Genomic DNA, 57,379 nt, shown 5'->3' with positions numbered 1-57,379 from the left:
AATAGCCGCAAATCAAGCAGTGCTGCCGTCATGGCGCCGCGCTGGTAGATATTGCCGTACTGCTGCTGGCCTTCATCAGAGAAAGAATTCAGGCCAAGACGCTTCAGGGAGTACGTGGTATCGGCGCGCAGGTGGTCATAGCGCACTTTATCGTGCAGGGTGTTCAGGTAGTCATCCAGTGTTACCAAACCGCTGCGCAGCTGCATCATATGTGCGGCCCACTCCGTAGTACCCTCATACAGCCACAGGTGTTGCGAGCCGGTGGGCTGCACAAAGTTAAAGTGCTCAATGATTTCAGAATGAATGTTCAGGGGCGTCACGATGTGGAAGAATTCGTGCGCTGCCATATCCGTAATGCTTTGCACATATGCAGGCGTGAGCGGCTGTTCCTGCAGCACGTATTCTGAGCTGTAGGAATGCTCCCAGGCACCCTGGCTCTGGTCCTCGAAGTGGTAGAGGAAGGCATAGCGCTTTACCGGTAGCTCCACCAGGAAATTCTTGGCGGCGCCCAGCATCTTCTGCATATCAGCCAGCAGGGGCTCGGCCTTAATCAAGTCAGTTTTGGAGTAGCAGTACAGCGCCACTTCCGCGTCGCCGAGCTTGGTAGTAGCTTCCGTGAGGCGGCCCAGCAGAATGGGCGAGTCCACGGCCTGGTCGTAGTCTTTGGCGTGGTAGTAACCCTTGGAATCGGGGGTGAGGGCCGAGCCAGCCTTCCAGCCGCTGGGGTAGTTTACTTTGAGACGCAGCGGCTTGTTCTGCATGCCTTGCGGGTAGCCCAATACGGTTTGCCCGTTCAGCAGAGCATGGTCGGCCTCCAGCGAGGAGCCGCACATGCGGTAGATGCGGTGCTCCTGCACCTGCGTATCCCAGGTTTCAGCAATGGTATAGCGGATTTCGCGGGTTTTTTCCGGGCTGGCCAGCTGCCACTGGTTGGTGGAAATCTGTTTTGCCTCCAGCGGCTTTCCTTTCTTATCAAAGGCCTCAAACTTGCGCACATACCGCCCCATGTCCATCACCTGGTAAGTACCCGGCGCGGTAGAGGCAAACTGGTAAATAGCCTGGTCTTTTTTTAGCTTGGGCAGCTGCAGGCGCACCTGAAACTCATCGGTAGAGACGGCCGGGTCGATGCTGACGGTGTAGGTGAGCTCCGAGGCGGCCAGGGCGGAATGCAGGGGCAACAAAGCCGTTAGCAGAGCGCCGTACAGGAAAGATTTCATATAAAACGGAAGATGGAAAGAGAACCGGAAGCAAATACGCCCCGGCCAGAGACAGCCGGGGCGCAGAAAGGGTTGCCTGAGACTTATGAGCGGCGGTGCCGCAGCGTCAGATAATCCAGATAATACAGCACCTTTATCGACACAGAATTATTGTGCGGGGTGTTGATGGTGTTCGAAAGGTTATCGAAATACAGAGGAGTAGCACTTTCGGCCTCCAGGAAGGTAGAGCCGGCATTCTTCCACACCACACTCATTTGCGAACCCGGCGCAAACCACCAGGAGAAGGCCGCATCTACGTTGAAGGCATTAAAGCTGGTGTCGCGGTTGCGCCGGTAATCCACTTTTTCCTCCGCTCCTTCTTTCATCAGACGTGTGAAGTCGTAGTAGTGCACGCTGCTGGAGTAATGGCGCGTGCGGATATTAAACGACATCCGGTTATTGAAGGTGTAAGTACCTGTAACCGTGTTGACGTAGGTCATTACCCGGCGGCGGCCCAGCAGAATGTCCCCACGCTCGGCAAAGGGCTGGTCCAGTGGATTGCTGCTATCCAGCCCGCCATTCACATAGCCCACCTGGTTGGGGCGCACACTCCACTCAAAGTTATAGCGGAACGACAGCTGGTTGCTCACGCGGTAGCGCGGCCCAAAGTTGATGCCATAGCCCGTGCGCCGGGGCCGGATGCCATCCAGGTTGAAGCGACGGAATGCGCCGGAGAGGTCAAAGGCCAGCTTCTTCCGGTAGTCAGAAGAGATAAAGGCATTGCCGCCCACGTTGGCCGGCAGCCGCACATAATAAGACCCAATGTCCTCTACCCGCGGCTCAAAGAAATCGTGGTAAACGGCGGTGTAATCCCCGTTGAAACCTACTGTCAGGAAGTTTTTGGTGAAAGTGGTATTACCACCAAAGTAGGCGCCGGCGTTACTGTAAGCCGTAGGCTTGTAGAGTAGCCGGTGCTCCAGCACCAGGTAGGTGTAAGCATTGTTTACCTTCCAGAAAGGCTTGTAGCGGTTAAAGTTGAGCTCAGCCACCTGCGAAATTGAGTTGTTGCTGAACAGAATGCCCAGATCATTGGGGTTGTAGGTATTCGACTCAATTCCCTGGCTTAAGCGCCAGGTGAAGCTGCCGCCGGTTTTTCCTACTCCCAACAGGTACTTGTAGCCATCCGTGTCGTTCACGCGCTGGTCGGAGTTGAACCCCAGGCCCCGCCGACGGGAATAAACTACCTGGCCATCCAGGGCATAAGAGTTCTTCTTGTTGTTGAAGCGGAACAGGCCACCCGTTACGTTGGCATCGTAAGTGCTGCCCTGCCGCGTGACGTTGGTATTGATGAGCGAAACGTAGGAGTTGTTTTTCAGAGACTGGTCCAGCACGGCAATGCTGTAGTTGGACAGTGGCTGGGTCAGAATCCGGCGCTGTTCTCCGGTAGCGGTGTCTTCGGCCGTGGCGTACATATTAGCCGATACCGCATTAAACAGCCCTACCCCCAAACCCTTGCTGGTACGCCCCGATATCTTGGTCGCATTCAGCAGGCGGCTTTCACTCGGGTTTTTCAGCAGCCGCTCATTATCATGTACCAGGCCAGGCGCATCGTAAAACCCAATGGGCGTGGCGCCCACGCGGCGCGAATAGAACAGGTTGCCTTTGTTGAAGAGCTCGGTGCCCTCCGTGAAAAACTGGCGGTTCTCGTTGAACTGCACTTCGAAGGGCGACAGGTTCAGCACCTGGTTGTCGCTCAGGGTTTGCCCAAAGTCGGGTACCAGGGTGGCATCCAGCGTAAAGCTTTCATTGATGCCCCACTTCACATCGGCCCCGCCATTAAAGCTGGTAGTGGTATTGCGCACACCCTGCTCATTGTAAGGGTAGTGGTTGACGTAGGTAGACACGTAGGGAGTGAAAGACAAACGCAAAGGCGCCTTAATATCCTTGATGCCGATTAGCTCGCCCCACTGGTTCACGAAACCGCTTTCTTCCGGCTTCACTTCGTTCCAGAAGAAGCCCTGTTTCAGAATCTGGCGGTTACGCATAAAGTTTAGCCCCCAGGTCTGCTCTCCTTGGGTGCTGAAGCGGATAGCTGAGTACGGAATGCGCAATTCAGCCACCCAGTCGGTGCCACGCAGGGCTGTGCGGCTTTCCCACACGGCAGTCCAGTTAAAGTCTTCGCCCCCGGCCGGCGAGTAGCGGGCATCGGCCTGCACCCCGGCTGGGGTTACAAAGAAGCCGTAGCCATTGAGTTTATCATGGTAGGTATCCAGGAAAATGCCGAAAAAGTCAGTATTCCCGAAGTCGTCCCGCGCCGTTAGTTCCCGGGGAATGGAATCCAATGATACATCATGCATCACGGCACCAATATAAAGCGCGGCGTCATCGTAAAGAATCCGCACCTCCGTGGGGTGCTTTTCGTGCGGGCCGGGATTGGGCCGGTTCTGAATAAAATCGGTGGCAATGGGAGCCTGCTGCCACACGGCTTCATCCAGCAGGGCGTCCAGCTTGGGAGCTTCCGTAATACGCACCGCCTGCAACTGCCGGCGCACTACAGGCGCATCTGTTTTGGGGGTGGATGGAGCAGGAGCCGACTGCGCGGCCGCCTGCAAAGAGACAGCTACGCTTAGCCAGCACAACAGGAATAGCCTGATGCGAGACATGGGAAGTGAGGAAAAGTAGGGCAAATCAGAATATCAACGGCGGAAAACAGGCTGGCAGGGCAGCAAAAGTACCGGAACCGGGGCTGCGCAGGTACCCGGCTTTTTCCAGTACGCAACAATAGATGCGAACTATATAGAAAACGTTGCCTGCGCTTCGAGAATATAGCAAAAAAAACCGGCTCCTGATACAGAGAGCCGGCTTTTCAGGTGCGTTTTTCTAGTCGTTTATAGAAATCTGAACAGAATGGTTGGTGTTTTTACCGTCTTCCGGGATGTTAAGCATGCGGCGGTATTTGCGGGCCATTTCCGCCGACTGGGTTTTGCCGTTCACTTTTAGCTCGTCGCCGTTCAGCTGAAACTGAAAGTTTTTGGCGTTAGCATCCAGTATTCCGTCTTTGCGCAGCTCCGCCCGAATTTTATCGGAATCCAGGCGGGGTGGTGCGGGAGGTGCTGGTGGCGGTGCAGGGGCTGCGGGAGGTGGCGGAGGTGGAGCCAACAGGTTACTACCGCTGCTCAGACGGGGGGCTCTTGGAGCCCGCGGGGCCTGGGGTGGCTGAGGAGGGCGGGGAGCATAGCTGCCATCGGTACGGTTTACGTCGGCCCGCCAGCGGCTGGTGCTGGTCAAGGGGTGGCCGTTGAACTCTGCATACAGCTTGGCGTATTTCTGCCGCATCTTTTCCGACTGCTGCTTCCCGTTCACCGTCAGGGCTTTGGAAGTCAGATCGAACTTGTAGCTGCGGGAACTGGAAATCAATCGGTCTTTCAGCAGCTCATCTGTCAGACGGCTTTCGGTGTTGGCCGCACGGGACGCGTTGCGGGAGTTGCGGTCGGCTTCGCGCTGCAGCTGGTCGGCTTCGCGGCGGAGGCGAGCCGCTTCGCGGCGCATCTCTTCCGCTTCCTGCACCCGCTCCTGCTGTTCTGAATGCCGCTCCTGCAATTCCATTTGGCGCTCCAGCAACTCTTCCTGCTGCTCATGCAGGTGCTCGCGGGCTTCCTGCAGCCGTTCGCGTGCTTCATCCGAGTCATCTCCGCTTTCGGCATCAAGCAGGCTGCGCTCTGCCTGCTCCAGGGCGCGGGCGCGGGTTGCCAACTCCTGTACATCTGCGCCCCTGTATTCATAAGTAAAGACGTCCGGGTTGTTGTTCAGGCGTAGCTGCCGGCGTGCCCGAACATCTTCCGAGCTACCTCGCCGGGCTTCTTCCCGAATGCGAATCCGCTCTGCCGGGCCGGGCACCACAATGGTGCGCGTGCGGGTGTTGCCGCCAAAGGAAAACGACTGGTTGAAGTTGTGGTTGAAACCGGGCTCATCAAAGTTATCGTCGTTGCGGAATACCATGCCGTTAGGCCGCACCCGAATAACTTCTACCTGTTTGTCTGCCTTCTTCCAGGTCTTCACCTTGTCTTTCTCTTTCCCTTCAGAAGCCACGCGCTGACCATCGACAAACACATCCGTTACCCGGCCTTTTTTATCCTTCTGAATCACTACGGTGCCCGGGGAGTTGCGACGGCCACGGCCGCCCTGCTCCACCACTACTACCTGTTCTACTTTTTTGCCTTTGCGGGCTTTGTCTTTCTTGTTTTTGATTTTGGCCTTACCTGGTTCATCCTCCTGAACCGCAATAGCCATTTCGGGTGCTTCTTCTACCTCACGCTCTATTACGGCCGGCACTTTGGTATCAGTGCTGAAGCTGGCACTGGAATCCGACTTCGTTTTGGCTACTGCCTTGGCCGTATCCTGGTTGTATACGGCTAGGTTGCTCCACTCTTTTTGCAGGGCAGGGCTCTTCTTTGCGGGCCGTGGGCCTGCCATGGCCACGGCCGTGGTCAGTAACACCATTCCTGTCAGCACCACGCAGGCAGCCATGAAACCCTCGGTAAAGGTAGGCGCACTGCGGCCCTGCACCAACCGGCGCACCCGACCCAGCAACGACCCATCCGTTCCCACCGCCGACAGCGCGAGGCGGGGTGCCATATGCGGTTGCAGGCAGCGCTCAGCCAGGGCTGTGAGGGCCCGGGCCAGGGTCATAGGGTTTCCCCCTACCAATGCCGTTGCTGCATCATCACAGCAATTTTCCCGCTCGTTGCGCAGCGTGGCGGTAATAAACCACACGGCCGGATGGTAGAAGAACAGGATTTCTGCCACCGACTGCAGCAGGTTCATGAGGTAGTCGCGGCGGGCAATATGCGCCAGCTCATGCGCCAGAATAGCTTCCAGGTAGCTTTGGCTAAGTCCGGTAACGGTGCCCAGTGGCAGCAGAATAACGGGCCGTAAATGCCCTACTACTAAAGGCACCCGTACCAATGCCGACTCCAGAATGCTAACCGATTCTGTTACCCCGGCACGGGCAGCCAGCTCCGCCAGGCGGGCTTGCCACTCCGCACTCAGCGGGCGCACCCGGTAGTGGCGCAGGCGCTGTACGTAGGCCAGGCCACCCAACATCCGTAGCGTCATGGCCAGCAAACCCAACAGCCAGATAGTAACCATAATAGGCAGGTTGCGGTCGAAATACTCCAGCCAGGTTTGCGCCATGGATACCGATTCTTCTTCCGTCATCAACGGTGCTGTCAGCGCCGCTTCGGCCGAGGTATGCGCATTAACGGAAGCCAGAATAACCTGAGCTCCTGAGAGCGAAGCCGGCAGGGTACGCAGTGGCAGCGGTTGCGGTTGAGCTTGCACGGCCTGCTCAGCGTAGTAATAACGGCCAAACGTAACCATACTCAGCGCCAGCATAGCCACCAAGGCCACTGCCGCGGCACCGTAGCGGATTTGAGCACTATGCCGGCGCAGCAGCAACAGCAAACCGGCCAGCGACAAAGCTACCACTGCGCCCTGCCACAAAGAATGCACCAGCGTCCAGCCTAAGGCACGCACCAGCGCGGGGGTTAAAAGGGATTCGAGCCAGTTCATTGTGCTTCGCCTTTATCGTTTTCGATTTCGTCCAGTAGCGTCCGGATCTGGTCCAGTTCTTCGCGGGAGGTGCTGCGGTTGCCCAAGGCCTGCATTACCAGCTTCAGGGCTGAACCGCCGAAAGTGGCCTCCACGAAACGGTCTAGCAGTAGCCCCTGGGTTTCTTCCTGGCGCACGGCAGCCTGGTACACGTGGGTCTTGGTGGCATCATCGCGCTGCACCAACCCTTTATCCAGCATTAGCTGTAGTAGCTTCAGGGTAGTGGTGTAACCTATCTCACGTCGTTGGCTGAGATGGTCGTTTACAAACCGGACGGTACTGGGGCCGTGCTGCCATAGTACCTGCAGTATTTCCAGCTCCGATTCGGTAGGCTTGGGGGGCGGGGATTTACTCATAGCTCAGAAAGGTTGGTCGTACGAAGTAGTTCGTACATCAAACATATACGAATAGATTCGTAGAGTCAAGTTTTATCTACGATATTTTTCGTACAATATTTTATCCAACAGAAAATCAGCATTTAAAACCGATTTTCCAGCGAAGACCCGAAAAATTCGGCTAGCGTTGCCCGCCCCGCTTGCGCAGCAGCGTAATCTGGGCGCGGCGGCAGATACCTCCCAGCGGCGGATTAAACTTGGCCACCTTCACCTTTACGGATAGTACGTGAGGAAATTCTTCCAGTACCCGGTCAATCACCCGATGGCCCAAGTGTTCTAACAAACGCGCCGGGGCCTGCATCTCTTCCCGTACCATGCGGTACAGCACTTCGTAATTCACAGTTTCCTGCAGACTATCAGAAGCGCCGGCCGCGTACAGATCCGTACGGATGTATAAGTCTACCCCATACTTATTACCAATTTTCTGCTCCTCGTCATAATAGCCGTGAAATGCGAAAAACTCCATGCCTTCCAGTGCAATCTGGCCCATAAGCTGCGGTATTAGTGAGTTGAGAGCGGCAAGTTCTGAAATGAAAAGCCGGGTTGGCGTATTAGCCACTCAAAACTACCAAGTCATGCGGCATAAGGAGCGCTGCAATGCTTTTCGCGGGAGCCACTAACACATAAGAAGGCCCTGCGCTAGCGCAGGATGACAGGAAGGAGGAATTATAGCTGGGGCGCTTTGCCTCTGCCTATACATGACTTACTCAATAAAAACAGCCTTCATAAACGCATTTTAGCCAAAAGGAAAAGCCTACCCGTTTAGGTAGGCTTTCGTCCATTTACAAAATCCGTGAAATTCAGGCGAATCTGTGGCTTAGATTTCGTCGAAAAAAGACTTCTCGGTTAGCGTGGCCGAGTGCCGTGAAGGCGAAGGCTGCGTGATTTCCGGATGATCGGGGCTGATTGGGCGAATATCCGGGGCGGTAGGCTCAATTCGGGGCCCGGTTGGGTCGGGCACGCGGGCTGGCTCGGGCTGGTAAATACGGGAAGGGTCGCTCTTACCTGGGTTTTCGTTGGGAGCGGGATTGGGCTTGATATCCGGGCCGGGCGTTTGAGCCGGAGCCCCGGGGTCGGGCTGCTGCCCAGGCTTGGGGTTGTAGCCACTAGGCTGCTCGGTAGCAGGGCGAGCAGTAGTGGTGGCGTCACTACCACTACTTGCCGTGGCGGGGCGCGCTGCCGGGCTGCCTACGGCCGCAGCCGAAGAGGTAGCGGATGTATTAACAAACATAGGAGAAGCGGTTTCGGGGGATGAATCGGGTCGATTCACCTTTACGCTTGCCGCCCGCGAAAGGATGGCAGAAGTGGAGGATTTGGGCCGATTACGGCTTTTCTCCACTTTCTCCAGGGCATCGGTAGCCAGGTGCTGCAGGTCGCGCACCAGGGTTTCCAGCACACCTTCCAGGCGCTGATGTTCCTGGCCCAGGGCACTCACTTCAGCCTGCATTTCGGCAATGGTTTTTTCGGCTTGCTTGTAAGCATCATCTACCACCGAACGGGCCTTCTGCCGGGCATCGGCCAGCAGCTGCTCGGCCTTTAGCTGTGCTTCCCGAATGCGCAGCTCGGCGTCGCGCTGGGCCTGCTCCGTGATGCTGTTACCGGTATCCTCGGCCGTTTTCAGGGTGCGGTACAGAGACGATTCCACTTCCCGCATTTTCTGCACGTCCTGGATGGCATGGTCCAGCTTCATGCGCAGCTCCCGGTTTTCATCTCCCATTCGCTCCCACTGTTGCGAGAGTTGGAGCAGGAATGCCTGAACTTCATCTTTGTCTACCCCGCGAAAGGATTTTTCAAAGGTCTTCTGCCGGATATCGAGAGCGGTAATTTTCATGGAAGGAACTGGAAATGGGGGCCGGGAGACAGGAGACAATCAGTGCAGCACGAAAAGGCAGTCCAACACTTAGCTTCCTACTTCTGGCTCCGAACTGATTTGCCATACGGCCAAGGTGCGGTCGTCGCTACACGAAACTAGCCTATTTCGATGGGCTGACCAAAATAACTTGTTTACTGAAGTGCCGTGCCCAGCGTGCCGGGCACGGTCTAACACTCGCAGCAGGCGGAAGCTGTCGGCATCCCAGAGCTTAATGGATTTATCCATGCTGCAGGTAGCCACAAAGCGTCCATCGGGGCTGTAAGTAACGTGGTTGATGGCAAATAAATGGGCCACCACACTGAGGCGTTCAGTGTAGCCGGCCGCTACATCCCAAACGCGCAAATGGGCATCGCGGCCTGCCGTGAGCAGGAAGCGTCCATCGGGCGAGTAGCAGGTGGCAAATACGGAGTTGGTAGCGCCCGGAATAGTCTGCTTCAGGGTGAATGTCTCCAGGTCGAGGATGCGCACCAGGTGGTCGGAGCCACCAACGGCCAGTTCATTACGCTCTTCATGCAGGCTCAGGCAGCGCAGGCTTTTATGAGAGAGGGGCACCAGGCGCTCCAGCTTCAAATCAGAGGCATGCAGCACGGCCAGGGTGCCATTGCCAAGGGCTATGTATGTCCGCTGCCGGAGCTTAGAATAGGCTATATCAAAAATGGCCGCCGGAGGCAAGGCCGTGGCATGTACCAACTGGCGTGCCTGCAGATCAATGGCCTGCACGCCCTGAAAATTGTGGCCGAGCAGCAGCAAATTCTGCTCGGGAATATATTTGAGGGCATATACGGAGTTTTCTACCCGCGCCACCAGCGCGCCGTCGCGCGCCGGATTTTCCAGGTCCCACTCCACCACAAATCCATCGGTCCCGGCGGAGTAGACTAAAGTTGATTCAGGAGCACCGGCCAGTGCATACACACAGTCACGGTGCCCGGTAAGGGTAGCTAGTTTCTGCGCCTGAGGCCTAAAAAGCGTGGACATACCGTAGGATTTAGGGCGAAATTACGGCAGTTTTGACCAGCAGCGGCTGCTCCCGCTTTTCAGGGACCTGTTCCAAGCCCAACGTAACCGTTGCTTTTTCTGCTATGCCATTACATTCCGTTGAAACCGTTGCCGACCAAAGCTTACTGGGCCTATGGCGCCTGACGGAGTCTGCGGAGCAGTTGTGGCCCCTATTGCCTCAGCCAGCGCACTACCAGCAGCACCTGCCACCCGGCCGCGATGCAGCACGTGCGCAGCAATGGCTGGGCGGCCGCGTGCTGGCGCACCAGCTGCTAGCCGAATTTTCTTTTGCCCCTTCTGTCGTGCTTCTGAACGATGCCAATGGCCGTCCTTTCTTCCCGGAACAGCCGGAATTAGCGGTTTCACTCTCTCATTCTGGTGAGTGGGTGGCCGCTTTGCTTTCTACCCGTGGGCGCGTTGGCACAGATGTTGAGCTAGTACGTTCCAAAGCGCAACAATTGGCCCCGCGGTTTCTATCGGAAACGGAGCAGGCCGATGCCGGCGACGATGTAGTAAAGCACAGTCTCTATTGGAGTGCCAAGGAAACCCTGTACAAACTGCATAGCCGCCGCGCTCTGGTGTTTAAGGAGCATATTCAGCTCGACCCGTTTGGGCTGCGGGAGGCCGGTGTTTTGACGGGGCACCTGCTCACAGAAAACTTCCGCAGCCAACACCAGATTCACTACCAGCGCCTTTCTTCTTCGTATGTACTCACATACACTCTCGATGCCTCTCCCCTCCTCTAAGTTTTCTGCCATGTCTTTCCGCCGTATTTCTCTGGCTCTGGCCGCTGCTCTCTTGTTTGGCGTGGTGGCGGTGGGCACCGTTCGGGCTCAGTCTGCGGGCAGCACCGTAGCCGACTTCACCCTGAAGAACGCCGCCAATGCCGATGTAAAGCTCAGCAGCTATGCCAGCAGCAAAGCCGTGGTGGTGGTGTTTATCAGCCAAAGCTGCCCCTTTTCTAAGCTCTACCAGGACCGCCTGAGCCAGCTGGCTACCACCTACGGCAGCAAGGGCGTGGAATTCCTGTTTATTGATACGCCCATCAACCTGGAGGCCAGCACGGCCGAGGGGGAAACGGACAAGCTCAAGATCAAATCAAGCAGCGCCAATAATTTAACCTACCTGCGCGATGACAGCCAGAAGGTGAGCAGCCTGCTGGGCGCTACCAAAACGCCTGAGGCGGTAGTGCTGCAGCCCAGCGGCAATGGTTTTGCAGTGCGCTATAAAGGGGCCATCGACGATAATCCGCAGATGGAAGCTTATGTAAAAGAGCACTACCTAGGTACGGTGCTGGCTAATCTTACAGCCGGCCGCCCTGCCGGCGTGGCCAACCAACGAGCCGCCGGTTGCCTGATTAAGAAGAACTAAGCTTAGCCATTGCGCTAAAGCACTACGCCACCAAAACAAAAGCCCCTGACGTCTGCATAAGCGTCAGGGGCTTTTGTTTGGCCGGCGCTAGGCAGACTATTCCTGCTCCCCTGCTTCGGGCTCTGAGTCAATTGACTGTTTATCTTCCTCCAGCAGAATAGCCAGCAGTTGGCTTACCTCGGCGGCTTTGCGCGGCTCCTGCATTTTCTCAAAGCTAACGGCCAGGTTCCGCAGCGCCCGGCGCACAATATCAATGTGCGAGCAGGGCTCGAAGAACATGTCATTGGCCGTCAGGTTGAGTTGGGCAATGTAGTGCTCAATATCGGTGCGGGACAGAATCAGGCCGCGGTTGTAGCAGTTGATGTAGAAAGGCTCAATGGTGGGCAGTGTAGGCTGAAAGGTGAGCACAAACAGATTGGGCAGGTTTACGCCATACACTGGTAGGTGCAGCCGCTGCGCCACCAGCAGGTAGATAACACACAGCGTAAGCGGATTGCCGCGCCGGGTCTCCAGCACCAGGTGCAGCATGGAGTTGGCCGGGGAGTGAAAGTTTTGGGTATTGGCCGCGAATTTGTGGGTTTTGAAGAACACATAGTTCAGCACCTGCACCTGGTCGGCGGGGTGCAGGTTGGGCTTCAGCATGGTCCAGGCCTCAAAGCGCAGCTGCTCAATGGCACGGTTCAGAGCCTGCAGGTCGGCATCGGGATATTGGTAGCTGTTGAGCAGCCACATACCTTCCAGCAGGTTTTCGCCGCCCGAGTCGCGCCACACGCGCAGGCGCTGTTGCAAGCCCTCAAACTGCAGATGATGGATCAGGTCCTCGATGCGCTGCTGCTGCGCCGGGTCCAGCGTTTCCTCCCACGATTCTTCCAGAAACGGGACAATACTCTCCCCCAGTGTCTGGATTTTGGCCTGAATATCAGGCGCAATTTCCGGGTCATCGAGCAGGGAGATAAGCGCTTTTATTTCTTTATTCGTCAAAGCTTAGAGCGTAGAGGCGGTAGAGCGGCAGAGTAGAAATAGCATAAGGAAGTGCAAATAAACGCAACTAGCGCCGGTTTCTGCTGTCGGCTGCCAGCTAGTAACACGGCTGTTGCGCCGGAATGTTCATTTTTTTGCTTTTACCCTGCCGAAGCACCATTGAAGTGCTTCGTAAGAGCGAAACTCTTAACCAGTTTCTCTACTTACGCAGGCAAACTGATATGTTAGAGACTGGTCTTCTAATTACCACCAGACCGAGCTTATGACCTCACCTTTTCTCCCCACTGTTTTGCAGGCTCCCTACTACGCCGAGCTGGCGGCTGCGCGCGCCGCATATCTACGCCAAGAATCAGCTACGGCCTTTCATCATCTGGAGCGCGCCCACATTTTGGGTCAGCGTTGGGCTTTATCTCATACGCATGTGCACATGCTAATGCTACGTCACGGCATGCGAACCGGCAGCCTGCGCGAGGTATTGGGACAAATCCCGCGTGTCTTTCTGGGCTTCCTGGGCTCCTTAGTAGGTCGGGTACCCATTGGCAACACTGGTGGTGCCAACGTGCCAGCGGAACAGCCCATGCCCCTTCCAACTGACCTGGAAGGTTGGCTGCGGCAGGCTTAAACCTGCCAGATTAGCCTAACTGCCTTACCCATGCTCACGACTATTCTTTTTCCTTTTTCAGGTATTCATCCGTGAAATGGGTAGTGCTTTTTGGCTGTGCGAACTTCTGCGCATTATATGCCTGGGAGTTACCTCGTGGAATGGATAAGGAATTCCACTGCCCATCTTTCACCATTTTACCGATGAACACAATCTGCCCGATATGGTACGGGTAGTGCGCCAGCTGCCGGTTAATGGCCTCAAGCACCGAATGTCCCTGGTTCCGGATATAGATGGTGGTGTTCCAGTTATCCGGCGTTAAAGAATCCAGAGCAGCAAACAAACATGCCCAGCCTTCATTCCATTTGGCAAGCAGCTCTTCTCTTGTCTGCACATCGTTATCGAACTCGGCTTCCCGATTGCGCCATTCCTTTTCTCCGTCAGTGGTGAGAAAATTGGTCCAGCGGGAAAGCATGTTTCCCCACAGGTGCTTTACGATGGTAGCAATACTGTTGCTTTCCAGGTTATACTGCCAAAACAAGGCTTCGTCAGGCAGCTGGGCAAACGTCTTATCCCCGAGCAGCTTGTAGTACTCAAACTGCTTTTTCACGCTGTTTAGGTAGTCGGCTGTCATAGTGCAAGGCGTTGTTTATTGGTTGTACTTCACTGCGAGCTGTCAGGAAACGGCAAGCTCTTTCTTCATGCACACGCTGTTGTCTACGCCTGCATACTGCCCGTAGTTGGGAATATAGGCGTAGCCGCTTTTCTCGTAGAGACGGATGGCCTCAGGCTGCTGTTTACCGGTTTCCAGCACACAGGCAGCGTAATTTAGCTCCCAGGCCCACTGTTCCAACTCAGCCAACACGGCACCGGCAATGCCTTGGCCTCGGTATTCCGGGCGCACAAACATGCGTTTCACCTCTACCTGCCCGGCCTCATATTCCTTGAAAGCGCCGCCGCCTACCGCTTTATCAGCCAGGTAAGCTACCACCACGTGGTTGATGGCAGTCAGCTTGTTGTACTGGGCATAGAAAGCATGGTCGTCGCCGTCTCGCACGGCTAAATCGTGGTCCAGCAGTGCCACCAGTTCCCGAAAATCGGGATTATCCGAAGTTGTTCGAAGTAGGGTTATCATCAGCCAGTTTTAATACGTTGGGTTACACCGAAACTTCCGGCTCGGCCAGCGGATGCCGAAACAGTATCAGGCCGAAAAGCACCGCGAAAAGGCCGTATACACCTGCCACCAACCACAGCGCAGTAGGGAGCTGCGGGGTGTTTATAACGGCTTTCAGAAACGCCAGCGCTACTATGAAGAAGTGCGCGAAATTGGCCAGCGCAATGGGCCGGTTGTAGATGCCACCAATCCGGCTGCCCTTCGCCATCCAGTTCAGCATAGCAAAGGCGAAGTAAAGCGCGCCCAGCAGTTGGAGCAGCAGCGTAAAAGCGGGCGCCGGGCTTATGCCGCATAGTCGAGCTATTTCATCCGGCATAAACGTCAGGCTGAGTCCGGCCAGGGCTAGTACAGCGGCACTCAGGGTCATAACGAGTTTGGTGTTCATTGGATTAGGGCTACTCTTTGCAAGTCCTTCGAGCTAATTCACTGTAGGAACCTCCCAATTACCGATGAGAATCAATCATGCTTTGTAATACTAAACCAACTCCCATAGCACGATTCTGTGGAAATCCCCCAGTAACATCCTGAGTAATTTTGGTCTGAATATAGACCTGCACAGAGTTATTATTATCTTCTAATTTGTAATAAACCCCGGTTAATGAACCCCACTCATTCTGGCGCATACCTCGTTTAGCAATCAGGTATTTATTGGGCACATCCGATTTTATTATTGAATACCCATGTGCCTCGAGGGCATACTTAATGAAATTGACCAGTTCAGTTTCGCTACCATTAAAGTGTTTATTCAAATAATATTCATTGGAGGTAGCTGTGGTCCAAGAATTTTGCGCCGGTATCTCCCCACGACTTAGAGCCAGCCTTGTTGCTCTGTTTTCGGCTGCGTACTTATTAAAATCAATAGCTGCAGCTGAATCAGGAAAATCGCCAACGTGCGCAACAGCCAAACAGCCCGCTTGCAGCAGTGATGCGAATAGTAAACAGGTGGTTTTTAAATACTGCTTCATAACAATGTCTACTGATACAGATAAGAGCACACTTCAGCCGGATAATTATTTTTATACCCTCACACCTGAATTACGCCCACATTATACGCCTTTTCAATGGGCGCATGGTTAGCTGCAGCAATGCCCTGGGAAATGACTTTGCGGGTTTCCAGCGGGTCAATAATGGCATCTACCCAGAGGCGGGCGGCGGCATAGTAAGGGGAAAGCTGCTCGTCGTAGCGGGCTTTGATGCGGTCCAGCAGTTCCTTTTCGGCTTCGGGGGTGATGACTTCGCCTTTGGCTTTCAGGGAAGCCACTTGAATTTGGAGGAGGGTATTGGCGGCGGCGGCACCGCTCATTACAGCCAGCTGGGCGGTGGGCCAGGCCACAATCAGGCGCGGGTCGTAGGCTTTGCCGCACATGGCGTAGTTGCCGGCGCCGTAGCTGTTGCCGATGATGACGGTGAACTTGGGCACCACGGAGTTGGCCATGGCATTCACCATTTTGGCCCCGTCCTTAATAATGCCGCCGTGCTCACTCTGGGAGCCCACCATAAAGCCCGACACATCGTGCAGGAACACCAGCGGAATGCGCTTCTGGTTGCAGTTCATGATAAAGCGCGCAGCTTTGTCGGCGGAGTCGGAATAGATAACGCCGCCCATCTGCATGGCGCCCTTCTTGGTCTTCACAATCTTGCGCTGGTTGGCTACAATGCCCACGGCCCAGCCATCAATGCGGGCCAGGCCACAGAGCAGCGTCTGGCCGTAGAGGTCTTTGTAGGGCTCAAACTCGGAGTTATCCACCAGCCGATTGATGATGTCCATCATGTCATAAGGCTTCACCCGGTCAGAGGGCAGCAGGCCGTAGATTTCCTCCTGCTTTTCCCGGGGCAGCGCTGGCTCCGAGCGGCTGAAGCCGGCGGTGGGCGTAGCACCCATCTTATCGAAGATATTGCGGATGTGGTCCAGGCACTCTTCATCGTTCTGGAACTTGTAGTCCGTCACGCCCGAAATTTCAGAGTGCGTGGTGGCGCCGCCCAGCGTTTCGTTGTCAATGGTTTCGCCAATGGCCGATTTCACCAGGTAAGAGCCGGCCAGGAACACCGAGCCGGTGCCTTCCACAATCATGGCTTCGTCGCTCATGATAGGCAGGTAAGCGCCACCGGCCACGCACGGGCCCATAATGGCGGAGAGCTGCACAATACCCATGCTGCTCATCACGGCATTGTTGCGAAAAATGCGGCCGAAGTGCTCCTTATCAGGGAAAATTTCGTCCTGCATGGGTAGGTATACCCCGGCCGAGTCGACGAGGTAAATGATGGGCAGCTTGTTTTCGATGCTGATTTCCTGGGCCCGCAGGTTCTTTTTGGCCGTGATGGGAAACCAGGCACCCGCCTTCACCGTGGCATCATTAGCTACCACAATGCACTGCCGGCCTTTCACGTAGCCAATTACTACCACTACACCGCCACTAGGGCAGCCGCCTTCCGACTGGTACATGCCTTCGCCGGCAAACGCCCCTATCTCTACCTGTTCGAAACCTTTATCCAGCAGATAATCAATTCGCTCGCGGGCGGTGAGCTTGCCTTTGGCTTTATGGGCTTCAATGCGCTTTTCGCCGCCGCCCAGGGCTACTTTTTTCAGGCGCTGGCGCAGTTGGAAGGTGAGTTGTTTAACCAGGTCTTCGTTTTTGTTGAATTCCAGATTCATGCGGGTGGGAAGTGGGGAGGTAAAAGAAGCGGAAACGGGCGGGGGAGAAACGAAAAAAATCCGCCCGAAGGCGGATTTCAAAAGTAGTCAAAAATGACAGACAGCTTAGTTTTTAGGGGTTACTGCGGTATCAGTGGGTGCCAGGGGCTTCGTAGAGCTTTCCACGGTTTTGGTTTCGATTTTCAGCTCGCCGCCGGGCTTTTGCTCTATTTCCTTCTTGGTTTTTTCCTTACCGCCCCCGCCAAACACGGAGAAGTGCACGTAGCGCTTGGGGTTAGCCTTCATATCCACCAGCAGCGCATTGGCCGAGGCGGAGGTAGCATTGAGGTTGGTGTACAGCGAATCGTCGTTGATAAGCTTGCCCAACGAGCCTTTCGACTGGCTCAGGGACTGATTCAGGGACTTCATGGCCGTTTGCGCTTCCGTTACGGTGGCATTCAGGTTGCGTAGGGCCGGGCCTACGGGTGCTACCCGCAGGGAGTCGCTGAGCTGGCCGAAGTTGGCGGCAATCCGGTCAATCTTGCGGGAGGTAACGTTCAGGGCCTGCGTAAGCTGGGCCATGTTGCGGGTAATCTGGTTGATGTTGGATTGGTTGGCCACCAGCATTTTCTGCAGCTCGGCGGAGGTGCCTTGCGCATTGAGCAGTGTAGCCTGCAGGCTTTTCTTGGCATCCTTGTTCAGGAAGCTGTTGATTTTGATGAGGGTGGAATCGACGGTACCCAGCACAGGCAGGGCGCGGGCCTGGAAGGCATCGGTAATGCTGGCTACGGTATAGGAGCGCAGTTCCTCGCCGCCCTCATACACTTTAGAATTCTTACCCATAAACAGGGTAATGGTTTTGGAGCCCAGCAAAGAGCCCGACAGGCTGGCCACGGTTGAGTCGCCTACCACAATATTCTTACCCAGTTCGATGGCTACTTTGATGTGGTTTTTTTCTTCCGGCAACAGCTGCATTTCCTTCACCTGGCCCACCTGAACCCCATTCAGCAGAACAGGATTACCTACGGTCAAGCCGTCGACGTTGTCGTACTTGGCATAATAGGTGCGGTTGGAGGAGAGGATATTGCTGCCTTTCAGGAACCTAAACCCCACAAACAATAACGCTAGGGCCACAATGGCCAGCAGGGCTACTTTAATTTCTTTCGACACGTTGGTAGGAGTAGTATGGGGAGCGTGGGCAGACGAAAACGGAAAACAGGCTGCTTAGCAGCAATTAGTCGGCGGTAGTTGCCTCCAGCTCCTGTTTGTATTCTTTGAAGGCGCGGTAGACACCTGAGGCCATATACGACTGTCCCGATTTATCGTTCAGATACCGCTCCTCGCCGGGGTTGGTCAGAAAACCGGCTTCAATGAGCACGGAAGGCATAGCCGTTTTCCAGAGTACCAGAAAACCGGCCTGTTTCACACCCCGGCTGGGCCGGCGCACCATTGTGCGAAACTGTTGATCTACTTTTTGAGCAAAGCGGATGCTGTTTACCATATAGGCACTTTGGAACAGCGAAAATAGAATGTGGCTTTGGGGCGAGTGCGGGTCGAAGCCATTGTAGCGCTCCTGATAATTGTCTTCCTGCAGGATTACGGCGTTTTCCCTCTTGGCCACGCCCAAATTGGCATCGGTCTTGTGCGGCCCCATCGTCCACACCTCGGTGCCGTGCGCCCCGGAAGGGCCAGCATTGCAGTGAATACTGATAAACAGGTCGGCATTATGCTTGTTGGCAATGCCGGCGCGGTCGGCCAGTTCCACAAACACATCTGTTTTGCGGGTGTATACTACTTTTACATCCGGCATATTCTGTTCAATCTGCCGGCCCAGTTCCAGGATCAGCTTCAGGGAAACATCGGCCTCGCGGGCTTTCACGCCGGCGCAGCCCCGGTCTTTCCCGCCGTGTCCGGCATCCAGCACCACGGTGCGCAGCTTATAGCGCTTGGTGTGGTTGCCAGCCGAGGCAGGAAACGAGGAAGAAGCAGAAGGAGCCGGGCTGCCGGTAAGGAGCAGCAGACTTATAGTACCAAGAGCGACAATATTCCGCACAGAGTTCGTTAGTTGGAGGAGCAACGCGCTACCTTTGCATACTGCCACAAAATAAACGAAAAAACTACGTGGCCTCGATAGCGCCGAATTATAACTTATACTTCTTCCGCCTGTCTGGGCGGCCCGTAGTGCCCCTACTGCTGCTGTTAGGCTTGTGGCTGGGGCTTAATGGCAGCGCCTGGGGACAACGCAGGCCATTGACAAAGTCCGTGCCGCGGCCTGCCCAGCTAGCGCTGGATACCGCCCGTACGTCGCAAAGCGGCGACTCGTTGCGGGTATCGGCCGCCCCCAAAGGAGATATTGAAACCACGGTACACTACGTAGCCAAGGACTCTATCCAGTTTGATGTAAAAGAACGGATAGCCCATTTATACACTAAGGCTAAAATTAATTACGGCACGTTGTCGCTGGAAGCGGCCCGTATCTCTATTGATTACAACAAGAACCTGCTCAGCGCGGAAGGCGCCCCCGACTCCACAGGCAAAATACGGGACCGTCCCATCTTTAAGGATAAAGACCAGACCTACCAGGCCGGCCGCATTGCCTACAACTTCAAAACCAAGAAAGGCAAAATTGCCGAAGCCGTAACCCAGCAGGGGGAGGGCTATGTACATGCCGAGGTAGTGAAGAAAAATGCCCTGAACGAAGTATTTGGGCGCAACGGCAGCTACACCACCTGTAACCTGGAGCACCCGCACTTCTACATCAATGCCAGCAAAATGAAGGTGATTCCCCGTGAAAAGGTAGTAACGGGGCCCTTTAATCTGGTTATTGGCGACATTCCTACGCCGCTGGGTTTTCTGTTTGGCTACTTCCCCACCCCTGGTAAAAAACGGGCTTCAGGGCTGATTCTCCCCACCTTTGGGCAAACCACTGACCGGGGCTTTTTCCTGCGCAATGGCGGCTACTATTGGGCGGCCAGTGAATATGTGGGGGTACGCCTCACGGGGGAAGTTTACTCCGGCGCCGCCGACCAGTTTGGCGGCTGGGGTGCGCAGGCCGATGTGCAATACCGTAAGCGCTACGCGTATAACGGCTCCTTTAATGCCAGCTTTAGTCAGCGGCCGGAAAGCCAGATTCTGCGTTCTACGTCCGTTAGCCTCGACCAGCCCTATGTACGCCCCCCCTCGCCGCGTACTTTCTGGATCAGCTGGAATCATTCGCCGCAGCCGCGCCCGGGTGGCGGTCAGTTCCGGGCCAGCGTGAGTTTGGGCAGCCAGGCGTACAATGTGCTAAACAGCTTTGATACCCAGCGGTACCTCTCCTCCACGTATCAGTCCAACATTGGCTATTCCAAGGTGATTCGCAACTCACCTTTCAACTACTCCATACAAGCCAGCCAAAGCCAAAACACCGGCACCGGTGAAATGAACGTCACGCTACCCGACTTTACAGTGGGTGTTGCGCGGCAGTATCCCTACGAATGGCTGGGTCTGACGCCCCGAGGCCGCTTTTATGAGCAGTTTTCGCTTAGCTACGATTTGCAGGGCCAAAACCGCCTGACTAATGTGGAACGGGCCCGGCAACTGACCGTAGACGGCACCAGCATTCCCCTGATAGGGGGTACCAGCCAGGGCCGTCGTATTCCGGTAAACATTAATAACGTTGGCAACCTGTTTCGCAACGCGGAGTCCAGCCTTGTCCACCGCTTTGGCATTTCTCTGGGCAGCTACACCTTGCTGAAGCACATCAGCTTCTCCCCTTCCGTTAGCTACGGGGACACCTGGTATACCAAGAGCCTCAAGTATAAGTATGATCCTTTGGCCCGGGCTGTGCGCATTGATACCGCAGGGTTTGGGCGCGTGTGGAACTTCGCAGCGGGCGCGTCCGCGTCTACCAATATTTATGGTCTGTATGTGATAAAGGGGAAGAAGGTAGAGGCTATCCGGCACAAAATCTCTCCCTCCATTACCTATAGCCATTCGCCTAATTATCGGAAGAATGAATCGTTCTATGACAAGACCGACCTTTTCGATCTGCGGGACAACAATGGCAGGCTCTTAGGTGAAAGAAGAATCTCCCGGTTTGAGGGCTTTGGATCCGGAGTGCCTGGCGGCAGAGCCTCAAACCTCCTTACCTTCCGCCTGCAGAACCAGGTAGAAATGAAGGTGCGGGCCAAGAAAGATACCACCGGCAACACACCGTTTGAGAAGGTAAGTCTCATTGACGACCTGGGCTTTGGTACAACCTACGACTTTGAAGCATCAGAATTCAGGTTGGGGTCTATCAATGGAAGTTTCCGAACACAGATTGCGCGTAAGCTAAATTTTCAGCTGACCGGGATTTTTGATGCGTATCAGCGCGATAGTGCGAACAATCGTATTAACCGGTTCTTATTTGATCAGAAGAAGTGGCGTTTGGTGCGTCTTGACCGGGCTAACCTCTCCATCACTTATCAGTTTAATCCCGAACAGCGGAAAGCCAATCAGAAGAATACTTTAGCTCCTAACAATACACCTGTTCTGGGCGAGCCCCAATCTTCAACCCAGCAGTACGAAGAGTATGTAGATTTCAGCATTCCCTGGACGCTGAATTCTTCCTTTTCCGCCAGCTACTTCAACCAGCCCCCGGTGCTGCCGCGCGCCGGCGAGAAAACCACCTCCTCTCTTACCACCGTTACCCTCAACGTAAACGGCTCCGTGAAACTGACGGATAAGCTGCGTTTTGGCTACAGCAGCGGCTACGACTTCCGTAATAGAGCCGTCAGCTACACCTCTCTGGACTTCTACCGGGATTTGCACTGCTGGGAAATCAGTGGCAGTTGGATTCCATTTGGACAGCGGCAAGGTTATTCCTTTACCATTGCGGCCAAATCCTCGTTGCTGCAAGATCTGAAACTGAGCCGTAACCGCTCTTTCTACAACCGCTAGCCACCGGCTGTTGGTACGTTCATCCTAATCTAATAGCCCCTGGTCGCCAACAGGCTGCTTCCGATTACTGGAAAATCAGCAGCTTTGGCTTTGCTTTCCTGACCCCAAACTCTAAAAACCCATGTCGCAGCACAAAGAAGTCAAGCTCGTAACCACTCATCAGCTGCTGGCTATGAAGCAGCGGGGCGAAAAAATTTCGATGCTCACGGCCTACGACTTCTCCATGGCCACTATTCTGGATGGTGCGGGTATTGATGTGCTGTTGGTCGGCGATTCAGCCTCCAACGTCATGGCCGGTCACGAAACCACGCTGCCCATTACGCTGGACCAGATGATTTACCACGCCCAGAGCGTGGTGCGCGCCGTGAAGCGAGCTTTTGTGGTAGTAGACATGCCATTTGGCTCTTATCAGGGCAACTCTTCTGAAGCCTTGCGTTCTGCTATCCGTATCATGAAGGAATCAGGCGGGCACGGCATTAAGCTGGAAGGCGGTGCCGAAATCAAGGACAGCATTACGCGCATTCTCACGGCCGGTATTCCGGTAATGGGCCATTTGGGCCTCACGCCACAGAGTATTTACAAGTTTGGCACCTACACGGTGCGGGCTAAGGAAGAAGCCGAAGCGCAGAAGCTGATTGAAGATGCGCTGTTGCTGCAGGAATTAGGCTGCTTTGCGCTGGTCCTGGAGAAAATTCCATCCAGCCTGGCCAAGCAGGTAGCCGAAAAGCTGAGCATACCGGTTATCGGTATTGGTGCCGGCCCCGATGTGGATGGCCAGGTGCTGGTAGTGCACGATATGCTGGGCATCACTAAGGAATTTAAGCCGCGCTTTCTGCGCCGTTACGCAGAGTTGGGCGACCTGATGAATGATGCCGTGCAGCGCTACATTGCGGATGTAAAAAACCGTGACTTCCCTACCCAGGAAGAAGCATATTAAGCGCAGCATTTAGAACCAGCATCACCGCCCTGAAGCCCGTTATGCTATGAACTCGCCTTCTACTTTTGAGCGCTTCAATACCTGGGTCCGGAATTCGGTAACCATCAAGCTGCTGTCCATCGGCATCCTGATTCTATTGCTGCTGATTCCGGCCTCTATGGTGGAAAACCTGGTGCAGGAACGGGCTAACACCCGCGACCTGGCCACGGCAGAAGTAAGCGCCAAATGGGGCGGGCCGCAACAGTTTACCGGCCCCGTGCTGGTGGTGCCCTACCGCCGTCTGGAGCGCGACGATAAAAACCGCCTGCTCGAAAGCACCGCTTACGCCTGCTTCCTGCCTGATACCTTGTCGATAAAAGGCTCCTTGGCACCGGAACGGCGCCGGCGTGGCATTTATGATGTGGTAGTCTATAGCTCGCAGCTACAGGTACAGGGCACTTTTCAGACAGCCTCCCTGGCCGAGTGGAATATAAACCCGACCGATATCCGCTGGCCCGAGGCGTTTGTGGCGGTGGGCTTGTCGGATATGAAAGGTATCCGTAACGGCATTGCCCTGCATTGGGATGGTCAGCCCATAGCTTTTGAGCCTGGCGTAGCTTCCCCCGATGTTATGCCTGTTTCTACTGCGCCTCGGGTAAGTTCGCTGACTGCTGAGGTGCAGCATGCAGAACGGTACTCTGTTCCGGTAGAGGGAGATATTTCTGGCACCGGACCAGCCACAGAAGCCATGAGTGCGCCTGTGTCGCTGCCTGATGCCGCCGCGCTGGCCCGAAAACACACCTTTTCCTTTAGCTTGGCGCTCAATGGCAGTTCAGCGCTGTTTTTCGCGCCCCTGGGCCGGGAAACTCGCGTGGAGTTAAAGGCACCCTGGCCCGACCCTAGCTTTGCAGGGGCCTTTCTTCCTCGCAAGCATTCCGTTACACCCCAGGGCTTTCAGGCATCCTGGCGCGTGCTGCACCTGAACCGCAGCTACCCCCAGCGCTGGCGCACTGCCGACTTCCGCCCCGATGTGGACAACTCAGCCTTTGGTGCCCGGCTGATTGTGCCGGTAGATGAATACCAGAAAAACATGCGGGCCGCCAAATATGCCTTACTGCCCATTTCGCTCACCTTCCTGATTTTCTTCTTTGTGGAAGTGCTCAACCGGAAGCGTATCCATCCTTTTCAGTATATTTTGGTGGGGTTAGGCCTGGTTATTTTCTATGTGCTGCTGCTGGCCCTCTCTGAACATATGTCATTTAATGCCGCCTATGCTCTGGCGGGGCTGGCCATTATTGGATTGGTAACGGCCTATGCGGCCAGTATTTTCCGGCAGCGCCGCCTTACCCTAATTACTGCAGGTGTACTGACGCTGGTATATGGATTTGTATTTGTAGTGCTACAGCTACAGGATTACGCCCTGCTGATTGGTAGCCTGGGGCTGCTACTGGTCTTAGCCACCGTGATGTATCTCTCCCGACGCATTAACTGGTACGATACCCCTGAAACGCCCGCCGAAAATTCAGTTGCTTAACTTTACCTCGTGAATCGTCCGAATCTGTGGTCGGAACGGAAAGAAATTCTGTTCGAAGACAATCATCTGCTCATCATTAATAAACCGGCTGGCTTGCTTGTGCAGGGCGATGCTACCGGAGATGAGCCCCTCTCAGCCAAGGCTGAAGAATATCTGCGTTTTAAGTACAAGAAGCCCGGCGCGGCCTTCGTGGGCGTAGCGCACCGTCTGGACAGGCCGGTGAGCGGCGTGGTGGCCCTGGCCAAAACCAGTAAAGCCCTAAGCCGTCTGAACGAAATGTTCCGCGACAATAAGGTGCATAAAACGTACTGGGCCTTGGTGGGCAAATGCCCCCAGCCGCCCAAGGGCCACCTTACCCATTGGCTGGTGAAAGACCCCATCCGCAACACCACTAAAGCCTACACCGAGCGCCATGCCCAAGGCTTGAAATCGGAGTTGGACTATGAGGTGCTGGGCCAGGCTGGCAACCGCTGGTTAGTGGAGGTAAACCCCATTACGGGCCGTCCGCATCAAATTCGGGTACAGCTGGCCACAGGGCTGGGTACACCTATTGTGGGTGACGTGAAATACGGCTTCCTAGCCCCCCTGCCTGATGTAAGTATTGCGCTGCACGCGCGCCGGCTGGAGTTTCAACATCCCGTTACCAAGGAGGAAATGTGTTTCAATGCCCCGCTGCCGGACATTGCACATTGGGAAGCTGCCCAACCTTTCTATCAATAGCCGCCTCACTCCCACTTCTGGCTGCATCCTTGCTCTTGAATAATATTTTGTCCTTTTGGACGATTTATTGAACAGGGGCCACCCCGACCGTAGTTTTGTACTTGTCTTTGAACTAAAGGCCAACTCTCGGGTTTATGCGGGCAACTTGGGTGCCTGCAATTGCAGTCGGTTTCATTTCATTTCTGGCCATGCCAATTCTTATCTTCTTCGTTGCCCACTATTACCTGTCGCTGTTCACGCAGACGTTCTACCTGCACCGGTACGCGGCACACAAGATGTTTACTATGAACAAGTTCTGGGAGAAATTCTTCTTCCTGTTCACGTACATCTGCCAGGGCTCCTCGTTCCTTTCGCCGCGGGCGTATGCTTTGCTGCACCGCATGCACCATGCCTACTCCGACACCGAGCTGGACCCACACTCTCCGCTGTTCTCTTCTAATGCGTTCAGCATGATGTGGAAGACTAAGAACATTTATAATGCTGTGCTGAACCGCAGTTATGCCGAGGCCGAGCGTTTTGAGGGCGACTATCCGGAGTGGAGCCTGATTGAGAACATCGGCGACAAGTGGTATTCCCGCCTGGCCTGGGGCACGCTGTATGTACTGTTCTATGTGCAGTTCGCTACTGCCTGGTGGCAGTACCTGCTGCTGCCCATTCACTTCCTGATGGGTCCTATTCATGGCGCCATCGTGAACTGGGGCGGCCACAAATACGGCTACCAGAACTTCGACAACCACGACCACAGCAAGAACACACTGGCCCTGGACTTCCTGGCCTTCGGTGAGCTGTTCCAGAACAATCACCACAAGCTGCCTATGCGCGTCAACTTCGGCGTGAAATGGTGGGAGTTTGACCCTACTTATATGTTCATCTGGACGATGGATAAGATGCGCATCATCAAAGTGAAGCGCAAATGGCAGGAAGCCATTCCTATGGCCGCCTAGCTTTTTAAGTATAATAAAAAGGCTGCTCCGATGAGGAGCAGCCTTTTTATCTTGCCTATTAATCAATTTCTGTCATCCTGAGCTTGCGAAGGACCTTGCCACGACTGAACATCTCATCTTAAAATGACTCGTGCTAGCGTGACAAGGTCCTTCGCAAGCTCAGGATGACAGATTTGAATATGGAGAGAAGGCAGGTTTGGATTGTAAAGATGACCGGCATTGATAATAAACCTGACTTCACCTTCATCCTTCCTCTTTATTTTCCTACCTTTGCGCCTCACTTTCAACTAGACGCACGAGTTGCGTCGCTTAACCAAACCGGTTTATGGCAGTTAAAATCCGCCTCGCCCGCCGCGGCCGCAAGAAGGCCGCTCAGTACGACATCGTTGTTGCCGACTCCCGTTCGCCCCGCGACGGTCGCTTCATCGAGAAAATTGGTACCTACAACCCCCAGACCAACCCTGCTACCATCAACTTCGATGGTGACAAAGCGTTTGACTGGGTGATGAAAGGTGCTCAGCCGACCGATACGGTTCGTGCTATGCTCTCTTACCGTGGTGTGCTGTATCGCAAGCACCTGCAGCTTGGCGTAATTAAAGGCGCCATCTCGCAGGACACTGCCGACCAGCGCTTCAGCGAGTGGAAAGAGCAGAAAGACGCCAAAATCGAAGGCAAGCGTACCTCACTGGGCACTGCCAAAGATGAGAAGCGTAAAGAGCAGCTTGCTGCTGAAACCAAGGTGAAAGAAGCCCGTGCCGAAGCACAGCGCGCCAAGCAGGCTGCTGCTCTGGCTGCCGCCGCTCCGGCTGCTGAAGCCGAAGCCCCTGAGGCAGAAGCTACGGCTGAAACCACCGAGGAAGCCGGCGCGTAAGCCCTTTCCGGAGTTTCCAGGTTGAGAGTTTAGGAGTTGCGAGGCGGCGAATTTCGCCCCGGGCAGCTTTTAAACTCTCAACTTTTTTATCCGCCTCAACTTCTCATTCCTATGAAGCCTGAAGAGTGTTACCTGCTGGGTTCCGTTGTAAAGCCCCACGGCCTGAAAGGGCTGGTGGTGGCCTTTATGGACGTGGACGACCTGGACGACTACCGCAAGCTGAAAACGGTGTACCTGGAAATGCCCGCTGCCCCCGGCAAACTCACGGCTTACACCGTGGAAAAGGTGCAGCCCCAGACCGAGGACCGCGCCCTACTCAAGCTAAAAGGCATTGACCGGATAGAGGAAGCCGAGCCCCTGCGTAACGGCCAGCTCTACTGCCCCCTATCCGACCTGCCCGAGTTGGATGAAGACCAGTTCTACTTCCACGATGTCATCGGTTACACCGTAATAGATGAAAATCTGGGTGAGCTGGGCACTGTGGAGGCGTTCTATGAGCTGCCGCAGCAGGATGTGATGGGCATGCGCTACAAAGGCCAGGAAGTGCTGATTCCGGTGGTAGACGAGTTGGTGTCGCACGCCGATGAGGAAACCCGCCAACTGCACGTCACGCTGCCCGAGGGCCTGCTGGATGTGTACATGACGCCGGCTTCCCGCGAGCGGGATGAGCCCGACGAGGTTGTAGAGCCCTAAGGTTATGCGCATCGACATTGTCACCTGTCAGCCGGAGCTATTGGAAAGCCCTTTTGCCTATTCCATTGTGAAGCGGGCTAAGGAAAAAGGGCTGGCCGAAATCCATTTGCACCAGCTGCGGGATTTCGCCATCAACAAGCACGGGCAGATTGATGATTACGTGTTTGGTGGCGGTGCCGGCATGGTGTTGCGAGTAGAGCCCATTGCGGCCTGCCTGGACAGTTTGCTGGCCCAGCGCTCCTACAATGCCGTGATTTACATGACGCCCGATGGTGAAACCCTGCGTCAGCCGCTGGTGAACCGTTTTTCCCTGGCCGAAAACCTGCTGATTCTCTGCGGGCACTACAAGGGCGTTGATGAGCGCATCCGCCAGGAGTATATCACCCACGAAATAAGCGTGGGGGATTATGTACTCAGTGGTGGTGAGCTAGGCGCCGCTATTCTGGTAGATGCCGTGGTGCGGCTGCTACCAGGTGTGCTAGGCAATGAGGAGTCAGCCTTAAGTGACTCTTTCCAAGACAACCTGCTGGCGCCCCCTATTTATACCCGGCCAGCTGAATGGCGCGGCCACGTGGTACCGGAGATTCTGCTTTCCGGTAACACGCCAAAAATTGAAGAGTGGCGGCACGAGCAAGCCGTAGAACGCACCCGTTTGCGCCGCCCCGACCTGCTTCCGGAGGAGCCTGCCGACTCCGAAAAACCCGCTTCTAAGCCTGCACGCCGCGGTGCCAGTAAAAAAGCCTGAGTCCGGGTTGTAATCTCCAAATCAGAGGGCTATATTTGCGCCTCTTTAATAGAAATCCAAGACGGCGCGGCCGTCCATTATAGTTTCCAAAACCATGAGCGTACTTCTCGACTTCATCAACCAGGAATCCCAGGAGCGCCGCGCCAGCTTCCCCACCTTCGCCGCCGGCGACACCATCAACGTGCACGTGAAAATCCGTGAGGGCAACAAGGAGCGCATTCAGCAGTTCCAGGGCGTGGTAATCCAGCGTAAGAATTCTAACTCAAACGGTGAGACTTTCACCGTACGTAAGATTTCTAACCAGATCGGCACTGAGCGTATTTTCCCGCTGCTGTCGCCTAACATCGAAAAAATTGAAATGGTACGTCGCGGCAAAGTACGTCGTGCTCGTCTGTTCTATCTGCGTGGCCTGTCGGGCAAAGCCGCTCGTATCAAAGAGCGTCGCAACACCACGGTAGTAGCTTAAGTAGCTTCTGCTTCGCGCATAATTTCAAGAGCCGGCCTTCTCTTTCTGAGGGGGCCGGCTTTTTGTCGTTTTACCTCATCCGGAAACTTCGGGCAACAGTTCAGATCCGAAACCGTATTTTCGCCCCGGTATTCTCCCTATCCCCTTTTATATGAGAAAATTTCTAAGTGGCTGTGTGCTGGCACTTGCTCCCCTGTTCAGCTACGCTCAGTCCACGGGCACTCCGGCTAATTACTGGCAGCAGGAGGCAAAGTACTCAATTGATGTAGTGCTGGACGACCAGCAGCACATGCTCACGGGTAAGGAAGAACTGCAGTACACTAACAACTCGCCGGACCAACTCACTTTTATTTGGTTTCATCTCTGGCCTAATGCCTACCGGGACAATACCACGGCGCTGGCCCAGCAGTTACGCCGCAACGGCGACCTAAAATTTGAGTTTGCCAAGCCCGAGCAGCGCGGCTTTATTGATCAGCTGGATTTTAAAGTCAACGGTGAGCCTGCCCGCCTGGACTTCGACCCCAACAACCCGGATATGGCCAAGCTGGTGCTACCGCAGCCATTGGCGCCGGGTGCCAGCATTACCATCAGCACGCCTTTCCGCGTGAAGCTGCCGGAGTCCTACTCCCGCATGAGCCATTTAGGGCAGTCTTACCAGGTAACGCAGTGGTATCCCAAACCAGCCGTGTATGACCACAAGGGGTGGCATCAGATGCCGTACCTGCAAAACGGTGAGTTCTACTCGGAGTTCGGCTCTTTTGATGTGCGCATTACCCTGCCCGCCAACTACGTGGTGGGGGCTACCGGTGTGCTCCAGAATGCGGATGAACAAGCCCGCTTGGACCAGTTGGCAGCGGCTACGGCTCTGAAGAAAACCAGCAAGGATTTTGGCAAGGATGAGTCTTTCCCCGCTTCCAGCTCCGAAACCAAAACGCTGCGCTACGTGCAGGACAAGGTGCACGACTTCGCCTGGTTTGCCGACAAGCGCTTTAACGTCCTAAAGAGCGGCGTCACGCTACCTTCGGGGCGGCAGGTAACCTCCTGGGTTATGTTCCTGGACAAAGACGGCATGCGCTGGATTAAGGCCCTGGAAAATGTAGACAAGGCTTTGCTGAACTACTCCAAATGGGTAGGCGAGTACCCTTATGCTTCAGCCACAGCGGTAGACGGTGCACTAAGTGCGGGTGCAGGCATGGAATATCCCATGGTTACGGTAACCCAGGCTTCGGCTGATGCCGTGGTGCACGAGGTAGGGCATAACTGGTTTTACGGCATATTGGCGTCCAATGAGCGAGACCATCCGTGGCTTGATGAAAGCGTGAATACTTACTATCATCACCGTGTACTGGCCCTGGACACGGCCAGCAGTGTGTATAGTAAGATTCAAAAGGCACCCATCCTCAGGAAAGCCGCTGCCTTTGTGGGGGTAGATCAGCAAACTATTCAGGCTGGCACTTACATTCCTTATCAGGCCATGATAACCCGCGGGCTGTACCAGGCCCCCAGCAAGAACTCCGCGGCGCTGAGCAACATCAATTATGGTGTTGCGCTGTATATGGCAGCCCCGGCACAACTCAAATATCTGGCCTCGTATCTGGGGCAGGATAAGTTTGATGCGGCTATGCAGGCTTACTACCAGCGGTGGCAGTTCCGCCACCCCTACCCGGAGGATTTGCAGGCAGTATTTGAAGAAACCTCTGGGCAAAAGCTGAGCTGGTTTTTCAAGGACATGCTGAATGGAACCCGCACTTACAATGCCTCCGTGAGCGACGTACAAGCTACCGACACGGTGAAAGTCCTGGTGCGCAACGATTCACCCGCTCCGTTTGCCGTACCGGTGGCTTCACTAGATGCACAGGGCCGCGTACTGGAAACCCTATGGACACCGGTGCTGGGCGTAACGGACGAGGACGATGAAACCCAACTGAATTTCCGCCGCGAGAACGTAGCCGCTGTGGTTATCGACCCCACCTATGTGACGCCCGAGCTTAACCGCCGCGACGACCGGATGAAAACCCAGGGCGGGCTCCAGCGGGTAGAACCCATCCGCCTACAGCCTCTGCTTAGTGTGCAGCGCTGGGACCGGGCGGCCATTAATTTCACGCCGGTGGTGGGTGCCAATACTTCTGATAAGCTGATGCTAGGTGCCGCTTTCTACAGTAGCCCCGTGGTATTGCAGCGCCTCAGCTACGTGGCCATGCCCATGTACAGCTTCAATCAGAAAGAGCTAAACGGCATCGGGATGCTGAATGTAAATGTGCTGCCCGACCGCTATGCCCGTCAGATTGTGACTGGGGTGCTACTGCAGCGCTTTGAGCGTTACCGCAAAGTAGAGCCCAGCATTACTTTCCTGCTGCCAGGCACAGCCTTTGATGTCCCTCAGCACCGCGTAAAATTTGCGACGGCCTCTATTTACCTGCAGGATGAGCAGCACACCAGCAGTATTCAAACCATAGAGTATGGCGTGAAAGGCGGTAACGCCAAGCAGCGCTGGCATGCTGATGTGGAGTTTAACCAGCTTACCCGCAACCGGGATTTAGATGACCGCCAAGCCCACCTGTTGCGCGCCAGCGCTACGGTAGAGCAATTTTACGCGCCTAAAAAGAGCATTCAGATCCGACTGTTCGGTGGGCGTTTCCTGTCCAATATTTCGGCTCGGGCCAGCGACTCGCTCTTAACTGAGCGCGACGTTCCGCAGCCGTACGTGCTGGGCCTGAGCGGAAGCCCAGACTACCGTTATCAAACGGCTTTCCTGGACCGCCAACAGATTTCTCCTGCCTTAGCTGCCCAACGTCACCAGACAGATGACCGTGATGGGGCTTTCAAAGCCTATATCCCGGCAGCCAGCACCAAGTGGCTAGCCTCATTAAATGTCCTGGCTGATTTGCCGGTTACTTCCTTGAAGGCCTTTGTAGACCTGGGTGCTATGCAGAATAAGGTGACGATAACAGAAGGCCGCAATGCGCAGCGTTTATTCTACGATGCTGGTCTGGTGGTACCACTGTTTGGTAAGCGGCTTCAGTTCTATCTGCCAGTAGCGGGCTCACAATTTGAAAATGGCCTACCCGGCAGCCGCAAAGACTTTACTGATAATATCCGGTTTGTTTTCCATCTGGAAAGCCTGAACCCATTCCGTGTGCTGAATGAGGAACTGGCCAAATAGCAAGTCTGGCTTTTTACTTTCTGTACTGCTGGCGGGGCTCGTAGGCTCTGCCAGCAGCTGCGGAACTGACTATGCCCAGCTGCCTACTTTTTCTGCTGAGCGCAAGCTGCTCCAGGTGGTAGTTGAGGTTCCGGCTGGTACCAATCACCTGCAATACTTTGATCCGGCCACGCAGGAGTTTCGAGCTGTGCACCGCGCTGGACTGGAGCAGGCAGTAGAGTTTCTGCCTTGTCCGGGCAATCAGGGCTTTATTCCCGGTACTCACCCAACAGGGTCAGCGTTACCGATGCAGGCCTTGGTGCTAGCGGAAACCCAGCCGCAGGGCACAGTACTGGAAGTACTACCCCTGGCACTTTTGACGCTGGATGACAATGGAATCCTGAAGAATATCTTAATAGCAACCCCTGCCCGCCCCAGCCAGCAGATTCTGCCCAATGTGGCCTCCTCTCAGGAGCTAATTACCCGCTACCCTAGTGTTCGGGAAGTAGTCCGGCAATGGTTTCAGCACCAGGGCCGGACCCGCGAAATTCGTATTGTGAGCTGGAAAGACGAACAGGCAGCAGAGCAGGCAGTAAAAAATGCCATGTAGGAGCCTATCCAGTCAAACAACAAAAAGCCCCGCCAGGAATCTGGCGGGGCTTTTTTAGAGAAGAGACGTTGCGAAACGACTACTCAATCTTGTTCATGCGCTCTTTCACGGCTTCCAGAGCCACACGCATGTTCACAATATCGGCACGAGCTGCTTCCTGTTCTTTCAGGTTCATGTCAATCTGGTTGTTGTACTGCTGCAGTTCGGCAGCATTCTGCACCAGTTGCTGCTGGATTTCCAGCTTCTTGGCTTTGTTCTTCTCAATGTCCTTGCGGATTGCATCCGACTTGGCAATAACCGTGTTGTGGTTGTTTTGCGAAGCTACCAGTGCTTTTTCAGCTTCAGCAACCTGCAGGGCCAAATCTTCGCGGTACAGCATCCGAGCGAAATCCTTCAGATACTGCTCGCTCGACTTCCACTGTACGGGGGTGGCATCTTTGCTCAGGTAAGCGTTGCCCAGGTCAATAGACCACCAAACGGTAGTACCGGTAGGCGTAGCGTCTACTTTGCTGATGATACGGATAGGCGTCTTGGAAATAGACTCAACTACTACACCATCCATGGTGTAAATGCCTTTATCGACTTTTACTTTGCCGATTTTTTCGTTGATCCATTTCTGCCACGACTCATCGACGCGCTTGCTGTCGAGCTGAATAGTGACCCGCTGACCTTTGCGCGGGATGCCTTTGATGGCCATGTCGGTTTCGTCCACCGGCGACTTCTGAGCGTAGCCAGTCACCGTCAGTACAAACATCAACAGCAGGGTTAAGAGTACGCCTGGTTTCATAGATGAAAGTGTTGAAAAGTAGTTAAATGCAATAGGTTAGGAGTGGTGCCCGTGGTGGCTAACCGACTCATCAAATTTAACCATAGGTTAGGCATTTCCTTCTGCCGAGCTTCTCTTTTTTTTACCATTGTGCTGATTTTATTATATAAGCACAATTACATCTTTTTTATATTATAGTAATATGAAAATAAGGCTCTTACTAGGGATAATTTCTCAGCAAATCAGCAAACATTAGCAACCTCAAAGAGTTAAAATGCGACTATGAAAGTTACCGTTTGTCGGAAAGAACACTTTAACGCCGCCCACCGATTGTACAATCCGGCTTGGTCTGATGAGCACAACACGGAAGTATTCGGACCTTGTGCCAACGTGAATTATCACGGGCATAATTACGAGTTGGTGGTACGCGTAACGGGAGAAGTGGACCCGGATACCGGCTACGTGTATGACATGAAGCTTCTGAGCACCCTGATTAAAACCGAGATTCTGGATACCTTTGACCATCGGAATCTGAATCTGGATACTACTGATTTCCGGAATCTTATTCCTACAGCCGAAAATATTGCCGTCATTATCTGGCAACGCTTACGGCCGCACCTGGCAGCCCCCTTGGGCTTATCGGTCACGCTGTTCGAGACCGAGCGCAACTTTGTTGAATACCATGGATAATTCCGTGCCCGGCGCCGACGCCGACGCCCACCTCCCCTTCGACCTTCGGACTCCCATGCGGAATGATGCCTTCGCGCTTTCAGACCATGAGAAGATAGAAGAAATTGAACCTCATTTTCGGGCTATCATGACCCTGTTGGGCCTTGACCTGACCGATGACAGCCTGAGTGGTACCCCTCGTCGGGTAGCAAAAATGTATGTGCAGGAATGGTTTCGGGGGCTAAACCCCGAGCATCGCCCGGATGTGCGGCTGTTTGAGAACCGCTACCGCTACCATCAGATGCTGGTAGAGCGCGACATTACGCTGTTCTCTTGCTGTGAGCATCATTTTGTGCCGATCATTGGCAAGGCGCACGTGGCGTATATGCCAGGCGAGCATGTAGTGGGCCTATCTAAGCTAAACCGGGTGGTGCAGTACTATGCCCGCCGCCCTCAGGTGCAGGAACGCCTCACGCGCCAGATTGCCGAGGAACTAAAGCACGCCTTGCACACCAATGATGTAGCCGTGCTGATAGAAGCCGACCACCTGTGCGTAATGAGCCGGGGTGTGAATGATACCAGCAGCAGCACCATTACGGCGGAGTATTCCGGTATTTTTCTGGAGCAGGAACACTATCGTACTGAGTTTCTGCGCCTCATCGGTAAATAAGTAATGCAGCAAGTAGGTTTTTGGTTGTAGCTTGCGCGCCCAAATTCCTACCCAGCTTCCGGCCCATGGCTAACAGCACGAATGAATCGGCTCGCAAAGTTCTTATTGCGGGCGGTACCGGCCTCATTGGCACGCGTTTGAGCGAAATGCTAATTGACGCGGGCTATGATGTGGCACACGTAAGCCGGCAGAGCGGGCCCTCCCACTACCGCCGCTTCCGCTGGGACCTACGCGCTAAAACCATTGACGAAGCCGCAGTACCATACGCCGATTACATTATTAATCTGGCTGGGTCCAGCGTTTCGGACGGTAAATGGACAGATGAGCGCAAGCGGGATATCATGGAAAGCCGCCTGGGTGGCACCAATCTGCTAGTACGGGAATTGCGCGAGCGGCCTAACCATGTGCGGGCCTTTATTTCTGCCTCCGCCATAGGCATCTACGGCGACGCCGGTGACAAACTGGTGAATGAGGAAACCCCTCCGGCTTCTTCCAAAGACTTTCTGGCCGATGTGGCGCACCAGTGGGAGTTGGCAGCAGAGCAGGCGTCTGCTTTGGGGGTGCGCACGGTTATTTCCCGCATTGGGATTGTGCTCAGCAGCCACGGCGGTGCCCTGCCCGCCATGGCCCGCCCTGTAAAGCTAATGGCGGGTGCTCCGCTAGGCTCGGGCCAGCAGTTTATGTCCTGGATTCACCTGGATGACCTTTGCCGTCTCATTATTCAGATGATGGAGGAAAGCCACTGGGAAGGCACCTATAATGCCGTTTCCCCCAACCCGGTGCGAAACAAAGAATTTACTCAAATGCTGGCGGAAGTTATGCACCGGCCTTTGGTACTGCCTAAGGTGCCGGAGTTTGGGCTAAAGCTGATGATGGGCGAGATGAGCGAAATTGTACTGGCCTCGCAACGGGTTAGTGCCGAGAAAATACTCCACGAAGGCTTTACTTTTGAATACCCCCAACTGCATGAGGCATTGGAGTCTTTCTATGGTGAAGACGAATAGGCGCTGAATGTTCCAGTTTATGCTGGTAGGCTAGATATTTCTAGAATTGAAAAGCCCCTGACATCTACTCAGATATCAGGGGCTTTTCAATTCTAGAAATATCTAGAGACTATCCGGCACGGCCACAGCACCGCTGTTTATTTGCTCCAGCAGGTTATCTACTACGATGCTATCCACTGGCTCGGCCCGTTTGGGGCGGGGCTCCTCGGTGTAGCAGATGTATTTCTTGGAAATTTTGACAGTAGGCTTGGGGAAAGGCCCCATCGTAATATCCAGGTCCCGGTCCTGGTAGAGCTTTTCCATGTAGGTACCAAAGATGGGCAGGGCCATACGGCCGCCCTCGCCCTGCTGGGTGCGGAAGAAGTGGATACTACGGTCCTCACCACCTACCCACACGCCGGTAACCAGGTCTTTGGTAACGCCCATGTACCAGCCATCAGAATAGTTGGAGGTGGTACCGGTTTTGCCGCCTATCTGGTTGTTTTTGTTCCACAGGTCATACTCCCACAAGGCTTGTGAAGTACCGCCGGGCTCGTCCATGCCGCCACGCAGCATATAGAGCATCAGCCAGGCCGTTTCGGCCGGAATCACGCGTTTCTGCACGGGGTCGAACTGCTTAATAACGTTGCCGTTCCGGTCCTCGATGCGCGTAATGTACATGGGCTCGGTCCGGAAGCCAGTATTCACGAAAGTGCTGTAGGCATCTACCATCTCATACACACTTACATCCCCGGCGGAGCCCAGGCCAATGCTGGGCACGGGCAGCAGCGGGCTGGAGATGCCTACTTTGTGGGCGTACTTCGCTACGTTTTCCCAGCCTACCAGTTCCGTGAGTTGGGCCGTAACGGAGTTAACGGAACGCGCCATGGCGTGGCGCAACGACATGTTAATACCAGTGTACTCGCGCGTTACGTTATCGGGCTTCCACTCCATGGGTTTCCCGTTTTCAACGTAGTTAATGGTCACGCGCTGGTCCCGGATACGGTCGCAGGGCGAGTAGCCATTATCAATGGCTGTGAGGTACACGAAAGGCTTGAATGTGGAGCCGGCCTGGCGCTTGCCCTGCTTCACGTGGTCGTACTTAAAAAAGCGGAAGTTAATGCCGCCCACCCAAGCCTTTACGTGCCCGCTGAAGGGGTCCATGGTCATCATACCCGCGTGCAGGAAGTGCTTGTAGTAAGCCAGCGAGTCGAGCGGGGAAAGCACCAGGGTGGTGTCGCCGTCCCCTTTCCAGGTAAACACCTTCATGGGGCGCTTGTGGTGCAGGGCTGAGTCCAGCAGATCCGGGCGGCCTTTGTAGCGGGCGGCCAGCAGTTTGTACTGGTCGGTGCGCTTCATCTGGTTTTCGATGAAGTTGGGAATCTCCTTACCGTCTTCATCCACCCAGGGGTTGGAGCCCCGGTTGCGCCAGAAACTATCAAAAGAGCGCTGCAGGGTCTTCATGCGGCTCTGGAGGGCCTCTTCAGCGTGGGCCTGCATGCGGGAGTCGATGGTGGTGTAAATCTTCAGGCCGTCGCGGTACATATCGTACCCGTTCTTCTCGCACCATTTATTTACAAACTGACTCACGGCGCCGCGGAAATAATTCTCCGGCCCATCTACGTGTCGCTCTACCTGATAGCGCAGCGCAATAGGACGCCGCTGCAGTAGTTTTACACTATCAGCAGACAGGAAACCCGCCTGGCCCATGCGTTCCAGCACCAGATTGCGGCGGCGCAGGGCGGCCGCTGGGTGAAAGCGGGCATTGTAGGTAGTAGGTGCGTTTACGGCTCCAATCAGCATAGCCGCTTCTTCGGGCTTGAGGCTGTCGGGGGAAGTGCTGAAGAAGGTTTTGGCGGCTACTTTAATGCCGAAGGAACTGGACCCATAATCTACGGTATTGAGGTACATCCGCAGAATTTCTTCCTTGGTGTAGCGCTTTTCCAGCTCCACGGCCGTCAGCCATTCCTTGGTTTTGCTGATGATTGTGCTTAGAACGGGAATGTAGCCCAGCAGCCCGCGGGTTTCGCCGCGGCGGGTTTTGTATAGGTTTTTAGCCAGCTGCTGCGTAATGGTACTGCCACCGCGCTTATCGCCCTGCACGGCGGCGTATACCGTTCCCAGCAGCGCCTGGGCATCAATACCAGAGTGTTTGTAGTAGCGCACATCCTCGGTGGCAATGAGAGCCTTCACGAGCATGGGCGACATTTTGCTGTAAGGTACGGGCACGCGGTTTTCGCGGAAATACCGGCCTATCATCACGCCATCGGAAGTATAGAGCTCCGAGGCCTGCTCTACTTTGGGGTTTTCCAGCTCTTCCAGGCTCGGCGACTTGCCAAACAGGAACAGAAAGTTGGTGCTGACTAAGATAGGGTACAGCAAAAACACGCCCAGCCCGACCACAAACGCACCCCAGATAGCACGGGTCAGAATATTGGGCCAGCGCCGCCGGGGAACTGTTTTTACGGGGGATTTAGACGTATTGGAAGCGGACATGCAGCGCGTGTTGGAACCAAGACAGAACCAATGCCTGGCGTTGGGACAGCAAATATACCAGTTAGCAGCGGCTCAGCGCTGTTCTAAATATGAGGAAAGGCCGTAAGGTAGTCAGCCTGATCAATGTGCGCGGGAATCCGTTATTTGCCTGTTCAGCTTTTCTTTCACATGCGCCTCCGCCTCCAGCTATTTGAGTTTGAAGACCTCCCGTGGTTTCCGGCTGTTATTCGGGCGGGAATGATGGATTATCTGCGCTTTATGATTAGCCTGCTGCGGACGTATCAGCCCATTGTGCCCTTGCTACAGGAAGGGTTAAAGCGGAGCGGGCAGGAGCATATAGTAGAATTGTGCGCCGGTGCGGGAGGCGGCACAGAAGGTATCTGGCAAACGCTACACACTACCAGCCATCCAGATCTGCACATCACCCTCACTGACCTTTATCCCCAGCCTGCTACCTGGGAGCTACTACAACAGCGCACCCAGGGCGGCCTCCGCTACGAACCAGCCGCTATTGATGCCACGCACGTACCGGCCACGCTGACGGGCTTCCGTACTATCTTTTCCGCTTTTCACCACTTCCCTCCTACCGTAGCCAGGGCTATTCTGACCGATGCCGTGCGCCAGGGAACGGGCATTGGCATCTTTGAGGGTGCGGGCAAGCATTGGCTGGAAATTCTGCTGGCCTGGACGGTGCTTCCCTTCGTGCAGTTGCTCATCACTCCCTTTATTCTGCCATTTCGGCTGAGCCGGCTGGTATTTACCTACCTTATTCCCCTGATTCCCTTATGCACTATCTGGGACGGCACAGTTTCCATTCTCCGCATGTACCCGCCTGATGCCTTACTGGCCTTGGCTCAGCAGGCTGATCCTGCCGGAAGGTTTCAGTGGCGGGCCGGTAAGGTACAGCACCGCTGGGGGCCAGAAGTCACGTATCTGGTGGGCTGGCCCGTTTAGCCGTTTTTTCGCAATCTGTTTACGTCTGTATGGCCTTTGCCGCATACCGCCGCGTTTTTCCGTTACTGCGCATACCATTTTCCGTTTATCTGATGCCGGTATTCTGGTTTGGGCTGAGTGCGCTGCGTGAGCCATTCAGCCTGTGGCGGGCCGTGGGTGTATTTTTGGTGCTGCATGTGCTGGCCTATCCGGCATCCAACGGCTACAACTCGTATTACGACCGGGACGAAGGCAGCATTGGTGGTCTGCGGGAGCCGCCCAAGGTAGCACCTGAATTACTGCACCTGGTCTGGCTGTTTGATGTGCTGGCTATACTTTGTGCCTGCCTTTTGTCGGTGGTATTTGCTGGCTGGGTAGCCGTGTATCTGCTGATATCGAAGGCATATAGCTATGAAGGAATTCGGCTGAAAAAGTACCCGCTTGTTAGTACGCTGGTGGTAGTACTATTTCAGGGAGCCTTCACTTTTCTGATGACGCAGGTAGGTGTAGGTGCATCTGCCCCCTCTATTCAGGCACCCGACAACCTTCTGCTGGCCCTGGTAAGCACTCTTTTCCTGTGTGGTTCCTATCCGCTCACGCAGGTGTATCAGCACCAGGAGGACCGCCAGCGCGGCGACCAGACCCTGAGCTTGCGCCTGGGTATTCGGGGCACTTTTGTGTTTGCGGCCTGTGGCTTACTGGCCGGCGCCCTTGTGCTAACGGCTGCGTACCTCAAGCGCCATGAAGTGCCGAGCCTGCTGCTCTTTCTGGTGGCTACCGGTCCGGTAGTGTGGCTGTTCAGCCGCTGGGCCTGGCAGGTGTGGAACAACCCCAGTGCCGCCGATTTTGAGCATACCATGCGCATGAATCAGGTATCCTCCTTATGTCTCAGCACTGCCTTTGTAGCTATGGTTCTGTTTCGGCATTATAACCTGCTTCACTTTTAGCCAGAAGCCAACTGCTGCTTTCCCTACACCGTAACACGGTTATCACCTACCGTTCTACCCACTATGCGTTGCTCCCATTTATTATTGGCTATTGGCTGGCTGCTAAGCATGGCAGGCTGCTCCGGGCCTAACCCGGAGCAAGCCGGAAGTGCTGCGCCACCCCCCGCTGCTATTCCCTCAACCTCAGCCCGTCCTGAACCGATGGATACGCTCCGGGCACCTGGCGTTACAGCCCAGGCGGATACGCTGCAACAGGTGCAGAAACTACATGAGTTTTCCGCAGCCGGAAAGCCAGATAAATTCTCCCTGGTCTTGCGCGGCAAATCGCTACTGAACGGCGAGCTGACCTTCACGATTACCCGCGGAACCGACAACCGAGTAATATTCCGCGAGACCTTTCCAGTAGCTGATATCGAAGCGGCAATGGTATATGAGATGAAGACTCCTACGGCTACGCCCGCCGAGCGCGAAGCCTATGTGCGCAAGCGTTTACAAGAGTTTTTTGCCGACAAAAACTTCGTTAGGCCCGCTATTAGCGCTCAGGATACTTACCAGCCTGGCAGCACTTTGGACAAAGCCACCTGGGAAGAATTGCGTGGCCAAAAAGAATCGGTGGGCTTTATGTATTTACTGGGAAAAGAAGACCGGCGCAAAATTGCCTGGTCGCCCATGCGCCAGCAGGTAGTGCAGGTGGCCAGCTATGGTGGTTAGTCCCGTCACTCTATTTCACTCCTGGCCTGCTTCCTCAGCGGCTTGCTGCAGCGCCTGCTCTACTCCCTCCGCCAGCACCGCATAGGGCTGGTAGCCACGTGCCAGCACATACCCCTGGCTGCCGACCCGCAACAGCATTGTAGGAAATCCCTGAATACCCATACGGGCTATAGCGGCAAATTCCTGCCGGGTGGCCTGGGCTGTCTGCGGGTCCTGAAAGCGCCGTATAAACTCGGCTTCATCCAATCCAAACTCCAAGGCTAAGCGAGCATAGGTATCAGCATGGTTCATATCCTGCCCTTCCTGAAACCAAGCCTGTTGCAGTGCCTGTGCGAAATCAATGGGGCGCTGGGTTGGTGCCAATTGTCTAAACACCGATAGTGCCCGGATGGGCGGCTCAGAGTCCTGTAGCCGTGCTCCTGCTTCCCCTACTTGCCAGAAAGCTTCTCCAAACACTACACCTGTAGCTTTTTCAATTTGCCGGGCCGCCACCTGAATGGAAGGCCAGTCTTCGCCAATTGGCCCTACCTGCTCCCCGGTAATCATGCCCCCGCTCAGCACCGATACCTGCAAGCGCCCCTCAAAATCCTGCTCAATCTGTTTGATGACAGGCGTAGTCCCAAAGCACCAGCCACAGAGCGGGTCATAGAGATACAGCAATTCGGGCAGGTCAGGAATATTCTGTTCCATTTGATGGGGATTCTAAGTGAGCTAAACGCTACCACTCAGAATAAGTAGTAGCGGAGCATTTTATACGATACGTAGTACAGTAAAGGGCCCGGAATGCTAGCATCCGGGCCCTTTACTGTACTACCAGAATCTACTTTTAGCCATTCATCGAAACCAGGAACTCGTCGTTGTCACGGGTGCCTTTCATACGGTCTTTTAAGAACTCCATAGCCTCGGCCGGCGTCATGTCCGACATAAACTTGCGCAGTACCCAGATGCGGCTGAGTTCGTCTTTGCTCATCAGCAGGTCTTCGCGGCGGGTGCCGGAAGCGGGGACGTCGATAGCAGGGAAAATACGGCGGTTGGCCAGCTTGCGGTCCAGCTGCAGTTCCATGTTGCCGGTGCCTTTGAATTCCTCAAAGATTACCTCATCCATTTTGGAGCCGGTATCAATCAGCGCCGTAGCAATAATGGTGAGCGAGCCGCCATCTTCCACGTTACGGGCCGCACCAAAGAAGCGCTTGGGCTTGTGCAGGGCATTAGCGTCTACACCACCCGAGAGAATCTTTCCGGAAGCGGGCTGCACCGTGTTATAAGCACGGGCCAGACGAGTAATAGAGTCCAGCAGAATCACCACGTCGTGGCCGCATTCTACCAGACGCTTGGCCTTATCCAACGCAATACTGGCAATTTTCACGTGCCGGTCGGCGGTTTCGTCGAAGGTAGAGCTGAGCACTTCCGCTTTTACCGAGCGGGCCATATCCGTTACTTCTTCCGGGCGTTCATCAATCAAAAGAATGATGAGGTACACCTCCGGATGATTTTCAGAAATGGCGTTGGCTATTTCCTGCAGCAATACCGTTTTACCGGTTTTAGGCTGGGCTACTATCAATCCCCGCTGCCCTTTACCAATGGGGGCAAACAAATCCAGAATACGAGTGCTGTACTGCGACGATTTGGTGGAGAGCTTCAACCGCTGTTCGGCGAAAAGCGGCGTGAGATGGTTGAATGGCACCCGGTCCCGAACTTCTTCTACCGTGCGGCCATTGACCAGCTCTACACTTACCAGAGCGTAGTATTTCTCCCCTTCACGGGGTGGGCGAATGGTACATTTCACCGTATCGCCGGCCTTCAGGGCAAATTGCTTTACCTGCTGAGGAGCCACATAAATATCATCAGGAGAGGCGAGGTAGTTATAGAAAGGGCTGCGCAGGAAGCCGTAGCCGCCATCAGGCATCATTTCCAAGGTACCTTCTCCCGGAATAGTAATATCGAAATCAGGACGAGTGCGCTGCGGCTGGTTCTGGCCAGGGTTCTGCCCCTGAGCCGCCACGTCACCTACCGGGCGGTTGCGCTCCTCACGACGTTGCTGGTCGCGGGCAAACCGATCTTCGCGGCGCTGCTGGTCACGCTGTTCCCGGTCACGCAGAGGACGTGGCTGCTGGTCGTCACGCAGAGGGCGTTGTTGGTCGTCGCGCAATGGACGCTGCTGGTCGCGGGAGAATTCTCCGCGCGGAGCATCCGTCCGGAACTCGCGGGGCCCTTGCTGCTGGTCGCGCCCCCGGTCACGGTCGCGGGGAGCATCGCGCAGTCGGTCGCTGCGGCCAGGCTGGGGAATAATTACCGCTCCCGGAGAAGGCATCGGAATTTCCGGTATTGCCGGTGCTACGGACGCTACCACCGGAGCTTCTACTGTTTCTATGGCCGGCGCTACAGGATCTGGCATTACGGCGGGCGCTTCCGGTAATACCACGGCTGCCGGAACATCTACCGGAACCGCATCTACGGGCACCAGTTCGCCATTAATGGCCTGAACGCCGCGCGGGGCCCGCTCCTGTCCACGAGCACGACGCTCCGGCCGCTGGTAGGGCTTAATGGGGCGGACATTAGTGTCAATTTCAGTTGCCTCATTGGTAGATTCCGTGCCGGAAACTGCCTCTACAGCCGGCGCTTCTACAGGCGCAAGTGCTACCGGGGCATCTGCTACGGTTTCAGCTACCACTGCAGGTGCCTTTTTGCTTTCTTTCTGGCTGAGCGGCTTGGTCTTTTGTGGAAGCTGCTCCAGCGGGGTTACCGCTTGCTGGTCTAGAATCTTATAGACAAGATCCTGCTTGCTGAGCTTCTTAAAGTTTCCAACTTTCAACTCTTCAGCAATTTCTTTAAGCTCAGAAAGCAGGCGGTCTTTTAACTCGTCAATAGTGTACATAGAGTAAACTGGAAGGGGGAAACGCGCGGCGCAACGTGGTGAACCGGACAGCACAAACCAATCGGAGGCACCAACGGCCGGCCGTGAGACGGCGCGCAACTACTGGAAAGTCTAAACGAAGGGTGGACTTGATAAACGGGAAGGCGCTGGCAAAAAACGGGCCGTACGCACAGCAAAAAAGCACCCGCGGGCCCGGCATCAGCTACCGGCTTATTAGCGCAATGTTAGCGTAATACGCTTGAACTACCAAATTGGATATCGGAATTTTAGCCCCTATTCTTGCCTTCTCTATTGATAAGCAGAACAGACGGCGGCCTACTCCTATGGGAAGATAAGGAAAAGTCCGCGTATCCGGTTGTTCTCCCTACTTTTGTTCTGTTCCAATTCGCGTTTTCTGCCTTATGCTGCAAGTTTCCGTTCTGAAAGAGCACACTGATATGGTGCTGGCCGGACTGGCTAAAAAACATTATAAAACCGCCGAAGCCGATGTGCAGGCCATCCTCTCGCTGGATCAGCGCCGCAAGGACCTGCAAACCGGCCACGACCAAGCGCAGGCCGAGGCCAACGAGCTGGCGCGGCAGATCGGGGGTCTGATGAAGGCTGGCAACAAAGCGGAGGCCGAAACCCTAAAAGCCCGCACTGCCGAGCTTAAGCAGCAAACCAAAGCTCACAGCGAGGAGCTGGCCGAAGTAGAAAAAGAGCTGCAGCAAATCCTGTATAAGCTGCCCAACCTGCCCCACAGCAGCGTGCCCGAAGGCCGATCAGCCGATGATAACGAAGTGCTGCGCGAAGTGGGCCAGAAGCCCGAGCTGCCCGCCACTGCCAAGCCCCACTGGGAGCTGATTGAGCAGTACGACATCATTGATTTTGCACTGGGGAATAAAATTACTGGCGCCGGCTTTCCGGTGTACAAAGGGCAGGGTGCGCGTTTGCAACGCGCCCTCATCAACTTTTTTCTGGACGAAGCCCGCGAAGCCGGCTACACGGAGATTCAGCCGCCTATTCTGGTAAATGAGGCTTCCGGTTACGGTACCGGCCAGCTACCCGATAAGGAAGGCCAGATGTACCATGCTACAGCTGATGACCTGTACCTGATTCCGACGGCGGAGGTGCCCATTACCAACCTCTACCGCGACGAAATTGTGGCCGCGGAACGCCTGCCCATTCGGAATGCGGGCTATACGCCTTGCTTCCGCCGCGAGGCCGGCTCCTGGGGCGCCCACGTGCGTGGCCTTAACCGCCTGCATCAGTTCGATAAGGTGGAAATAGTACAGATTGCTCACCCCGACCAGAGCTACGCCATTCTGGAAGAGATGCTGGCGCACATTGAAGGCCTGCTGCAGAAGCTGGAGCTCCCCTACCGCGTGCTGCGCCTCTGCGGCGGCGACATGGGCTTTACCTCGGCCCTCACCTACGACCTGGAAGTGTGGAGTGCCGCCCAGCAGCGTTGGCTGGAGGTAAGTTCGGCCTCAAACTTTGAAACCTACCAGGCTAACCGCCTGAAGCTGCGTTACCGCGCCGAAAACGGTAAAATGCAGCTCCTGCACACACTCAACGGCTCAGCACTGGCCTTGCCTCGCATTGTAGCGGCCCTGCTGGAGAACAACCAAACGGACGCCGGTATTAAGCTGCCGGCCGTGCTGCATAGCTATTGCGGCTTCAGCCAGATTGGCTAGACTAACGCTACCCATTAAAGCCAAAGGCGCTGCTACCCGTTGATAGCAGCGCCTTTGGCTTTAATGGGTAGCGTTAGTATTCGGCCATCTGCTCGTCCTTGTAGCACCAGGCCCATTGCTCACCGGGCTCAGCCGAAATGACCACCGGGTGCTGTGTAGCGTGGAAATGCTTGGTAGCGTGCTTGTTTTTGGAAGAGTCGCAACAGCCGACATGGCCGCAGGTCTGGCAAACGCGCAGATGTACCCACTTATCACCCAGCGCCAGGCACTCCGCACAAGCGTACTTACTGGCCGGAACCAGCGCTTGCAGTTCGGCAAGATGCGTGCAGAGAGCCATGGTTAGCAAGAATTAAAGGGTAGTGGATGTTTCGGAGACAGATGCATGAGCTGACGGCGCCACACTATTATCTAAATTCCCATTCAGAATGGTAGTTATAATGCGTAGGGTACCGCTGGTGAGGGTTTTCTGCACAGGACACTTTTCGGAAACCAGGTGCAGGCGTTGGCGTTGCTCGGTAGTGAGTGGCCCCAGCAGCCGAAGCTCTTTATGCACTTCATCCAGCATATAGCCGGGCTCCTCGCTGTGCTCACAGTCCTGCTCATGCACGCGCTGATGGCGCAGGCGCACTTCAATGGCTTCTAAGGGCCACTGCTTATTTTTAGCATACAGACGCAGTGTAATAGCCGTACAGGTGCCCAGCGCTGATAACAGCATATCATAGGGCGTGGGGCCTTTGTCTTCCCCGCCTACTTCTACCGGCTCATCTACAAAAAAAGTGTGTTTCCCGGCGCGCACATCCGCCAGCAATGCGGAGGCCCCTACGTGTACCAGTACTGTGTATTCGGGCGGGGTAATGAGTGGAAGCTTAGACACGGGGCATCTGCAGTTTGCGCATTAAAGAATCATTCTCCGGCTCTGAATAGGGCCCAAAAGCACTTACCAGTAATCCTTTGTACCCTTCTTCTGATTCAATAGCATACACTACGTCTTCATCACCGGGGTCGGAAGTGCCTTCAAAACGATGAAACTCCCGGACGTGAAACTGTTCCGGATGCAGCCGCAGATTTAACCCAGAGCAAACCAAGTGCCCATCCTGGATATTGAAATCCAGTTGGTAGCCCCGTTTCTGCAGGTCGCGCACGGCCTGCGTGACGGTATCGTAGTGTTGTGCAGCCATGAGAGAAGAAATAAAGTACCCTGCTGAAGTTAGCAGTTTTTCACTTCACAGCCGGCACCCTTACTAACCAGTCAATTTCCCGGAGTATTGGTAGGGTTGGTGGCCAGCGGCGGGAAATAAAGCTCAAACCGAATATCGCGCATGCACTTGAAGTGGCCACGCGGGCACTTTTCATACCCGATTTTGGAGCATGGCCGGCAGTCCAGCCCCTGCACTTCCAGCACATGAAAAGGAGTACGGTATGGGTACATGCCAAAGGCTGGCACCGTGTTACCCCAAACGCTGTAAATCTCCTTCTGAAAAGCGGCTGCAATGTGCATCAGCCCAGTATCATGACTAATAACAAACTGTGCCTGCCGTACCAGCGAAGCCGACTGGTTAAGCGAGTATCTGCCGCAGGCATTCAGGATTTGCACCTGGCTTTGGTCTTGTTGCAGAGAAGCAAAATGTTTTTCTACAAGTTGCCCATTGCTGGCATCCTCAGGGCCACCCAATAAGATAACCGGCTGATTCAGTAGCGCACAAAGCTCAATAATCCGCTCTACCGGCAGGCGCTTGGTAGCGTGCTGCGCCCCAATAGCAAAAGCAACATAGCCTCGCTGATAGGCAGCCGGGAGCGTAGTCAGGCTTACCTCAGCATCAGCTGGAATAAAGTAATCCAGCCCCCGCCCATCATCCTGTACGCCTAGTGGGGCCGCCGCCGCCAGGTAACGGTCCACGATATGGACCGCGGGCATGGTGTCGATTTTCAGGTTAACCAGCAGCCATTTACGCCCGTTCAGCTTATCAAAAGCCGATGATTTTACGCCCAACTGCAGCTTAATAAGGCTGGTGCGCAGATTATTGTGCAGGTCTACTATGAAATCAAACTGCTCGGCGCGCAGCTCCTGCACCAGCGCCCGGAGAGAGCCGGCCAGGTAATGGGCCTTATCTATATAAGGGTTTGCTTCCAAAAGGCTGCGGTAGCCGGGCTTGGTAGCGAAATGCACCTGCGCCCCGGGTATCTGCTGCTTTAGCGCCCGCACTACGGGCGTGGTAAGCACAATATCCCCGATGGACGAGAAGCGCAGCACCAGGATTTTCATGTGCCTACCCAAACAAAGAATCCTTGAACTCCAGCGGTGCCTTAATGCCGGCCTTGCGCTTGTCGAAGTAAGCCGCTACTTCATCCACTGATTTCGCATTGAAAGTCATTTCCTTGGTGAGCCCGCCCTTGCGGCCCATCAGCACACCATAGCGCATATCAGCGTAGCCATCGGTGTGGTGGGCATCGGGGTTGATGCTGAGCTGCACGCCTTTTTCCAGCGCATAGTGCACCCAGCGCCAGTCTAGGTCCAGCCGCCAGGGGTTAGAGTTGATTTCGATAATCACCCCATGCGCGGCGCATGCGTCAATAACAGCTTTATGGTTGATAGGATATCCTTCGCGGCGCAGCAACAGGCGGCCGGTGGGGTGGCCCAGCATGGTGGTGTAGGGATTTTCAATGGCCCGCAGCAAGCGGGTAGTAGCTTTTTGCTCGTCCATGCGCAGGTTGCTGTGCACCGAGGCCACAATGAAATCGAAGGTATTAAGCACAGTAGGCGGATAATCCAGGGCGCCGTCGCTCAGAATGTCACTCTCAATACCCTTGAAGATGCGGAATGGTGCCAGCTCCTGGTTTAGCTGGTCTATTTCGCGGTGCTGCTGGCGCACCCGCTCCGGGTTGAGACCATTGGCATAATGGGCCGCTTGCGAATGGTCGCAGATACCCAGGTACTCATAGCCTTTATCGCGCAGGAAGGTGGCCATTTCGCGCAAGGAGTGGGCACCGTCGGAATAAGTGCTGTGGTTGTGCAGGGAGCCACGCAGGTCCGTTTCCTCCAGAAGCTTGGGCAGCTTATGCTCTTTGGCCAAGGCCAATTCGCCTAAACCTTCCCGCATTTCGGGTTCTACATACTGCAGGCCAGCTTTTTCATACACCGCAGCTTCCTGGTAAAACCGCTCCCGATGCAGCAGCTGCCGCAAAGAACCGGGCTGCCCGGGCACCGTACCTGCCAAGCTTTCGGTCAGGTGAGCCTCACCGGCCGAGTGGAGGAAAAGCTGATTGGTGAAATCTTCTTTGGAAGTGAGCAGCACTTCTACGCGCACGCCGGAAGCGGCGGTAGTACCCCGCCACGCAAACGGCCCCGAACGGGCCGGGTCTGGTACCAGGCCATCCAGCTGGTTGAGCAATTGGTGGGCTTTCCAAGGCTTATCGGTGGCCGCTACCAGCAGTACATTTTCCACTATCTCCAAGCGGCGGCGTACTTCCCCGGCCACTGCTACCTGCTCCGTATGCAGAGCTGTGCGCAGCTGCGTGGCCAGCTCATCGGCCAGCTGCTCGGCCTGTGGGTAGAGCAGTTTGCCCTGGCTTTGTTCGGTAAACTCCAGCGCGGCCAGGATGGTCTCCTGGGTTTTCTTGCCAAAGCCTTTCAGCTTGCTTACCTCGTCGCGCTCAGCGGCCTCGCGCAACTGCTGCGGGCTTTCAATGCCCAGCTCGCGCCACAGGGCCCGAATCTTTTTGGGGCCAATGCCTTTTACCTTCAGCAGCTCTACCACGCCGGGAGGTGTGATACTGAGCAGGCGCGTAAGCTCCTCAAACGAGCCGGTATCCAGCATTTCGGCCACTCGGGCCGCGGCAGTTTTGGAGAGACCGGTACGATCAGGCAGGCCGGTGCGCTCTAAGTCCGCTACCGGAAAGCTAAGCTGCTCCAGGGCAGTGGCCGTGCCTTCGTAGGCACGAATCTTAAAAGGATTTTCGTCGTGCAGCTCCATGAGCTGGGCAGCCAGTCGGAAAGCACGAATAAGAGCACGGTTATCCACGAAGAAGCAGGGCTAAACAAATGAAACGGTAAACCCGAGGGCTGTAAAAGTACGGGAAAGCCGCTGTCAAAGTCGTACTTTCGTTTAGGTACTGTATTACCGGTCCTGGTTCTTACCTACTTCCCCTATGCGCCTTTCCCTGCTGCTCTCGTGCTTTTGTCTGCTGCTGATGGCCAATACCTGCGCCCCGGATCCGCGTCACGGCAACCCCGAGCTGCAACTACTGGAGCGCACCTGGCTGCACGCGCACGAAGAAGATCAGGGCAACATTCACGTCTATCGGCCCAATACCTATGCCTTCCCGCCCTCCCGGGGCCGTACCGGCTTTGCGTTTGAGCACAATGGCTTATTTACACAGTTTGATATTGCACCCACTGATGGGCTGGAAGGCCATAAAGGTCAGTGGCAGGCGGTAAAGGAGAATACGCTTCATATTTCCCTCGACGACCATACTCAGCCTGATTACACACTAGAAATTGTGTCGTTAGAGCCTGAGTTGCTGAAAGTGCGCCGGATAGAATAGGCCTGCCTGACACCTCAGGCTCAGCACACCTTTTCTCATATTTTTCGAATTCCTTCGCGGGCCGCTACTCAAAATGTAGCGGCTATAACGCGTTGAGGGATATTATTTTATCTAAATAACACCTCCTCTGAATACTACAACACACAAAGGATCAGTTATTTATTTTAACAAAAGTGCTATCAGGCAGTTTATCTACCAGCATGGAAAATATTTTTTATCTGCCATGCAACTTCCTGCTGAGCTACGGCCTCTTACAACTGAGAACAGGAATGCCGCTATAGTGGCAAGTATGTTTCCGGTTAAGATTATTGGTGAATTGCGTGTGCCGCGTGTTCCTTGATATATGGGAATTGAGGAGTTTGGGAGACCCTGCCATGGGTACCGGGGTGGTGGCTCAATGGCAGGTAGGTTGCTCACAGGTCCGCTGAAGTAAGAGAGGAGGTCGAAATTCTTTTTCGACCTTTCGGCGGGCTAATCTAAAAGCAGCCCTTCTCTCCCAAACTCCTCAGTTCCGAATTACATATTCAATCAATGAACTTCTGGCTAGTTAAATCTGAACCGGCGGCTTATTCCTGGACCCATTTCACGCAGGATGGCCATACCGACTGGACCGGCGTACGCAATTTTCAGGCACGCAACTTTCTGCAGCAAATGCAGCCCGGCGACCTGGTACTCTTTTATCATAGTGTGACCGACAAGCAAGTGGTAGGCATTGCCGAAGTGGCTCAGCCTGCTGCTCCCGATGCTACGGCCGCTCCTGATAGCGGCTGGGTAGCCGTTCAGCTACGTCCGCAACAGGCCCTGGCCCAGCCGGTCTCTCTTGCGCAAATTAAACAAGATATTCGATTGAATAACATCGGATTGTTGCGCCAGTCCCGCCTTTCTGTTATGGCCCTACGCCCGGAGGAGTTCGACGCCATTCTGGAGTTAGGGAGCTGATTTACGGCTACCAGTATTTCGGGCTGGGACTCGGTGATTTTATGCTTTGAGAGTCGTATATTAGGAGTATATCCTGATTTCACGGTTACCGCCTATGCGCCACCTCTTCAATATCTGTTGCTTTCTGGTATTGCTGGGAGGCAGCACCCTGCATGCCTGGGGCCAGACGCCGGTGCAACCCGCCCGGTTTGAACTGGCAATTACTACCAGCAATAGTGATGTGCACGTATTTCCCCTTCCCGATAGCTCGGCAGTGCTGCTGGTGCGTAAAGATGCGTTTCTGAGCACCCAGGACAGCTATACCTTCCACAAGCTGGGCGCCAATTTACAGGAGCGCTGGCAGCGGCCATTTAAGGTTGACACCCAGTACCAGCTGGTGCTTAGCGGCACCGAGGCTAACCAGATATACGCCCTGTTTCAGTCTAACTATCAGGCCGACCATTTACTGCTGGTGCAGCTGGACGGCAGCCGGGGCACCACGCGCACCGTTAAAATCGACACCCGCGTCTCCCGGGACGTGTTTGATCTGAAAATTCTGTCAGGACGGGTATTCATCACTACGCTGGTGAACCAACACGTCACTATTCTGCATATCAACCCAGAAACCGGCCAGTTTCAGTTCCTCCCTTCTGTGTATGAGACCCTGCCCACACAATTCACGTTTCTCGCAGATTCTGTGACAAAGCGGGCAGAGGTTATTTTAACCCAGACCAACGGGTTTAAATCCCGCCTGCAGGTAAAGCAGCTTTCGCCGCACGGCACGCTGCTGCGCACCGAGTTTGTGCAGACGGAAAGTGACCGAAACTTAATTGCGGCACAAATCAGCCCCGGCGACAGTACCGCGCGGCTGCTGGCGGGTACGTATACCCTGCGTGACCTGCAATATTCCCAAGGCCTTTTCGCCGCCGACCTCACGGCGGGGGTCACCGCTACGGGTGCCAGAAAGTCGCTGCGGTTTTATGACTTTTTTACCTTCAAGCACTTCTTCGATTTTATGAACCCCGTACGGGAGGCCCGGTTGCGGGAACGGGGTGCCCGGCGCAAAGCGGCCGGCACGCCTATGCGCCTGCACTACCGCCTGCTTATGCATGATATGCTGCCCACACCGGAGGGCTACGTCCTGGTAGCAGAAGTGTACTATCCGCGCTACCGCTACGATAACGCCAATGGAGCGCTGATGCTTTCTAGCTATCGGCAGTTTGAGGGCTACCGCACTACCCATGCCATTGCCTGCGGCTTTGATAAGCAAGGCAACTTACTATGGGATAACACCTTTGTCCTGAAAGACAACTGGAGCTATGAGTTGGCCCCTACCGTGCGCGAGCGGCTGTTGCCCGATGGACGCCTGGCCCTGACTTATGTCATCGACCATAAGATTCATTACAAGATTATAGACCGGACCACCCCAGCGCCTAATGATTTGCTGGTGCCAGTGAAAAGCAACATGAGCGGGCTGAAAGAGAAGCTGACTGATACGCAGCAGGAAGCTGTGCTGCCCTGGTATGGCGGGCGTTTCCTGGTGTATGGCTACCAGCATGTGCGGCCGGAAAAAGGCGAGAGCCGGAGTGTATTCTTCATCAACAGTCTGGCTTTTCAGCAGTAACTGATGACTGATTGAGGTGGCATGCGTATGTTGGGGAAAACTTTTCCAATCCATATATGCGCCATTATTCATCCTTCCTTCTGCTATTGCTGACTCTAGTGATTGGCAACACCTCCTGCCGCACAGCAGCCGGCCCCGAACAGCCCGCCCGTACCGTGGCCGAGTTTTTCCGCAAGTATGAAACCCGCCCGGGTTTCAAGGCTCAGACCATTGAAGCCAATTTCACTACCCGCCTGCTGCTAGGTCAGCTGGGCCGCCTGGGTGGGGAAAATGATATAACTGCAGCCGTAGCGGCTTTGCGCAGTGTGCGCGTGCTAACTTTTACGCCCACTGCCAGCAGTGCCCGTGACCTGGTAGAGCGTGGCCTGAACCAGGAAGTTGCCGGTCTGTTGAAGAATGAGCGCTACCAGCCACTGCCCGTAGCCTCCTCGGCTGATGCCTCCACCAAATATAATTTTTCGGTTCGCCAGAATGGCGACAAAGTACAGGAAGTAGTGGGTACCGGTAAAGTAGAGAACGTACCTGATTCGTTTGTACTGCTGGCTATATCCGGGAACTTTACCCAGGATCAGCTACAGCAATTGCTTAAAATCCTACCGGGAGCGGTAGATCAGATAGCCAAATAACCGAGGCGGTTAAGCAGCGGTTGTTTCTATAACCCATAAAAAAAAGCGGTGAACCGAAAGGCTCACCGCTTTTTTTATTTAGCCGGGCCGGTTAGGGCTGTGGCTGGCTGGGAATGTAGAACTCAAACTTGAAGTCTACCCGGCGGTTTTTCGCCATGTTCTTCGAGTTAGTGTTCGGAGCAGCAGGCTGCGATTCGCCGAAGCCTTCGGTGGTTACGCGGTTCGGATCTACCTTCTTGGTGGTGAAGTAGCGCTTAGCCGAGTTTGCACGACGCTCTGACAGACCTTGGTTGTACTCATCGGTACCGCGGCTATCGGCGTGGCCTGAGATGCGCAGGCTGTACTCGGGGTACAGTTCCAGGATTTTAATCATGTTGTCCAGCGTAGGATAAGCGCTGCGCTTGATAACCGTGCTGTTGGTTTCAAACTGCACTGGTTTCACCTTGTTGAACAGGGCAGGATCGATAACGCGGCAGCCGGTAGAATCTACCTGAGCGCCGGTTGGGGTGCCGGGGCACTTATCTACGTTGTCTGGTACACCGTCGCCATCCTTATCCAGGTTCAGGGGGCAGCCTTCGGCGTCTACCTGCGTACCGGCGGGGGTGTCGGGGCACTTGTCGTTTTTGTCGGCTACGCCGTCTTTGTCAGCATCGGGACAGCCGCGCAGTGCAGCCGTACCAGCCTGGTCGGGGCAGTCGTCTTCGGAGTCGCGCACACCGTCGTTGTCACGGTCAGGGCAGCCTTCGAGAGCGGCTGTGCCGGCTTCTGTGGGGCACTTATCCTGATAATCCGGAACACCGTCCTTATCACCATCCAGCGGGCAGCCAGCTTCATCTACGGCTACGCCGGCAGGAGTGCCAGGGCATTTATCCTTGCGGTCCGGAACACCATCGGCATCGGTATCCTTAGCTTTACCCAAGGCAATGTTCAGGCCCACGGTGTGCTGCAGAAACCGGTCGTCAATTTTGTTGTCGTCGCGGGCAGGGTCGCCATCAATATTGGCTCCCAGTGGGAAATGCTGGCCAGTCTGTACAAACAGACCGACTGACTCGCCCAACTGGAAGTTGATACCCGCAGCACCAAACAGATCGAAGTGGTTTTTATCCTCGTCGGTGTTAATGACCTGGTTGTTGCGGTTGATAGTCCCTTCGCGGCTCATGTACGTCAGGCCAGGCGCTGCCAGCAGATAGGGCTGAATGCGGGACTCCTCTTTCAAGGCCCAGCCATTGTTCAGCTTCAGCTTCAGGCCCAGGTTTACGTTTACCACGTTGGTGGCAAAGGTGCTACCGTAGAGGTTAGGTCCTGCGGGGGCTGTTTTCTTGAATTCGACATAGTTACCGCTTAGCTGCAGGTCCAGACCGGGAGTCAGGTAGCGGCTAATAGTTAGGCCAGGGGCATACTTGTTCTCATCGAACTTCCAGTAGTCAGAGCCAAAGTTGCCTTTGTACTGCATCGCACTGATGTTTAGCCCAATGGCCGTCTTTCGGTCGGCCGTCTGCGCCTGCGTCTTTGGGGCAGCCGCCAGCAGCGTCAGACCCAAGACTGTTGAGGTTGCTAAAAAGTGTTTCATAGGGGCGAAATTAGGTGGAAGAATTGCACAAGCGGGAGCCGCCGCCGTTCGGATATAGCATATCCGGACTATCCGCCTATACCTGCGCTTTCCAAATAAAGTTGCTCCCGGGTTAGCCAAATGCTATTCTGTGGGGCTTTGACTGGCCTCCAAAGCCTACATATTCAACATTTTATATTTTAAATAATTGCTTTACCACCGATTGTACTGTTCTTTCTACAGGTAAATCCCATCCTGTATTAAGTCAATAAAAAATAAATGGCAAAAAAAGAAGACGCTTGCAGTTCCAAGCGTCTTCTTTTTCTTTTTGCAACCGTTTATCTGCCTCGTCGGCTTACCCTTAACGGCGCATTAGCCGCTCAATATCGTCGGCTTCCAGCGGGATATTTTTCATTAGGTCCTCGTTGCCGGCTTTGGTGATGAGAATATCATTTTCCAGACGAATGCCGAGCCCTTCTTCCCGAATGTAGATACCCGGCTCGCAGGTGTAGACCATGCCCGCTTCGAAGGTGCGGTACTTGAAGCCGACATCATGCACATCCAGGCCCAGGTAATGGGAGGTGCCGTGCATGAAGTACTTTTTATATAGGGGGGCGGCAGGGTCCTGGTGCTGCACGTCCTGGGCATTGAGCAGGTCTAGCTTAATGAGCTCCTGCTCCATGGCGCGGCCCACAGCAGCGTGGTAGTCCTCAATATTGTTGCCTACTACCAACTGAGAGGTGGCAAATTTCATTACGCTCAGCACGGCATCGTAAACCTGGCGCTGGCGCTTGGTAAAGGTGCCGTTTACCGGGATGGAGCGGGACAGGTCGCTGGCATAGTTAGCGTACTCAGCGCCGAAGTCCATCAGCAGTACGTCACCGTCTTTGCATTCCCGGTCGTTGCTAACGTAGTGCAGAATGCAGGCATTGGCGCCGGAGGCAATGATGCTGCCATAAGCCGGCCCGCGCGAGGCGTTGCGCAGGAACTCATGGTATAACTCGGCTTCAATTTCATATTCCATGACGCCGGGCTTCACAAAGCCCAACAACCGGCGGAAGGCCTTCTCCGTGATGTTGCAAGCCTGGCGCATCAACCGGATTTCTTCTTCACTCTTGATGGCCCGCAGTTGGTGCAGCAAAGGTGCAGCGCGGCGGTAGGTGTGCAGGGGGTATTCGGCTTTAATTTTCTTGATAAAGCGAGCATCCCGTGTTTCTACCTCTACCACCGCCCGAATATGTTCGTTGGAGTTCAGATACACATTTTCGGCCTCGTTCATCAGGGCCGTCAACACGGTCTGGAAGGAATCCAGCCACATAATGGTCTTCACGCCGGACTGGGCGCGCGCCTCATCCTTGGTCAGCTTATAGCCTTCCCACACCAGAATATGCTCGCTGGTTTCTTTCAGGAACAGAATTTCGCGGTGCTGGGGCAGCGTGGCATCCGGAAACAGCAGCAGAATAGTTTCCTCCTGATCTACCCCGGACAGGTAAAACAGGTCGTTGTTCTGCCGGAAGGGCATGGTGCCGTCGGCATTGGTCGGCATTACATCATTGGCCTGAAAAATGGCCATGGACGCCGACGGCAGCAGTTGCGTGAAATTGCGGCGGTTTTGAATGAAAAGCTGCGGATCAATGGAGCCGTAACGCATAAGAGGGCGGAATAGTGAGAAGAGCTACAAAGACATGCCGGGTAGGCAGGGGCTGCAAGTTAGAAGAATGCTGCGCAGAATGAAGGGCCTTACGCTTGGGCGGCTGCTACAAAAACAATAGCTTAGTAGTATCTTTGCAGCCTGCTTTCTTGCACTTTATCGATGCCCGACGCCTCTACCCGTGCTGTTCTGCTGATTCAGACTGCCTTTATCGGCGACGTCATTCTGGCTACGGCTCTGTTGGAACACCTGCACCAGACAGAGCCTGACACGCCGGTAGATTTTCTGGTCCGCAAAGGCAATGAGGGTCTGCTGCAGAGCCACCCCCATGTGCGCAATGTGTTGGTGTGGGATAAGAAGAAAGCCAAATACCGGGGGCTATGGCAATTGCTAAAGCAAATTCGGCAAACAAAGTATGAGCGGGTTATAACGCTGCAGCGCTTTGCCTCCACGGGTTTTCTCACGGCCTTCTCCGGCGCACCACAGCGCATTGGCTTCGATAAAAACCCCTTCTGCTCCCGCTTTACTATGGCTATTCCGCACCTGATTGGGGCGGGGATTCATGAAGTATCGCGCAACCTGCACCTGCTGGACCCAGCCTATGAGGGCCCTCTTACCCCTCCCCGCCTCTACCCTACCGCCGCCGATGAAGCCGCCGCGGCCCAGGTGGCTGGCCTGGCCGGGGATAAGCCTTATATATGTATTGCTCCTACCTCAGTCTGGTTTACCAAACAGTTTCCGGAAGAGCAATGGGTGAAGCTGCTGGCTGCGCTGCCGCCCCGATACACCGTGTTTTTGCTGGGCGGCCCGCCTGATGTAAATGCCTGCCAGCAGTTGCTGGAGCGCAGCAACCGGCCTTACGTATATAATACCGCCGGCAAGCTCTCCTTATTAGCCTCCGCCGCGCTCATGCGTGGGGCTGTGCTCAACTATGTGAATGACTCGGCGCCCATGCACCTGTGCTCGGCGGTAGGGGCACCTACCTGCGCAGTGTACTGCTCCACGGTGCCTTATTTCGGGTTTGGCCCCCTGAGCCCGTTTGCGCGGATAGTGATGCTGGAAGAGGAACTGGCCTGTCAGCCCTGCGGCCTACACGGATACCGTAAGTGTCCGCTCAACCATTTTCACTGCGCCCACGGCATCAAAACCAGCCAGTTGCTGGCCGTGCTGGCCGAAGCGGAGGAAGTAAAAAAGGGCGAAATGGTGAGCTGGTAACGGCTTGTTTCGGCAGTTCACTTTTACAGCCCTCTCCGCCCCTCCTTGCGTACCTTTGCAGATTCTGGCCCAACTAACTGGTGGGCTTGCCGGTTACTATATAGCAGGGCTTTTTAATAATCAGGCCATGCTCTT

52 protein-coding genes (1 of these 52 cut by a window edge) are annotated in these 57,379 nt (G+C 54.9%); 26 read left to right on the top strand and 26 right to left on the bottom strand.

What is annotated here, in order from left to right; all coding sequences use genetic code 11:
* The 7 genes from Q4G72_RS05995 to Q4G72_RS05965 form a co-directional block, all read right to left on the bottom strand.
* Positions 1 to 1,217, bottom strand: the 5' portion of a protein-coding gene (locus tag Q4G72_RS05995; RefSeq protein WP_303310495.1) for a M61 family metallopeptidase. It extends 589 nt beyond the left edge of the window; 1,217 of the gene's 1,806 nt are visible here — the first part of the coding sequence; its start codon is at positions 1,215 to 1,217; its stop codon lies beyond the left edge, outside the window.
* A gap of 83 nt (positions 1,218 to 1,300) precedes the next feature.
* Positions 1,301 to 3,859 carry a DUF5916 domain-containing protein gene (locus Q4G72_RS05990; protein ID WP_303310494.1) on the bottom strand — a complete coding sequence of 853 codons (2,559 nt, stop codon included), beginning with the start codon at positions 3,857 to 3,859 and terminating at the stop codon, positions 1,301 to 1,303.
* 217 nt (positions 3,860 to 4,076) lie between these two features.
* A complete protein-coding gene (locus tag Q4G72_RS05985; protein WP_303310493.1) occupies positions 4,077 to 6,767 on the bottom strand; it encodes a M56 family metallopeptidase in 2,691 nt (896 codons plus the stop codon).
* Positions 6,764 to 7,162, bottom strand: a complete 399-nt coding sequence (locus tag Q4G72_RS05980; protein ID WP_303310492.1) for a BlaI/MecI/CopY family transcriptional regulator — start codon at positions 7,160 to 7,162, stop codon at positions 6,764 to 6,766. Before Q4G72_RS05980 ends, Q4G72_RS05985 begins: the two co-directional genes overlap by 4 nt.
* Positions 7,163 to 7,322: 160 nt before the next feature.
* Positions 7,323 to 7,691 carry a dihydroneopterin aldolase gene (gene folB / locus Q4G72_RS05975; RefSeq protein ID WP_303310491.1) on the bottom strand — a complete coding sequence of 123 codons (369 nt, stop codon included), beginning with the start codon at positions 7,689 to 7,691 and terminating at the stop codon, positions 7,323 to 7,325.
* Between the two features lie 327 nt (positions 7,692 to 8,018).
* Positions 8,019 to 9,032 carry a DivIVA domain-containing protein gene (locus Q4G72_RS05970; protein ID WP_303310490.1) on the bottom strand — a complete coding sequence of 338 codons (1,014 nt, stop codon included), beginning with the start codon at positions 9,030 to 9,032 and terminating at the stop codon, positions 8,019 to 8,021.
* Positions 9,033 to 9,101: 69 nt separating this feature from the next.
* Positions 9,102 to 10,049, bottom strand: a complete 948-nt coding sequence (locus Q4G72_RS05965) for a WD40 repeat domain-containing protein (protein ID WP_303310489.1) — start codon at positions 10,047 to 10,049, stop codon at positions 9,102 to 9,104.
* Between the two features lie 104 nt (positions 10,050 to 10,153).
* On the opposite strand from Q4G72_RS05965, the gene Q4G72_RS05960 reads away from it, so the two are divergent.
* On the top strand, positions 10,154 to 10,816 hold the full coding sequence (locus tag Q4G72_RS05960) for a 4'-phosphopantetheinyl transferase superfamily protein (protein ID WP_303310487.1): 663 nt from the start codon (positions 10,154 to 10,156) through the stop codon (positions 10,814 to 10,816).
* 10 nt (positions 10,817 to 10,826) lie between these two features.
* The gene (locus Q4G72_RS05955) at positions 10,827 to 11,441 is read left to right on the top strand and encodes a redoxin domain-containing protein (protein ID WP_303310486.1); all 615 of its coding nucleotides are present in this window, start codon (positions 10,827 to 10,829) and stop codon (positions 11,439 to 11,441) included.
* Between the two features lie 96 nt (positions 11,442 to 11,537).
* Here Q4G72_RS05955 and Q4G72_RS05950 read toward each other — a convergent pair whose 3' ends face one another.
* On the bottom strand, positions 11,538 to 12,422 hold the full coding sequence (locus Q4G72_RS05950; protein ID WP_303310485.1) for a transglutaminase-like domain-containing protein: 885 nt from the start codon (positions 12,420 to 12,422) through the stop codon (positions 11,538 to 11,540).
* Positions 12,423 to 12,684: 262 nt separating this feature from the next.
* Between Q4G72_RS05950 and Q4G72_RS05945 the strand changes: the two genes are divergently transcribed.
* The gene (locus Q4G72_RS05945) at positions 12,685 to 13,044 is read left to right on the top strand and encodes a DUF3703 domain-containing protein (protein ID WP_303310484.1); all 360 of its coding nucleotides are present in this window, start codon (positions 12,685 to 12,687) and stop codon (positions 13,042 to 13,044) included.
* A gap of 40 nt (positions 13,045 to 13,084) precedes the next feature.
* Here Q4G72_RS05945 and Q4G72_RS05940 read toward each other — a convergent pair whose 3' ends face one another.
* The 7 genes from Q4G72_RS05940 to Q4G72_RS05910 form a co-directional block, all read right to left on the bottom strand.
* Entirely contained in the window at positions 13,085 to 13,657 is a 573-nt protein-coding gene (locus Q4G72_RS05940) for a DUF1572 domain-containing protein (protein ID WP_303310483.1), read from the bottom strand.
* A 42-nt stretch (positions 13,658 to 13,699) separates the two neighbouring features.
* Complete coding sequence (locus Q4G72_RS05935; protein ID WP_303310482.1) at positions 13,700 to 14,158, bottom strand: GNAT family N-acetyltransferase; 459 nt, start codon at positions 14,156 to 14,158, stop codon at positions 13,700 to 13,702.
* A gap of 22 nt (positions 14,159 to 14,180) precedes the next feature.
* Entirely contained in the window at positions 14,181 to 14,582 is a 402-nt protein-coding gene (locus Q4G72_RS05930; RefSeq protein WP_303310481.1) for a hypothetical protein, read from the bottom strand.
* 58 nt (positions 14,583 to 14,640) lie between these two features.
* On the bottom strand, positions 14,641 to 15,192 hold the full coding sequence (locus tag Q4G72_RS05925) for a hypothetical protein (protein WP_303310480.1): 552 nt from the start codon (positions 15,190 to 15,192) through the stop codon (positions 14,641 to 14,643).
* Positions 15,193 to 15,221: 29 nt separating this feature from the next.
* Positions 15,222 to 16,850, bottom strand: coding sequence for an acyl-CoA carboxylase subunit beta (locus tag Q4G72_RS05920; RefSeq protein ID WP_303310479.1), 1,629 nt, complete (start codon positions 16,848 to 16,850; stop codon positions 15,222 to 15,224).
* 105 nt (positions 16,851 to 16,955) lie between these two features.
* Positions 16,956 to 17,999: an MlaD family protein gene (locus tag Q4G72_RS05915; protein WP_303310478.1), complete on the bottom strand. Its 1,044-nt coding sequence runs from the start codon at positions 17,997 to 17,999 to the stop codon at positions 16,956 to 16,958.
* A gap of 64 nt (positions 18,000 to 18,063) precedes the next feature.
* A complete protein-coding gene (locus Q4G72_RS05910; RefSeq protein ID WP_303310477.1) occupies positions 18,064 to 18,882 on the bottom strand; it encodes an N-acetylmuramoyl-L-alanine amidase family protein in 819 nt (272 codons plus the stop codon).
* 128 nt (positions 18,883 to 19,010) lie between these two features.
* Between Q4G72_RS05910 and Q4G72_RS05905 the strand changes: the two genes are divergently transcribed.
* The 11 genes from Q4G72_RS05905 (at position 19,011) to Q4G72_RS05855 (ending at position 32,393) form a co-directional block, all read left to right on the top strand.
* Positions 19,011 to 21,752, top strand: a complete 2,742-nt coding sequence (locus Q4G72_RS05905) for a putative LPS assembly protein LptD (protein WP_303310476.1) — start codon at positions 19,011 to 19,013, stop codon at positions 21,750 to 21,752.
* A 121-nt stretch (positions 21,753 to 21,873) separates the two neighbouring features.
* A complete protein-coding gene (gene panB, locus Q4G72_RS05900; protein ID WP_303310475.1) occupies positions 21,874 to 22,689 on the top strand; it encodes a 3-methyl-2-oxobutanoate hydroxymethyltransferase in 816 nt (271 codons plus the stop codon).
* Positions 22,690 to 22,735: 46 nt separating this feature from the next.
* Complete coding sequence (creD, locus tag Q4G72_RS05895; RefSeq protein ID WP_303310474.1) at positions 22,736 to 24,202, top strand: cell envelope integrity protein CreD; 1,467 nt, start codon at positions 22,736 to 22,738, stop codon at positions 24,200 to 24,202.
* A 9-nt stretch (positions 24,203 to 24,211) separates the two neighbouring features.
* Positions 24,212 to 24,922 (top strand): RluA family pseudouridine synthase, encoded by a 711-nt coding sequence (locus tag Q4G72_RS05890; protein ID WP_121235642.1) that lies wholly within the window; start codon positions 24,212 to 24,214, stop codon positions 24,920 to 24,922.
* Positions 24,923 to 25,110: 188 nt separating this feature from the next.
* Entirely contained in the window at positions 25,111 to 25,866 is a 756-nt protein-coding gene (locus Q4G72_RS05885) for an acyl-CoA desaturase (protein WP_054411412.1), read from the top strand.
* A gap of 325 nt (positions 25,867 to 26,191) precedes the next feature.
* The gene (locus Q4G72_RS05880; protein ID WP_044514981.1) at positions 26,192 to 26,737 is read left to right on the top strand and encodes a 30S ribosomal protein S16; all 546 of its coding nucleotides are present in this window, start codon (positions 26,192 to 26,194) and stop codon (positions 26,735 to 26,737) included.
* A 111-nt stretch (positions 26,738 to 26,848) separates the two neighbouring features.
* Positions 26,849 to 27,430 carry a ribosome maturation factor RimM gene (gene rimM, locus Q4G72_RS05875; protein ID WP_303310473.1) on the top strand — a complete coding sequence of 194 codons (582 nt, stop codon included), beginning with the start codon at positions 26,849 to 26,851 and terminating at the stop codon, positions 27,428 to 27,430.
* Positions 27,431 to 27,434: 4 nt separating this feature from the next.
* Positions 27,435 to 28,175, top strand: a complete 741-nt coding sequence (trmD, locus tag Q4G72_RS05870; protein WP_303310472.1) for a tRNA (guanosine(37)-N1)-methyltransferase TrmD — start codon at positions 27,435 to 27,437, stop codon at positions 28,173 to 28,175.
* 94 nt (positions 28,176 to 28,269) lie between these two features.
* Positions 28,270 to 28,641, top strand: a complete 372-nt coding sequence (gene rplS, locus Q4G72_RS05865; protein ID WP_054411401.1) for a 50S ribosomal protein L19 — start codon at positions 28,270 to 28,272, stop codon at positions 28,639 to 28,641.
* A 151-nt stretch (positions 28,642 to 28,792) separates the two neighbouring features.
* Positions 28,793 to 31,804, top strand: coding sequence for a M1 family metallopeptidase (locus Q4G72_RS05860; RefSeq protein WP_303310471.1), 3,012 nt, complete (start codon positions 28,793 to 28,795; stop codon positions 31,802 to 31,804).
* Entirely contained in the window at positions 31,785 to 32,393 is a 609-nt protein-coding gene (locus Q4G72_RS05855) for an inorganic diphosphatase (protein WP_303310470.1), read from the top strand. The genes Q4G72_RS05860 and Q4G72_RS05855 overlap by 20 nt, the downstream gene beginning before the upstream one ends.
* 79 nt (positions 32,394 to 32,472) lie before the next feature.
* On the opposite strand, the gene Q4G72_RS05850 is transcribed toward Q4G72_RS05855, so the two are convergent.
* A complete protein-coding gene (locus Q4G72_RS05850; protein WP_303310469.1) occupies positions 32,473 to 33,180 on the bottom strand; it encodes a nitrogenase component 1 family protein in 708 nt (235 codons plus the stop codon).
* 261 nt (positions 33,181 to 33,441) lie between these two features.
* On the opposite strand from Q4G72_RS05850, the gene Q4G72_RS05845 reads away from it, so the two are divergent.
* The 3 genes from Q4G72_RS05845 (at position 33,442) to Q4G72_RS05835 (ending at position 35,502) form a co-directional block, all read left to right on the top strand.
* Complete coding sequence (locus Q4G72_RS05845; RefSeq protein WP_303310468.1) at positions 33,442 to 33,849, top strand: 6-pyruvoyl trahydropterin synthase family protein; 408 nt, start codon at positions 33,442 to 33,444, stop codon at positions 33,847 to 33,849.
* Positions 33,842 to 34,498, top strand: a complete 657-nt coding sequence (gene folE, locus Q4G72_RS05840) for a GTP cyclohydrolase I FolE (RefSeq protein WP_303310467.1) — start codon at positions 33,842 to 33,844, stop codon at positions 34,496 to 34,498. The genes Q4G72_RS05845 and folE overlap by 8 nt, the downstream gene beginning before the upstream one ends.
* Before the next feature lie 65 nt (positions 34,499 to 34,563).
* Positions 34,564 to 35,502, top strand: a complete 939-nt coding sequence (locus tag Q4G72_RS05835) for a TIGR01777 family oxidoreductase (RefSeq protein ID WP_303310466.1) — start codon at positions 34,564 to 34,566, stop codon at positions 35,500 to 35,502.
* Between the two features lie 102 nt (positions 35,503 to 35,604).
* Here Q4G72_RS05835 and Q4G72_RS05830 read toward each other — a convergent pair whose 3' ends face one another.
* Complete coding sequence (locus Q4G72_RS05830) at positions 35,605 to 37,977, bottom strand: transglycosylase domain-containing protein (RefSeq protein ID WP_303310465.1); 2,373 nt, start codon at positions 37,975 to 37,977, stop codon at positions 35,605 to 35,607.
* A 168-nt stretch (positions 37,978 to 38,145) separates the two neighbouring features.
* Here Q4G72_RS05830 and Q4G72_RS05825 point away from each other — a divergent pair, with 168 nt between their 5' ends.
* The 3 genes from Q4G72_RS05825 (at position 38,146) to Q4G72_RS05815 (ending at position 40,568) form a co-directional block, all read left to right on the top strand.
* On the top strand, positions 38,146 to 38,931 hold the full coding sequence (locus tag Q4G72_RS05825; RefSeq protein WP_303310464.1) for a class I SAM-dependent methyltransferase: 786 nt from the start codon (positions 38,146 to 38,148) through the stop codon (positions 38,929 to 38,931).
* Between the two features lie 29 nt (positions 38,932 to 38,960).
* Positions 38,961 to 39,857: a UbiA family prenyltransferase gene (locus Q4G72_RS05820; protein WP_303310463.1), complete on the top strand. Its 897-nt coding sequence runs from the start codon at positions 38,961 to 38,963 to the stop codon at positions 39,855 to 39,857.
* A gap of 63 nt (positions 39,858 to 39,920) precedes the next feature.
* A complete protein-coding gene (locus Q4G72_RS05815; RefSeq protein WP_303310462.1) occupies positions 39,921 to 40,568 on the top strand; it encodes a hypothetical protein in 648 nt (215 codons plus the stop codon).
* Between the two features lie 15 nt (positions 40,569 to 40,583).
* On the opposite strand, the gene Q4G72_RS05810 is transcribed toward Q4G72_RS05815, so the two are convergent.
* Both Q4G72_RS05810 and rho read right to left on the bottom strand, forming a co-directional pair.
* On the bottom strand, positions 40,584 to 41,258 hold the full coding sequence (locus Q4G72_RS05810) for a DsbA family protein (protein ID WP_303310461.1): 675 nt from the start codon (positions 41,256 to 41,258) through the stop codon (positions 40,584 to 40,586).
* A gap of 136 nt (positions 41,259 to 41,394) precedes the next feature.
* On the bottom strand, positions 41,395 to 43,443 hold the full coding sequence (rho, locus tag Q4G72_RS05805; protein WP_303310460.1) for a transcription termination factor Rho: 2,049 nt from the start codon (positions 43,441 to 43,443) through the stop codon (positions 41,395 to 41,397).
* 401 nt (positions 43,444 to 43,844) lie between these two features.
* On the opposite strand from rho, the gene serS reads away from it, so the two are divergent.
* Complete coding sequence (serS, locus tag Q4G72_RS05800; RefSeq protein ID WP_303310459.1) at positions 43,845 to 45,119, top strand: serine--tRNA ligase; 1,275 nt, start codon at positions 43,845 to 43,847, stop codon at positions 45,117 to 45,119.
* A 73-nt stretch (positions 45,120 to 45,192) separates the two neighbouring features.
* On the opposite strand, the gene Q4G72_RS05795 is transcribed toward serS, so the two are convergent.
* The 5 genes from Q4G72_RS05795 to Q4G72_RS05775 all read right to left on the bottom strand — a co-directional run bounded on the left by Q4G72_RS05795 (position 45,193) and on the right by Q4G72_RS05775 (position 49,138).
* A complete protein-coding gene (locus Q4G72_RS05795; protein ID WP_303310458.1) occupies positions 45,193 to 45,456 on the bottom strand; it encodes a UBP-type zinc finger domain-containing protein in 264 nt (87 codons plus the stop codon).
* 12 nt (positions 45,457 to 45,468) lie between these two features.
* Positions 45,469 to 45,993: an OsmC family protein gene (locus tag Q4G72_RS05790; RefSeq protein ID WP_303310457.1), complete on the bottom strand. Its 525-nt coding sequence runs from the start codon at positions 45,991 to 45,993 to the stop codon at positions 45,469 to 45,471.
* Positions 45,986 to 46,297 carry a phosphoribosylpyrophosphate synthetase gene (locus Q4G72_RS05785; protein ID WP_303310456.1) on the bottom strand — a complete coding sequence of 104 codons (312 nt, stop codon included), beginning with the start codon at positions 46,295 to 46,297 and terminating at the stop codon, positions 45,986 to 45,988. The genes Q4G72_RS05790 and Q4G72_RS05785 overlap by 8 nt, the downstream gene beginning before the upstream one ends.
* Positions 46,298 to 46,368: 71 nt before the next feature.
* The gene (locus Q4G72_RS05780) at positions 46,369 to 47,382 is read right to left on the bottom strand and encodes a glycosyltransferase family 9 protein (RefSeq protein WP_303310455.1); all 1,014 of its coding nucleotides are present in this window, start codon (positions 47,380 to 47,382) and stop codon (positions 46,369 to 46,371) included.
* A gap of 4 nt (positions 47,383 to 47,386) precedes the next feature.
* Positions 47,387 to 49,138 carry a DNA polymerase/3'-5' exonuclease PolX gene (locus Q4G72_RS05775; RefSeq protein ID WP_303310454.1) on the bottom strand — a complete coding sequence of 584 codons (1,752 nt, stop codon included), beginning with the start codon at positions 49,136 to 49,138 and terminating at the stop codon, positions 47,387 to 47,389.
* Positions 49,139 to 49,265: 127 nt separating this feature from the next.
* Between Q4G72_RS05775 and Q4G72_RS05770 the strand changes: the two genes are divergently transcribed.
* From Q4G72_RS05770 to Q4G72_RS05755, 4 genes are all read left to right on the top strand, one after another.
* On the top strand, positions 49,266 to 49,661 hold the full coding sequence (locus Q4G72_RS05770) for a hypothetical protein (RefSeq protein ID WP_303310453.1): 396 nt from the start codon (positions 49,266 to 49,268) through the stop codon (positions 49,659 to 49,661).
* A gap of 531 nt (positions 49,662 to 50,192) precedes the next feature.
* Entirely contained in the window at positions 50,193 to 50,600 is a 408-nt protein-coding gene (locus Q4G72_RS05765; protein ID WP_303310452.1) for an EVE domain-containing protein, read from the top strand.
* 94 nt (positions 50,601 to 50,694) lie between these two features.
* Positions 50,695 to 52,203: a hypothetical protein gene (locus tag Q4G72_RS05760; RefSeq protein ID WP_303310451.1), complete on the top strand. Its 1,509-nt coding sequence runs from the start codon at positions 50,695 to 50,697 to the stop codon at positions 52,201 to 52,203.
* An 86-nt stretch (positions 52,204 to 52,289) separates the two neighbouring features.
* Complete coding sequence (locus Q4G72_RS05755) at positions 52,290 to 52,829, top strand: DUF4252 domain-containing protein (protein WP_303310450.1); 540 nt, start codon at positions 52,290 to 52,292, stop codon at positions 52,827 to 52,829.
* 91 nt (positions 52,830 to 52,920) lie between these two features.
* Here the strand turns inward: Q4G72_RS05755 and Q4G72_RS05750 are convergent, their stop codons facing one another.
* Positions 52,921 to 54,399: an OmpA family protein gene (locus Q4G72_RS05750; protein WP_303310449.1), complete on the bottom strand. Its 1,479-nt coding sequence runs from the start codon at positions 54,397 to 54,399 to the stop codon at positions 52,921 to 52,923.
* 340 nt (positions 54,400 to 54,739) lie between these two features.
* Positions 54,740 to 56,029: an aminopeptidase P N-terminal domain-containing protein gene (locus Q4G72_RS05745; protein ID WP_303310448.1), complete on the bottom strand. Its 1,290-nt coding sequence runs from the start codon at positions 56,027 to 56,029 to the stop codon at positions 54,740 to 54,742.
* Between the two features lie 162 nt (positions 56,030 to 56,191).
* On the opposite strand from Q4G72_RS05745, the gene Q4G72_RS05740 reads away from it, so the two are divergent.
* The gene (locus tag Q4G72_RS05740) at positions 56,192 to 57,244 is read left to right on the top strand and encodes a glycosyltransferase family 9 protein (protein WP_303310447.1); all 1,053 of its coding nucleotides are present in this window, start codon (positions 56,192 to 56,194) and stop codon (positions 57,242 to 57,244) included.
* Positions 57,245 to 57,379: the final 135 nt, after the last annotated feature.

The sequence above is a fragment of the Hymenobacter sp. BT730 genome (assembly GCF_030542105.1).
Taxonomy (GTDB): Bacteria; Bacteroidota; Bacteroidia; order Cytophagales; family Hymenobacteraceae; genus Hymenobacter.
This window is presented reverse-complemented; position numbering and strand designations above follow the sequence as displayed.

Excerpts from the sequence above, each read along its gene's own strand:
- Q4G72_RS05990 (WP_303310494.1), bottom strand. The coding sequence starts at position 3,859 with ATGTCTCGCATCAGGCTATTCCTGTTGTGCTGGCTAAGCGTAGCTGTC.
- Q4G72_RS05985 (WP_303310493.1), bottom strand. The coding sequence starts at position 6,767 with ATGAACTGGCTCGAATCCCTTTTAACCCCCGCGCTGGTGCGTGCCTTA.
- Q4G72_RS05980 (WP_303310492.1), bottom strand. The coding sequence starts at position 7,162 with ATGAGTAAATCCCCGCCCCCCAAGCCTACCGAATCGGAGCTGGAAATA.
- folB (WP_303310491.1), bottom strand. The coding sequence starts at position 7,691 with ATGGGCCAGATTGCACTGGAAGGCATGGAGTTTTTCGCATTTCACGGC.
- Q4G72_RS05970 (WP_303310490.1), bottom strand. The coding sequence starts at position 9,032 with ATGAAAATTACCGCTCTCGATATCCGGCAGAAGACCTTTGAAAAATCC.
- Q4G72_RS05965 (WP_303310489.1), bottom strand. The coding sequence starts at position 10,049 with ATGTCCACGCTTTTTAGGCCTCAGGCGCAGAAACTAGCTACCCTTACC.
- Q4G72_RS05960 (WP_303310487.1), top strand. The coding sequence starts at position 10,154 with ATGCCATTACATTCCGTTGAAACCGTTGCCGACCAAAGCTTACTGGGC.
- Q4G72_RS05955 (WP_303310486.1), top strand. The coding sequence starts at position 10,827 with ATGTCTTTCCGCCGTATTTCTCTGGCTCTGGCCGCTGCTCTCTTGTTT.
- Q4G72_RS05945 (WP_303310484.1), top strand. The coding sequence starts at position 12,685 with ATGACCTCACCTTTTCTCCCCACTGTTTTGCAGGCTCCCTACTACGCC.
- Q4G72_RS05940 (WP_303310483.1), bottom strand. The coding sequence starts at position 13,657 with ATGACAGCCGACTACCTAAACAGCGTGAAAAAGCAGTTTGAGTACTAC.
- Q4G72_RS05935 (WP_303310482.1), bottom strand. The coding sequence starts at position 14,158 with ATGATAACCCTACTTCGAACAACTTCGGATAATCCCGATTTTCGGGAA.
- Q4G72_RS05930 (WP_303310481.1), bottom strand. The coding sequence starts at position 14,582 with ATGAACACCAAACTCGTTATGACCCTGAGTGCCGCTGTACTAGCCCTG.
- Q4G72_RS05920 (WP_303310479.1), bottom strand. The coding sequence starts at position 16,850 with ATGAATCTGGAATTCAACAAAAACGAAGACCTGGTTAAACAACTCACC.
- panB (WP_303310475.1), top strand. The coding sequence starts at position 21,874 with ATGTCGCAGCACAAAGAAGTCAAGCTCGTAACCACTCATCAGCTGCTG.
- creD (WP_303310474.1), top strand. The coding sequence starts at position 22,736 with ATGAACTCGCCTTCTACTTTTGAGCGCTTCAATACCTGGGTCCGGAAT.
- Q4G72_RS05885 (WP_054411412.1), top strand. The coding sequence starts at position 25,111 with ATGCCAATTCTTATCTTCTTCGTTGCCCACTATTACCTGTCGCTGTTC.
- Q4G72_RS05880 (WP_044514981.1), top strand. The coding sequence starts at position 26,192 with ATGGCAGTTAAAATCCGCCTCGCCCGCCGCGGCCGCAAGAAGGCCGCT.
- rimM (WP_303310473.1), top strand. The coding sequence starts at position 26,849 with ATGAAGCCTGAAGAGTGTTACCTGCTGGGTTCCGTTGTAAAGCCCCAC.
- trmD (WP_303310472.1), top strand. The coding sequence starts at position 27,435 with ATGCGCATCGACATTGTCACCTGTCAGCCGGAGCTATTGGAAAGCCCT.
- rplS (WP_054411401.1), top strand. The coding sequence starts at position 28,270 with ATGAGCGTACTTCTCGACTTCATCAACCAGGAATCCCAGGAGCGCCGC.
- Q4G72_RS05860 (WP_303310471.1), top strand. The coding sequence starts at position 28,793 with ATGAGAAAATTTCTAAGTGGCTGTGTGCTGGCACTTGCTCCCCTGTTC.
- Q4G72_RS05855 (WP_303310470.1), top strand. The coding sequence starts at position 31,785 with ATGAGGAACTGGCCAAATAGCAAGTCTGGCTTTTTACTTTCTGTACTG.
- Q4G72_RS05850 (WP_303310469.1), bottom strand. The coding sequence starts at position 33,180 with ATGAAACCAGGCGTACTCTTAACCCTGCTGTTGATGTTTGTACTGACG.
- Q4G72_RS05845 (WP_303310468.1), top strand. The coding sequence starts at position 33,442 with ATGAAAGTTACCGTTTGTCGGAAAGAACACTTTAACGCCGCCCACCGA.
- folE (WP_303310467.1), top strand. The coding sequence starts at position 33,842 with ATGGATAATTCCGTGCCCGGCGCCGACGCCGACGCCCACCTCCCCTTC.
- Q4G72_RS05835 (WP_303310466.1), top strand. The coding sequence starts at position 34,564 with ATGGCTAACAGCACGAATGAATCGGCTCGCAAAGTTCTTATTGCGGGC.
- Q4G72_RS05830 (WP_303310465.1), bottom strand. The coding sequence starts at position 37,977 with ATGTCCGCTTCCAATACGTCTAAATCCCCCGTAAAAACAGTTCCCCGG.
- Q4G72_RS05825 (WP_303310464.1), top strand. The coding sequence starts at position 38,146 with ATGCGCCTCCGCCTCCAGCTATTTGAGTTTGAAGACCTCCCGTGGTTT.
- Q4G72_RS05820 (WP_303310463.1), top strand. The coding sequence starts at position 38,961 with ATGGCCTTTGCCGCATACCGCCGCGTTTTTCCGTTACTGCGCATACCA.
- Q4G72_RS05815 (WP_303310462.1), top strand. The coding sequence starts at position 39,921 with ATGCGTTGCTCCCATTTATTATTGGCTATTGGCTGGCTGCTAAGCATG.
- Q4G72_RS05810 (WP_303310461.1), bottom strand. The coding sequence starts at position 41,258 with ATGGAACAGAATATTCCTGACCTGCCCGAATTGCTGTATCTCTATGAC.
- rho (WP_303310460.1), bottom strand. The coding sequence starts at position 43,443 with ATGTACACTATTGACGAGTTAAAAGACCGCCTGCTTTCTGAGCTTAAA.
- serS (WP_303310459.1), top strand. The coding sequence starts at position 43,845 with ATGCTGCAAGTTTCCGTTCTGAAAGAGCACACTGATATGGTGCTGGCC.
- Q4G72_RS05795 (WP_303310458.1), bottom strand. The coding sequence starts at position 45,456 with ATGGCTCTCTGCACGCATCTTGCCGAACTGCAAGCGCTGGTTCCGGCC.
- Q4G72_RS05785 (WP_303310456.1), bottom strand. The coding sequence starts at position 46,297 with ATGGCTGCACAACACTACGATACCGTCACGCAGGCCGTGCGCGACCTG.
- Q4G72_RS05780 (WP_303310455.1), bottom strand. The coding sequence starts at position 47,382 with ATGAAAATCCTGGTGCTGCGCTTCTCGTCCATCGGGGATATTGTGCTT.
- Q4G72_RS05770 (WP_303310453.1), top strand. The coding sequence starts at position 49,266 with ATGCGCCTTTCCCTGCTGCTCTCGTGCTTTTGTCTGCTGCTGATGGCC.
- Q4G72_RS05765 (WP_303310452.1), top strand. The coding sequence starts at position 50,193 with ATGAACTTCTGGCTAGTTAAATCTGAACCGGCGGCTTATTCCTGGACC.
- Q4G72_RS05760 (WP_303310451.1), top strand. The coding sequence starts at position 50,695 with ATGCGCCACCTCTTCAATATCTGTTGCTTTCTGGTATTGCTGGGAGGC.
- Q4G72_RS05750 (WP_303310449.1), bottom strand. The coding sequence starts at position 54,399 with ATGAAACACTTTTTAGCAACCTCAACAGTCTTGGGTCTGACGCTGCTG.
- Q4G72_RS05745 (WP_303310448.1), bottom strand. The coding sequence starts at position 56,029 with ATGCGTTACGGCTCCATTGATCCGCAGCTTTTCATTCAAAACCGCCGC.
- Q4G72_RS05740 (WP_303310447.1), top strand. The coding sequence starts at position 56,192 with ATGCCCGACGCCTCTACCCGTGCTGTTCTGCTGATTCAGACTGCCTTT.